General features: G+C 28.3%; 61 protein-coding genes, 4 tRNA genes and 2 riboswitches (1 of these 67 running past the window's edge). Of the genes, 31 read left to right on the top strand and 34 right to left on the bottom strand.

What is annotated here, in order from left to right; genetic code table 11:
- Positions 1-144 precede the first annotated feature (144 nt).
- Positions 145-786: a Crp/Fnr family transcriptional regulator gene (locus Q0O83_RS06465; RefSeq protein ID WP_294095353.1), complete on the bottom strand. Its 642-nt coding sequence runs from the start codon at positions 784-786 to the stop codon at positions 145-147.
- A 101-nt stretch (positions 787-887) separates the two neighbouring features.
- Between Q0O83_RS06465 and aroE the strand changes: the two genes are divergently transcribed.
- Positions 888-1,691, top strand: coding sequence for a shikimate dehydrogenase (aroE, locus tag Q0O83_RS06470; protein WP_294095355.1), 804 nt, complete (start codon positions 888-890; stop codon positions 1,689-1,691).
- A gap of 15 nt (positions 1,692-1,706) precedes the next feature.
- The gene (locus Q0O83_RS06475) at positions 1,707-2,060 is read left to right on the top strand and encodes a zf-TFIIB domain-containing protein (protein WP_294095358.1); all 354 of its coding nucleotides are present in this window, start codon (positions 1,707-1,709) and stop codon (positions 2,058-2,060) included.
- A 35-nt stretch (positions 2,061-2,095) separates the two neighbouring features.
- Here the strand turns inward: Q0O83_RS06475 and leuS are convergent, their stop codons facing one another.
- From leuS to Q0O83_RS06495, 4 genes are all read right to left on the bottom strand, one after another.
- Positions 2,096-4,708: a leucine--tRNA ligase gene (gene leuS / locus Q0O83_RS06480; RefSeq protein WP_294095361.1), complete on the bottom strand. Its 2,613-nt coding sequence runs from the start codon at positions 4,706-4,708 to the stop codon at positions 2,096-2,098.
- A gap of 76 nt (positions 4,709-4,784) precedes the next feature.
- Positions 4,785-5,495 carry a 23S rRNA (guanosine(2251)-2'-O)-methyltransferase RlmB gene (gene rlmB, locus Q0O83_RS06485; protein WP_047380878.1) on the bottom strand — a complete coding sequence of 237 codons (711 nt, stop codon included), beginning with the start codon at positions 5,493-5,495 and terminating at the stop codon, positions 4,785-4,787.
- 14 nt (positions 5,496-5,509) lie between these two features.
- Positions 5,510-6,781 (bottom strand): UDP-N-acetylglucosamine 1-carboxyvinyltransferase, encoded by a 1,272-nt coding sequence (gene murA, locus Q0O83_RS06490; protein WP_294095363.1) that lies wholly within the window; start codon positions 6,779-6,781, stop codon positions 5,510-5,512.
- Between the two features lies 1 nt (position 6,782).
- Positions 6,783-7,346: a DUF1694 domain-containing protein gene (locus tag Q0O83_RS06495; protein WP_294095364.1), complete on the bottom strand. Its 564-nt coding sequence runs from the start codon at positions 7,344-7,346 to the stop codon at positions 6,783-6,785.
- 100 nt (positions 7,347-7,446) lie between these two features.
- Here Q0O83_RS06495 and Q0O83_RS06500 point away from each other — a divergent pair, with 100 nt between their 5' ends.
- A complete protein-coding gene (locus Q0O83_RS06500; protein WP_294095366.1) occupies positions 7,447-8,262 on the top strand; it encodes a carboxypeptidase-like regulatory domain-containing protein in 816 nt (271 codons plus the stop codon).
- A 45-nt stretch (positions 8,263-8,307) separates the two neighbouring features.
- Here the strand turns inward: Q0O83_RS06500 and Q0O83_RS06505 are convergent, their stop codons facing one another.
- The 28 genes from Q0O83_RS06505 to rpmH form a co-directional block, all read right to left on the bottom strand.
- Positions 8,308-9,657, bottom strand: coding sequence for a glucose-6-phosphate isomerase (locus tag Q0O83_RS06505; protein ID WP_294095367.1), 1,350 nt, complete (start codon positions 9,655-9,657; stop codon positions 8,308-8,310).
- A gap of 23 nt (positions 9,658-9,680) precedes the next feature.
- Positions 9,681-10,133, bottom strand: coding sequence for an S-layer homology domain-containing protein (locus tag Q0O83_RS06510; RefSeq protein WP_294095369.1), 453 nt, complete (start codon positions 10,131-10,133; stop codon positions 9,681-9,683).
- Between the two features lie 86 nt (positions 10,134-10,219).
- Positions 10,220-10,294: transfer RNA gene (locus Q0O83_RS06515), tRNA-Cys, on the bottom strand.
- 14 nt (positions 10,295-10,308) lie between these two features.
- Positions 10,309-10,384: transfer RNA gene (locus Q0O83_RS06520), tRNA-Phe, on the bottom strand.
- A 5-nt stretch (positions 10,385-10,389) separates the two neighbouring features.
- Positions 10,390-10,466: transfer RNA gene (locus Q0O83_RS06525), tRNA-Asp, on the bottom strand.
- Between the two features lie 10 nt (positions 10,467-10,476).
- Positions 10,477-10,552: transfer RNA gene (locus Q0O83_RS06530), tRNA-Val, on the bottom strand.
- Between the two features lie 61 nt (positions 10,553-10,613).
- Positions 10,614-11,090, bottom strand: a complete 477-nt coding sequence (ispF, locus tag Q0O83_RS06535) for a 2-C-methyl-D-erythritol 2,4-cyclodiphosphate synthase (RefSeq protein ID WP_294095371.1) — start codon at positions 11,088-11,090, stop codon at positions 10,614-10,616.
- Between the two features lie 9 nt (positions 11,091-11,099).
- The gene (rfaE1, locus tag Q0O83_RS06540; protein WP_294095374.1) at positions 11,100-12,086 is read right to left on the bottom strand and encodes a D-glycero-beta-D-manno-heptose-7-phosphate kinase; all 987 of its coding nucleotides are present in this window, start codon (positions 12,084-12,086) and stop codon (positions 11,100-11,102) included.
- Between the two features lies 1 nt (position 12,087).
- Complete coding sequence (locus Q0O83_RS06545) at positions 12,088-13,644, bottom strand: secretin N-terminal domain-containing protein (protein WP_294095376.1); 1,557 nt, start codon at positions 13,642-13,644, stop codon at positions 12,088-12,090.
- A complete protein-coding gene (locus tag Q0O83_RS06550) occupies positions 13,644-14,144 on the bottom strand; it encodes a hypothetical protein (RefSeq protein WP_294095378.1) in 501 nt (166 codons plus the stop codon). The genes Q0O83_RS06545 and Q0O83_RS06550 overlap by 1 nt, the downstream gene beginning before the upstream one ends.
- A 116-nt stretch (positions 14,145-14,260) precedes the next feature.
- Positions 14,261-14,956 carry a hypothetical protein gene (locus Q0O83_RS06555; RefSeq protein ID WP_294095381.1) on the bottom strand — a complete coding sequence of 232 codons (696 nt, stop codon included), beginning with the start codon at positions 14,954-14,956 and terminating at the stop codon, positions 14,261-14,263.
- On the bottom strand, positions 14,937-15,455 hold the full coding sequence (locus Q0O83_RS06560; RefSeq protein WP_294095385.1) for a hypothetical protein: 519 nt from the start codon (positions 15,453-15,455) through the stop codon (positions 14,937-14,939). The genes Q0O83_RS06555 and Q0O83_RS06560 overlap by 20 nt, the downstream gene beginning before the upstream one ends.
- A 4-nt stretch (positions 15,456-15,459) precedes the next feature.
- Positions 15,460-15,981 carry a hypothetical protein gene (locus Q0O83_RS06565; protein WP_294095388.1) on the bottom strand — a complete coding sequence of 174 codons (522 nt, stop codon included), beginning with the start codon at positions 15,979-15,981 and terminating at the stop codon, positions 15,460-15,462.
- The gene (locus tag Q0O83_RS06570; RefSeq protein ID WP_294095391.1) at positions 15,962-16,297 is read right to left on the bottom strand and encodes a hypothetical protein; all 336 of its coding nucleotides are present in this window, start codon (positions 16,295-16,297) and stop codon (positions 15,962-15,964) included. The genes Q0O83_RS06565 and Q0O83_RS06570 overlap by 20 nt, the downstream gene beginning before the upstream one ends.
- Positions 16,284-16,745: a prepilin peptidase gene (locus Q0O83_RS06575; protein ID WP_294095393.1), complete on the bottom strand. Its 462-nt coding sequence runs from the start codon at positions 16,743-16,745 to the stop codon at positions 16,284-16,286. Before Q0O83_RS06575 ends, Q0O83_RS06570 begins: the two co-directional genes overlap by 14 nt.
- A complete protein-coding gene (locus Q0O83_RS06580) occupies positions 16,730-17,182 on the bottom strand; it encodes a type II secretion system protein (protein ID WP_294095396.1) in 453 nt (150 codons plus the stop codon). Before Q0O83_RS06580 ends, Q0O83_RS06575 begins: the two co-directional genes overlap by 16 nt.
- A gap of 10 nt (positions 17,183-17,192) precedes the next feature.
- Positions 17,193-18,215, bottom strand: coding sequence for a type II secretion system F family protein (locus Q0O83_RS06585; protein ID WP_294095399.1), 1,023 nt, complete (start codon positions 18,213-18,215; stop codon positions 17,193-17,195).
- Complete coding sequence (locus Q0O83_RS06590; RefSeq protein WP_294095401.1) at positions 18,212-19,357, bottom strand: GspE/PulE family protein; 1,146 nt, start codon at positions 19,355-19,357, stop codon at positions 18,212-18,214. The genes Q0O83_RS06585 and Q0O83_RS06590 overlap by 4 nt, the downstream gene beginning before the upstream one ends.
- Positions 19,358-19,507: a hypothetical protein gene (locus Q0O83_RS06595; RefSeq protein WP_294095405.1), complete on the bottom strand. Its 150-nt coding sequence runs from the start codon at positions 19,505-19,507 to the stop codon at positions 19,358-19,360.
- A complete protein-coding gene (locus Q0O83_RS06600; RefSeq protein WP_294095408.1) occupies positions 19,504-20,073 on the bottom strand; it encodes a type II secretion system protein in 570 nt (189 codons plus the stop codon). Before Q0O83_RS06600 ends, Q0O83_RS06595 begins: the two co-directional genes overlap by 4 nt.
- A gap of 22 nt (positions 20,074-20,095) precedes the next feature.
- Positions 20,096-20,911, bottom strand: coding sequence for a histidinol-phosphatase HisJ family protein (locus Q0O83_RS06605; protein ID WP_294095410.1), 816 nt, complete (start codon positions 20,909-20,911; stop codon positions 20,096-20,098).
- Positions 20,912-21,017: 106 nt separating this feature from the next.
- Entirely contained in the window at positions 21,018-22,868 is a 1,851-nt protein-coding gene (mnmG, locus tag Q0O83_RS06610) for a tRNA uridine-5-carboxymethylaminomethyl(34) synthesis enzyme MnmG (protein WP_294095412.1), read from the bottom strand.
- Between the two features lie 86 nt (positions 22,869-22,954).
- Positions 22,955-24,322: a tRNA uridine-5-carboxymethylaminomethyl(34) synthesis GTPase MnmE gene (mnmE, locus tag Q0O83_RS06615; RefSeq protein WP_294095413.1), complete on the bottom strand. Its 1,368-nt coding sequence runs from the start codon at positions 24,320-24,322 to the stop codon at positions 22,955-22,957.
- Positions 24,323-24,333: 11 nt separating this feature from the next.
- Complete coding sequence (locus Q0O83_RS06620; protein WP_294095415.1) at positions 24,334-25,068, bottom strand: R3H domain-containing nucleic acid-binding protein; 735 nt, start codon at positions 25,066-25,068, stop codon at positions 24,334-24,336.
- A gap of 10 nt (positions 25,069-25,078) precedes the next feature.
- On the bottom strand, positions 25,079-25,687 hold the full coding sequence (locus Q0O83_RS06625; protein WP_294095418.1) for a YidC/Oxa1 family membrane protein insertase: 609 nt from the start codon (positions 25,685-25,687) through the stop codon (positions 25,079-25,081).
- 1 nt (position 25,688) lies between these two features.
- Entirely contained in the window at positions 25,689-25,925 is a 237-nt protein-coding gene (yidD, locus tag Q0O83_RS06630) for a membrane protein insertion efficiency factor YidD (protein WP_366515953.1), read from the bottom strand.
- Between the two features lie 13 nt (positions 25,926-25,938).
- Positions 25,939-26,280: a ribonuclease P protein component gene (gene rnpA / locus Q0O83_RS06635; protein ID WP_294095420.1), complete on the bottom strand. Its 342-nt coding sequence runs from the start codon at positions 26,278-26,280 to the stop codon at positions 25,939-25,941.
- A gap of 63 nt (positions 26,281-26,343) precedes the next feature.
- On the bottom strand, positions 26,344-26,478 hold the full coding sequence (gene rpmH / locus Q0O83_RS06640; protein ID WP_047382826.1) for a 50S ribosomal protein L34: 135 nt from the start codon (positions 26,476-26,478) through the stop codon (positions 26,344-26,346).
- Between the two features lie 772 nt (positions 26,479-27,250).
- Here rpmH and Q0O83_RS06645 point away from each other — a divergent pair.
- The 11 genes from Q0O83_RS06645 to Q0O83_RS06695 all read left to right on the top strand — a co-directional run bounded on the left by Q0O83_RS06645 (position 27,251) and on the right by Q0O83_RS06695 (position 41,554).
- Positions 27,251-29,101 carry a replication initiator protein A gene (locus tag Q0O83_RS06645; RefSeq protein ID WP_294095424.1) on the top strand — a complete coding sequence of 617 codons (1,851 nt, stop codon included), beginning with the start codon at positions 27,251-27,253 and terminating at the stop codon, positions 29,099-29,101.
- Between the two features lie 226 nt (positions 29,102-29,327).
- The gene (locus Q0O83_RS06650; RefSeq protein ID WP_047382823.1) at positions 29,328-29,591 is read left to right on the top strand and encodes an HPr family phosphocarrier protein; all 264 of its coding nucleotides are present in this window, start codon (positions 29,328-29,330) and stop codon (positions 29,589-29,591) included.
- Positions 29,592-29,680: 89 nt separating this feature from the next.
- On the top strand, positions 29,681-31,423 hold the full coding sequence (gene ptsP / locus Q0O83_RS06655; RefSeq protein WP_294095427.1) for a phosphoenolpyruvate--protein phosphotransferase: 1,743 nt from the start codon (positions 29,681-29,683) through the stop codon (positions 31,421-31,423).
- Between the two features lie 77 nt (positions 31,424-31,500).
- The gene (locus tag Q0O83_RS06660; protein WP_294095430.1) at positions 31,501-32,550 is read left to right on the top strand and encodes an alanine racemase; all 1,050 of its coding nucleotides are present in this window, start codon (positions 31,501-31,503) and stop codon (positions 32,548-32,550) included.
- Between the two features lie 71 nt (positions 32,551-32,621).
- Positions 32,622-32,708, top strand: a riboswitch (SAM riboswitch).
- A gap of 83 nt (positions 32,709-32,791) precedes the next feature.
- Positions 32,792-33,799 (top strand): ATP-binding cassette domain-containing protein, encoded by a 1,008-nt coding sequence (locus Q0O83_RS06665; protein WP_294095432.1) that lies wholly within the window; start codon positions 32,792-32,794, stop codon positions 33,797-33,799.
- The gene (locus Q0O83_RS06670; RefSeq protein ID WP_294095435.1) at positions 33,789-34,439 is read left to right on the top strand and encodes a methionine ABC transporter permease; all 651 of its coding nucleotides are present in this window, start codon (positions 33,789-33,791) and stop codon (positions 34,437-34,439) included. Before Q0O83_RS06665 ends, Q0O83_RS06670 begins: the two co-directional genes overlap by 11 nt.
- 2 nt (positions 34,440-34,441) lie before the next feature.
- Positions 34,442-35,212, top strand: a complete 771-nt coding sequence (locus Q0O83_RS06675) for a MetQ/NlpA family ABC transporter substrate-binding protein (RefSeq protein ID WP_294095438.1) — start codon at positions 34,442-34,444, stop codon at positions 35,210-35,212.
- Positions 35,213-35,428: 216 nt separating this feature from the next.
- Positions 35,429-37,186, top strand: a complete 1,758-nt coding sequence (locus tag Q0O83_RS06680) for a sigma 54-interacting transcriptional regulator (RefSeq protein WP_294095441.1) — start codon at positions 35,429-35,431, stop codon at positions 37,184-37,186.
- A gap of 246 nt (positions 37,187-37,432) precedes the next feature.
- Positions 37,433-38,710, top strand: a complete 1,278-nt coding sequence (locus Q0O83_RS06685) for an L-serine ammonia-lyase, iron-sulfur-dependent, subunit alpha (RefSeq protein ID WP_294095443.1) — start codon at positions 37,433-37,435, stop codon at positions 38,708-38,710.
- 26 nt (positions 38,711-38,736) lie between these two features.
- Positions 38,737-40,080 carry a CoA-disulfide reductase gene (locus Q0O83_RS06690; RefSeq protein ID WP_294095446.1) on the top strand — a complete coding sequence of 448 codons (1,344 nt, stop codon included), beginning with the start codon at positions 38,737-38,739 and terminating at the stop codon, positions 40,078-40,080.
- 43 nt (positions 40,081-40,123) lie between these two features.
- Positions 40,124-41,554 carry a cation:dicarboxylase symporter family transporter gene (locus tag Q0O83_RS06695; RefSeq protein WP_294095449.1) on the top strand — a complete coding sequence of 477 codons (1,431 nt, stop codon included), beginning with the start codon at positions 40,124-40,126 and terminating at the stop codon, positions 41,552-41,554.
- A gap of 31 nt (positions 41,555-41,585) precedes the next feature.
- Here Q0O83_RS06695 and Q0O83_RS06700 read toward each other — a convergent pair whose 3' ends face one another.
- A complete protein-coding gene (locus Q0O83_RS06700; RefSeq protein WP_294095452.1) occupies positions 41,586-43,295 on the bottom strand; it encodes an ABC transporter ATP-binding protein in 1,710 nt (569 codons plus the stop codon).
- A 158-nt stretch (positions 43,296-43,453) separates the two neighbouring features.
- Positions 43,454-43,629, top strand: a riboswitch (cobalamin riboswitch).
- Between the two features lie 112 nt (positions 43,630-43,741).
- Here Q0O83_RS06700 and Q0O83_RS06705 point away from each other — a divergent pair.
- The 17 genes from Q0O83_RS06705 to Q0O83_RS06785 form a co-directional block, all read left to right on the top strand.
- Positions 43,742-44,584 carry a sirohydrochlorin cobaltochelatase gene (locus tag Q0O83_RS06705; protein WP_294095455.1) on the top strand — a complete coding sequence of 281 codons (843 nt, stop codon included), beginning with the start codon at positions 43,742-43,744 and terminating at the stop codon, positions 44,582-44,584.
- Positions 44,585-44,632: 48 nt separating this feature from the next.
- The gene (locus Q0O83_RS06710; RefSeq protein ID WP_294095457.1) at positions 44,633-45,496 is read left to right on the top strand and encodes an ABC transporter substrate-binding protein; all 864 of its coding nucleotides are present in this window, start codon (positions 44,633-44,635) and stop codon (positions 45,494-45,496) included.
- Positions 45,493-46,524: an iron ABC transporter permease gene (locus Q0O83_RS06715; protein WP_294095460.1), complete on the top strand. Its 1,032-nt coding sequence runs from the start codon at positions 45,493-45,495 to the stop codon at positions 46,522-46,524. The genes Q0O83_RS06710 and Q0O83_RS06715 overlap by 4 nt, the downstream gene beginning before the upstream one ends.
- 4 nt (positions 46,525-46,528) lie before the next feature.
- Positions 46,529-47,278 (top strand): ABC transporter ATP-binding protein, encoded by a 750-nt coding sequence (locus Q0O83_RS06720; RefSeq protein ID WP_294095462.1) that lies wholly within the window; start codon positions 46,529-46,531, stop codon positions 47,276-47,278.
- Positions 47,279-47,406: 128 nt separating this feature from the next.
- Positions 47,407-48,510 (top strand): M23 family metallopeptidase, encoded by a 1,104-nt coding sequence (locus tag Q0O83_RS06725; RefSeq protein ID WP_294095466.1) that lies wholly within the window; start codon positions 47,407-47,409, stop codon positions 48,508-48,510.
- A 62-nt stretch (positions 48,511-48,572) separates the two neighbouring features.
- Positions 48,573-49,565 carry an iron ABC transporter permease gene (locus Q0O83_RS06730; RefSeq protein WP_294095469.1) on the top strand — a complete coding sequence of 331 codons (993 nt, stop codon included), beginning with the start codon at positions 48,573-48,575 and terminating at the stop codon, positions 49,563-49,565.
- 1 nt (position 49,566) lies between these two features.
- Positions 49,567-50,349, top strand: coding sequence for an ABC transporter ATP-binding protein (locus Q0O83_RS06735; RefSeq protein WP_294095471.1), 783 nt, complete (start codon positions 49,567-49,569; stop codon positions 50,347-50,349).
- Positions 50,346-51,215, top strand: coding sequence for an ABC transporter substrate-binding protein (locus Q0O83_RS06740; protein ID WP_294095472.1), 870 nt, complete (start codon positions 50,346-50,348; stop codon positions 51,213-51,215). Before Q0O83_RS06735 ends, Q0O83_RS06740 begins: the two co-directional genes overlap by 4 nt.
- 81 nt (positions 51,216-51,296) lie before the next feature.
- Positions 51,297-51,674 (top strand): hypothetical protein, encoded by a 378-nt coding sequence (locus tag Q0O83_RS06745; RefSeq protein WP_294095474.1) that lies wholly within the window; start codon positions 51,297-51,299, stop codon positions 51,672-51,674.
- Positions 51,675-51,762: 88 nt separating this feature from the next.
- Complete coding sequence (locus tag Q0O83_RS06750) at positions 51,763-52,371, top strand: MotA/TolQ/ExbB proton channel family protein (protein ID WP_294095477.1); 609 nt, start codon at positions 51,763-51,765, stop codon at positions 52,369-52,371.
- Between the two features lie 5 nt (positions 52,372-52,376).
- Entirely contained in the window at positions 52,377-52,766 is a 390-nt protein-coding gene (locus Q0O83_RS06755; protein ID WP_294095480.1) for a biopolymer transporter ExbD, read from the top strand.
- The gene (locus Q0O83_RS06760; protein ID WP_294095483.1) at positions 52,759-53,427 is read left to right on the top strand and encodes an energy transducer TonB; all 669 of its coding nucleotides are present in this window, start codon (positions 52,759-52,761) and stop codon (positions 53,425-53,427) included. Before Q0O83_RS06755 ends, Q0O83_RS06760 begins: the two co-directional genes overlap by 8 nt.
- Before the next feature lie 77 nt (positions 53,428-53,504).
- The gene (rpoN, locus tag Q0O83_RS06765; RefSeq protein ID WP_294095486.1) at positions 53,505-54,710 is read left to right on the top strand and encodes an RNA polymerase factor sigma-54; all 1,206 of its coding nucleotides are present in this window, start codon (positions 53,505-53,507) and stop codon (positions 54,708-54,710) included.
- A gap of 123 nt (positions 54,711-54,833) precedes the next feature.
- Entirely contained in the window at positions 54,834-55,487 is a 654-nt protein-coding gene (locus Q0O83_RS06770; protein ID WP_294095488.1) for a GntR family transcriptional regulator, read from the top strand.
- Positions 55,488-55,665: 178 nt separating this feature from the next.
- Positions 55,666-57,051, top strand: coding sequence for an oxaloacetate decarboxylase subunit alpha (locus Q0O83_RS06775; protein ID WP_294095492.1), 1,386 nt, complete (start codon positions 55,666-55,668; stop codon positions 57,049-57,051).
- Between the two features lie 24 nt (positions 57,052-57,075).
- Positions 57,076-57,387 carry an OadG family protein gene (locus Q0O83_RS06780; protein ID WP_294095495.1) on the top strand — a complete coding sequence of 104 codons (312 nt, stop codon included), beginning with the start codon at positions 57,076-57,078 and terminating at the stop codon, positions 57,385-57,387.
- Between the two features lie 16 nt (positions 57,388-57,403).
- Positions 57,404-57,671: the 5' portion of a biotin/lipoyl-containing protein gene (locus Q0O83_RS06785; RefSeq protein WP_294095497.1), read on the top strand. 89 nt of this gene lie beyond the right edge of the window; the window shows 268 of its 357 coding nt (coding positions 1-268); it begins with the start codon at positions 57,404-57,406; its stop codon lies off the right edge, out of view.

Here is a 57,671-nt window from a genome sequence, read left to right on the forward strand (position 1 = left end):
TGTTATTTTCATAACTTCTGACTATTTTCTCTATTCGGTTGTTAATGTCCTTTTCAATGCTGTGCGGTTGTTCCCGCTACAAGAAGTATAATAACATAATTTTTAAACTGTGTCAACAAGTTTTTTTATTTTTTATTAAATTTTTTATAAATTTAATTTAAATCTATTTTTTCCATCTCTTTCCAATACACCCTCTTCCACAAATTCACTGATAACTCTAGATAAAGATGGCCTACTAACCCCAAACATCTCTGATAACTCCTTTATAGAGTGTTTAAATAATACTTTATCCTCTACTTTATTCTGTTCAATATAATCAAGCATTTTTTCTCTTATTGTTTTCGAATTAAAACTTTTCCAAACTTTATTTGATAAAAATTGAGTTTTATCTGAAATTTCATTTAAAAAGTTTATTAGTATAGTTTCTTTTAAATTAAATAACTTTAAAAGGTTTCTTTTATCAATATGTAAAACTTCAGTTTTTTCTAAAGCTATTAAATCAACAGGTATAATATTGTTTTCACCAAAAATAAAAGCTGAAGCTATTAAATCTCCTGTAGATAAATTCTCTATTTTTTGAACATCACCTGTATCTTTTAACATCTCAGCACTTAAATTTCCATTAATAACAATTGAAATTCCATCTAATGTATCTCCTCTAAAAAAAACTATGTCATCTTTTTCAAATTTTTTTATATCAAAACTTATAGCCTTAAATATTTCTTTTATTTCACTTTCCTCTATATCTTTAAATAATGTTATTTTTTTTAAAAAACTAAAGTTCAATCTATTACCTCCGCGAATTATTTTTATTTATAAATATAATATCATTGTTTATTCAAAAAAATAATAATATAATTATATATAAAAAAGGAGTGATTTAATTTATGAAAAAATTTGGATTGCTTGGAAAAAATATTTCTTACTCTTTTTCTCCAACACTTCATAATAAAATATTTGAATTATACAATTTTGAAGCTGAATACAAAATCTATGATGTAGAAGATGAGGGATCAATAGAAGGCTTCTTAAAAAGTATGAAAGAAGATAACATTTTAGGATTAAACATCACTATTCCATATAAAACAACTATTTTAAAATTTGTTGATGAACTTTCTTCAGAAGTTAAAGATATCGGTGCTGCAAATTGTATAAAATTTTCTAAAAATAAAATAACAGCCTACAACACTGATTACTTTGGACTAATAAAAACTTTTGAAAAAATGGGATTATATTTAAAAAATAAAAAAGTTATTATTTTAGGTAGTGGTGGTGCTGCAAAAGCCTGTATCAAAGCACTTATAGATCTTAATGCTATTGTTTATACAGTCTCTAGAAACCCTGAAAAAACTAAAATGAATTTACTAAATTGCTTTACTATTTCCTATGAAGAACTTTTAGAAACATCTGGTTATCTAATTATAAATGCTACTCCTGTCGGAACTTTCCCTAATACAGAGATTTCTCCTGTATCTAGTGATGTTCTTCAAAATTTTGACTTTGCCTTAGATTTAATATATAATCCTAAAGAAACTTTATTTTTAAAATTTGCACATTCTAAAAACAAAAAAATTGAAAATGGATTTTGTATGTTAGTTTCACAAGGTGTTAAATCAGAAGAGATTTGGAATGATGTAGAATTAAACTATGAAAAAATTTACGATGAACTTGTCGATGAAATTTATAAATAACGGAGGATTATAAATATGAAAAAAATAGTTATTACATGTCCTAAGTGTAAAGAGAAAATGAGAATAATGGATAAAGTTGCTAAATATAGATGCCCTAGTTGCAAAGAGATTTATAAATTTACAACTTTTAAAAGAATAATCCAAAAGTTTCTTGGTTTTTTCCAAGGAATTACACAAACTTTTGTTGATATAAAAACAAATTTTGTAACAAAATATAGAAATACTAAAGCTACATATAATTATATGAAACAGATGAAAACTAATATGAAAAATAATCCTAATTGGTCTAACTATCATAAAGAGCAAGCTGAAGAAAAAAAGATGAGAGATGCACAAAAACCAAATTTCTGGGATAGATTCAAAAAATAAAAAACGGAGAGCAGATTTTTTTGCTCTCCTAATTTTTATTTTACAACTATATTTACAATTTTTCCTGGTACAACAATAACTTTAACTACTGTTTGTCCCTCTATAAATTTCTTAACATTTTCTATTTCTAAAGCTCTAGCTTGAACTTCTTCTTTAGAAATTGTTCTTTCAACTTCTAAAGTTCCTCTTAGCTTACCATTAACTTGAACTGCTATTGCAATTTCATCAGCTATTGTTAACTCTTCTTTATGAGTTGGCCAAGCTTGTAAGAATAACATACCTTCATTCCCCATCTCTTGCCATAACTCGTCACAGAAGTGAGGAGTAAATGGAGATAACATTACAACCACATTTACCATAGCTTCTCTAAATATTTTTTTAGATTCAGATGTCTCTTTATCTGTTCCCAAAACTTGAGTTCTAAAGTCTTGCATCTCATTTAATAACTCCATAGTTGCAGCAATCGAAGTATTGAAGTGATAATCAGCTTCAATAGATTCAGTTACCTTTTTAATTGTTTGATGTAACTTTCTTACTAAAGCTTTATCCTCTTTAGTTAACTTAGAGTAGTCAATTTCTGAAGTATCAGCTAAATACTCTTTATTTTCTAAAACTAATCTCCAAATTTTATTTAAGAATCTAGCAGCTCCTGCTAATCCATTTTCATTCCACTCTAACTCTCTTTCAGGAGGTGCAGCAAACATTATGAATAATCTTGTTGTATCTGCTCCATACTTGTCTATCATTATTTCTGGGTCAACACCATTATTTTTTGATTTTGACATTTTTTCTACTTTTACTTGTAACTCTTCTCCAGTAGTTTTTAAGAATGCTGAGCTTCCTTTAACTTCTACTTCTTCAGGATATAAGAATCTATTCTCATTAGCTGAATAATATGATGGTCCTAATACCATTCCTTGAGTTAATAATCTTTTAAATGGCTCATTAGATGAAAGAAGTCCCATATCTCTTAAAACTTTTGAGAAGAATCTAGAGTATAGTAAGTGCATTACAGCATGCTCTATTCCTCCAATATATTGATCTACTGGTGCCCATCCATCAGCAATCTCTTTTGCAAATGGTAAGTTCTCATTTTTAGGATCACAGTATCTTAAGAAATACCAAGATGAGTCTACGAAAGTATCCATCGTATCTGTATCTCTTCTTGCTGGGCCACCACAACATGGACAGATTGAATGCTTAAAGCTTTCTGATGTCTCTAATGGATTTCCATTTCCTGAAAACTCAACGTCTGTTGGTAATAAAACTGGAAGATTTTCATCATTTTCCATTACTACTCCACACTTTTCACAGTATAAAGCTGGAATTGGTGTTCCCCAGTATCTTTGTCTAGAAACTCCCCAATCTTTTAATCTATATTTTGTAGTTCTTTCTCCAAAACCTTTCTCTTCTACAAATTCTGCTATTTTAGCTAAAGCCTCTTTAGAAGATACTCCATTAAAATCAGAAGAGTTAGTCATTATTCCTGAACCAATAAATGCATTCTTCATCTCAGATGCAACTATTACAATTTCCTCTTTTGATTCCTTATCTATAGGATTGATTACAACTTTAATTGGTAAATCATATTTTTTAGCAAAAGCAAAATCTCTCTCATCATGAGCAGGAACAGCCATTACAGCTCCTGTTCCATAGTTCATTAGTACATAATCTCCTATCCATAGTTGTACTTTTTCACCATTTACAGGATTAATTACATGCCACCCTGTATTTACTCCATTCTTCTCTTTTCCTTCAGCCGTTCTTTCTATCATATCTGTATTCTTCATCTCTGAAACAGCACTTTTTATTGATGGATTAACTTTTATTATTTCATCAACTAATGGATGCTCTGGAGCTATTACTGCATAAGTTACTCCAAATAAAGTATCTACTCTTGTTGTGAATACTGGTAAGTTTTCATCTTTTTCCACTAACCTAAAGTTAACTTCTGTTCCAATAGATTTTCCAATCCAGTTCTTTTGCATTGTCAGTACTTTTTCTGGCCATCCAGCTACTAACTCTTTATGCCCTTCTAATAACTCTTCAGCATAGTCTGTTATTTTAAAGAACCATTGCTCTAAATCCTTTTGAATAACTGGAGTTTTCGAATGTCTCCAACACATACCATCTTCAACTTGCTCATTAGCTAAAACAGTTTGGCAATCTGGGCACCAATTTACTGTTGATTTTTTCTTGTAAACTAATCCCATTTCAAACATTTTCTTGAATATCCATTGATTCCATTTGTAGTATTCAGGAGTATAACTCGCAATCTCTCTATCCCAATCATAAGATAATCCTATCATCTTTAACTGTCTGTTCATATTATCTATGTTAGATTTTGTCCAAATTGCAGGGTGTGCTCCATTTTGAATTGCAGCATTTTCAGCAGGTAATCCAAAAGAATCCCATCCCATAGGATGTAATACATTATACCCTTTCATTCTTTTATATCTAGCTATTACATCTCCAATAGTATAGTTTCTAGCATGTCCTACGTGCAATTTTCCTGATGGATATGGCAACATCTCTAAAACATAGTAGTTCTCTTTTCCTTCTACTTTATCTTCAGTTTTAAATATATTCTCATCTTTCCATTTCTGTTGCCATTTTTCTTCTATTTGGCCAAAGTTATATTCTCTCATTTTTTCACCCCATTAATTTTTCATTTTATCTCATAATATAGCATAAAAAAACCTGTACTTCCACAGGTTTATTTATTTAATATAGGTTTTTAGCTATTTCAGAAAGTATGATTCCTCCAGCAACTGATACGTTTAGAGAGTTTATCTTTCCGTGCATTGGTATTTTTACTAAAATATCACAATTTTCTTTTACTTTCTTTCTAATTCCTTCCCCTTCACTTCCTAAAACTAAGGCTGTTTTATTAGGGTACTTCTCTTCATGATAGAACTTAGTTCCAGAACCTTCAGCTCCATAAACCCAGAAGTCCAACTTCTTTAATTTTTCTATCGCATCTGATATATTTGTAACTTTTACTATATCAACATGCTCAATAGCTCCTGTTGATGTCTTTATTACTGTTTCATTAATTTTTACAGAATTTCTTTCTGGAATAATAATTCCTTTTACACCAAATATTTCAGCACTTCTTATTATTGCACCGAAGTTTCTTGGATCTTGAACTCCATCTAAAATTAAAACTATTGATTTTTCATCTCTAGCTATTTTCTCTATAAACTCACCTAGTTCAATGTAGTAATCATAATCACTAAGATATGCTACAACTCCTTGAGAGTTCTCCTCTTTTTTTCCAACTGAGAATATTTTTATATTTCTTGCAGAAGCTAAAGCTTTTAATTTTCCAAGCTTCTCCTCTCTCATTCCTTTAAAAATCTCAATTTTCTCAATATTGTTAGACTTATTTTGTAATAACTCTATTACAGGATTTATTCCTATTACTTTTTCCATTTTCTCACCCTTATTTATATTTCTACTTTTATTCTTTCTATATCTGCACCTAAAGCTCTAAGTTTAACCTCTAAGTTTTCATATCCTCTATCTACATGGTAAATTCTATTTACTATAGTTTCACCATCTGCTAGTAAACCAGCTAAAATAAGTGATGCTCCAGCTCTTAAATCACTGGCCATAACTTCAGCTGAAGAGAAGTTATCTATTCCATCTATCCTAGCCATATTAGCATCTGTTGTTATCTCTGCTCCCATTCTATTTAACTCTGGAACGTGCATAAATCTATTCTCAAATATCGTTTCTTTTATTTCACTTGTACCTTTAACTAAACACATTAAAGTCATCATTGGTGATTGTAAATCTGTTGGGAATCCTGGATGAGGCATTGTTGTTGCCTTCACTGGCTTTAAGTCTTTAAGTTTTGTTTTAGTTGTTAACGTATCTCCAACTATTTCAAACTCTGCTCCCATCTCTTCTAATTTAGATACAAAGCTCTCTATATGATCTCTTACAACACCTTTAACTGTTATAGCTCCATCAAACATAAGAGATGCAACTATAAATGTTCCCGCAACTATTCTATCAGGAATAATAGAGTATTCACAAGGATTTAATTTTTCAACACCTTCTATCTCTAATCTTCCACTTCCTATGCCGTTTATTTTAGCTCCCATTTTCACTAAGAAGTTACATAGATCATCTATTTCTGGCTCTCTAGCAGCATTTTCTATAGTAGTTTTTCCTTTTGCTTTTACTGCTGCCATTATAACATTTTCTGTGGCTCCAACACTTGGAAAATCAAAAACAACTTTCCCACCGATTAATTCTTCTGCTTCTCCCGCTACATATCCATGATCTATATCGATTTTAACTCCAAGAGCTTCAAATCCTTTTAAATGTAAATCTACAGGTCTCGAACCAATTGCACACCCACCAGGCAAAGAAACCTTCGCTTTTTTTTCATGAGCTAACATAGGTCCCATAACTAAGAAAGAAGCTCTCATTTTTTTTACTAAATCGTACGATGCAACTAATGATTTTAATCCGTTATTTACGATTTTATAAGAGTGATCTCCTAATTTTTCTATTTCAAGTCCTAAACTTTCTAAAAGTTGAACTAAAGTATTTATATCTCTTAAATTTGGTACATTATTTAAAATATATGTTCCTTTCTCTATTAAAGTAGCTACAAAAATTGGAAGTGCTGCATTTTTTGCTCCTTCAACTTTAAGCTCTCCACTTATTTTTTTTCCACCAATTATTTTGAATGCCTCTACGCTCATGCTATCTCTCCTTTTTGTCAAATCTATCTATTGGACACACTTTCCCAAATAATCTATCAAAAAAATTCATTTCTTGAAACTTATCTAAATGCGATGGTAATTTTTCTTTTAACTCTTTATAATGTTTTGGACAAATTTTATGCCCTTCTCCATAAATAAAGCCTTCACTTAAACCAGCATCTGTATATACCTTTGTTGCACTTTCTATTACAACCTCTTTATCTTCATTATCTAAAGCTTCACTTGAGACAACTACTAAACCAATATTTCCTCTAAAGGTTATATCATCAACTAGTGTATATCTAAGTCCTATTTTTTCAGCTTCATCTATGTAAGTTTTTATACATTCAAAGTGAACATCTCTTCTAATTTTTAATAAAATCGCTCTCTTATCTTTCATTACTTCTTTTATCTCGTTGTGAATAAGATTTCTCTCTATCTCTTGTCTATCTAAAGCTGCTAATACATTCTCTTTAAATTCACCTAAATAAATTAGTTTTTCAGTTTGAGTTTTTAAGAAGTGTAGTTTTGCTTTTTCTCTTTCGTTTATTATATCATCTACCACGAAATCACCTTCTATAAAATTTTATTTTTATTAATAATTATAGCATATAAAATCAAAAAAGTGATATAATTAAATATAACATCACTATACAGGAGGTACTATGAGATTCAAACTTTTCCTTTGTTTTATTCTAGTTTTTTCATTAAGAACTTTTACACAGAACGAAATAGTTAACATCTCTGGATTCGTAACTGATAAAGAATTTAGATTAGGAAATGCTACTGTATTTTTTTCTAATAGCTCAAATGTTGTAAAAACAGTAAAAAGTGATATCAATGGAAATTTTAGTATAAAACTTCCTAAAAATAAATATCGAATTATTGTAAAAAAAGAGGGGTATACCTCTTTAATTGGAGATGATTTTTTTGTAGATTATATTTTTAACGAACCTAAACAGCTTATTTTAAATATGACAGATAATAAAATTCATATCTATGGAAAAATTATCAATAAATTTGGAGAAACTATTAAGAATGCCGACGTTAAAATTAAAGTAGGAGAAAATTTAATAGATTTAAAGAGTAATTCAAACGGAGAGTTCTCTTTTGAAGGTCAAATAGGACTTGTCTCTATATTTGCTCAAAAAGATGGATTCTATGGTAATGGGACATCTATGTTAATTCAAAATGAGAAATTTATAAATGATATCTCGATTACTTTAGAAGCTAAAACATTCTATATCTCAGGTGCTCTTGTAAAAAATAACAACTATTTAAAAGATACATATCTTGAACTTATAAATGGTTCTAACAATAAAGTTATTTCTACTATAAAAACTACAAAAGATGGTCTTTTTGAATTTAGAGACATTCTCACTTATGAAAAAGCTTATTTTAGAATTCCTAACTTAGGTTATAAAAGTGAAATTTTTACAATCAATAAAGATTTAAGACAATTTAATATATTTACAGATTAAAAAATAGCAGCTCACAAAAATAACGTGAGCTGCTTTTATTTTTTATTATTTCTTTAATCTTTTATTTAACTCTTCAGCTTGCTTTTCAAATCCTTTTTTCCCTAAAAGAGCAAACATATTTGCTTTGTAAGCTTCTACTCCAGGTTGATCAAATGGATTTACTCCTAATAAGTATCCACTTACTCCACATGCCTTTTCAAAGAAGTAGAACATATATCCTAAGTGATAAGGTGTTGCTTCTGGTATGTTTACGATTAGGTTTGGTACTCCTCCATCAACGTGAGCTAGCACTGTTCCTTCAGCAGCTTTTTTATTAACAAAGTCCATTCCTTTTCCTGCTAAATAGTTTAATCCATCTAAATCTAAATTATCAGCTTCTATTAAAATATCATGCTCTGGAGTTTCAATGTTTACTAAAGTTTCAAATAAAACTCTTTTTCCATCTTGGATGTATTGCCCCATTGAGTGTAAGTCTGTTGAAAAATCTGCAGCTGTTGGTAATAATCCTTTTCCATCTTTACCTTCTGATTCTCCAAATAACTGTTTCCACCACTCACCAATATAATGTAATCTCGGTTCGTAGTTTATTAACATCTCTACATCCTTACCTTTTCTATTTAAAATATTTCTAATTGTTGCATATTTTAAACAGTCGTTCTCTGCATATGGAGCCTTATAGGCTTCTTGAGCATCTCTTGCTCCAGCCATTAACTCATCTATACTTATTCCTGCTGCGGCTATTGGTAATAATCCTACTGCTGTTAATACAGAGAATCTTCCTCCTACATTATCAGGTACCACAAATGTTTCATATCCTTCATCAGTAGCTAACTTTTTCAAAGCCCCTTTGCTTGCATCTGTTGTAGCATAGATTCTTCTTCTTGCTTCCTCTACACCATATTTTTCCTCTAAATGCTTTTTGAATATTCTGAAAGCTATAGCTGGTTCTGTTGTTGTTCCTGATTTTGATATAACATTTACAGAGTAGTCTCTATCTCCGATTACCTCTAATAAATCTTTTATATATTTACCTGATATGTTTTGCCCCGCAAAATATATTTCAGGTCCTTTTCTATTTTCTTTTGTTTGGTTGTTATAGAATGTATGTGATAAGAACTCAATTGCTGACCTAGCTCCTAAATATGATCCACCAATACCAATAACTATTAAAACTTCTGAATCATTTTTTATTTTTTCTGCAGCTAATTTTATTCTATCGAACTCTACTTTGTCATAGTTAGTTGGTAAATCTATCCAACCTAAAAAATCATTTCCTGCTCCTGATCCACTCATCAGAGTTTCTGTTGCAGTTTTACATTGAGCCTCCATTAATGCTAATTCATTTTCATTAAAAAAACCTAGTGCATTTGAATAATCAAACGATAACTTTCTCATAATAATATCTACCTCCATATTAATTAAATCCCTGCATTTTTTTCTAAAGCCTCGATTCTTTTCCTTAACTCATTTACTTCTTTTTGAGTTTCATCATTTTTCTGCCTTATAACCTCAACATCAACTCTTATATTTTCTATTTTTCCATTGAATAAATCTGCATCAAATCCAATCTTAGTTAACTCTCTTGAAAATTCATAAACTAAACTTTCCAAAATTATCAAATCTCCTCTATTAGCTTTTTTTTCATCCAAGCTATTAAACGATCGACTCAACCCTTCTGCAAAACTATATCTCGAAACTGGAAACTCTCCTTTGAATAAAAAACTATCCTCAGAAATAATACCTTCATTTACAAGATTCTCTATTGCTTTATATGCCCAATGATTTTTAGGAACATCGTCAAATATCAGCTCTTTTCCCTGTCCATAAGCTAATGCTATCAGTGTAAAGTATATCACAATTATTTTCTTCATACACTACCTCTTTATGGTTAATTTTTTTTCAATTATAGCACAAAGAATAAAAAAAAACAGCCCTAAAGCTGTTTATATCTTAATTTTGGAGGCGACGACCAGATTTGAACTGGTGAATAGAGATTTTGCAGACCTCTGCCTTACCACTTGGCGACGTCGCCTTCTATTAAATTAATGGTGCCCAGAGGCGGAATCGAACCACCGACACGGGGATTTTCAGTCCCCTGCTCTACCGACTGAGCTATCTGGGCAATAATGGCGGGAGTGACGAGGGTCGAACTCGCGACCTCATGCGTGACAGGCATGCGCTCTAACCAACTGAGCTACACCCCCATTAATTATATGGTGGAAACAACTGGACTTGAACCAGTGACCCCCTGCTTGTAAGGCAGGTGCTCTCCCAACTGAGCTATGCTTCCTTGAAGACAAAACTAGTATAGCACAATCTATTCATTAATGCAACTATATTTTTTATTATTTTTATTTTTTTTGTAAAAGAACAACACAATAAGATTTTATTCCATCTTCATTTCCTGTAAAACCTAGTTGCTCTTCTGTTGTTGCTTTTACACTAATATTTGAGAGCTCTGTTTCTAAAACTCTAGCTATTCTTTCTCTCATCAAATCTAAATATGGTTTTAATTTAGGTTTTTGTGCAACAATTATGCAATCTAAATTTCCAATTCTATAATCTCTATTTTTTATTAACTGAAAAACTCTTTCTAACAAAATCATACTATCAATATCTTTAAACTCATTTGAAGTATCTGGAAAATGTTGGCCAATATCTCCTAAAGCTAATGCACCCAATAATGCATCCATTACTGCATGAATTAATACATCTCCATCAGAATGCCCCAACACACCTTTTAAGTGAGGTATCTCTACCCCACCTAAAACTAATCTTCTACCCTCTACAAGTTTATGAACATCATATCCATTTCCAATTCTTAGCATAATACTCACCTATTTCCATTCATTATAGATTCTGTTATAAAAATCTAAAATCTCTTCTTTTGTAACTGTTGATGTTCCCATTTTCCCCACAACAACTCCTGCTGCTGTATTTGCAATCTTTGCTGCTTCATGAAGACTTACTCCTGCTGCACATGCTAAAGTAAATACAGATATTACTGTATCTCCTGCTCCTGTTACATCAAAAACTTCTTTTGCATATGTCGGTATATTTATTACATCCTCTTCGTGGAAAAGACTCATTCCCTCTTCACTTCTTGTCAATAATAGATTGTCTAATTGTAATTTTTCTTTTAATTCTTTTCCTATAGTTAACATATCATCAAAACTCTTTTTTCCTAAACACTCTACAGCTTCTTTTCTATTTGGAGTCATTGATGTAGCTCCAATGTAATTAAGTGCATTTTTAGGTTTTGGATCTACTGTTACAATTATCCCTTTTTCTCTACATAAAGTTATTATTCTTTTTACAACTCTTGGAGTTAAAACCCCTTTATCATAATCTGATAAAATTATTGCATTTAATCCATCTATTCTTTTTTCTACTTGTTCTAATAAATTATTTTCTAAATTTTCAGGAATTGCTCTAGCATCCTCCCAATCTAATCTTAATAATTGCTGTGTTCCACTTATTATTCTTCTTTTTACTATTGTTGGTCTATCATCTGTTTTTACAATTCCAGATGTCTCTATTGATTTTGCTTCTAGTTCTCTAACTAGTCTCTCACCATCAAAATCTTCCCCTATAACGCCAAAACAAACAGCCTTTGCTCCTAATGTAGATAGATTGTTAACTACATTTGCTGCTCCTCCAAGTACAAATCTCTCTTTTTTTATTGATACAACCGGAACTGGTGCCTCTGGAGATATTCTATCAACTGATCCAATCAGATAATCATCTAACATCATATCTCCAACTACTGCAACCTTTAAATTTTGAAAACTATTAAGTATCTCTTCTAATCTACTTTTTTCCATTTTAAATCTCCTCTATTACTTCAGCTTTTAATTTTATATATAAATCTGTATGTTCTAATCTACTCGATCTACTTTTAAATAAAACTCCAATAGCAGGAATATCTGCTAAAATTGGAACTTTACTATTTATCTTTTGATCTATTTTTCTTTTTAATCCACCAATTAAAATAATATCGTTATTTTTTATTCTAACTTTTGTTTTTAGTTGCCTAGAAATTTTAGAGCCACCCTCTGAATTAAATGTCCCTGAATTTTCATCATTTGGTTTAAATGATTTTTTCAATTTAAAATCACTAGCTTCTAAATCCAAGTCTAGATACACACTATTGTCCTCTTTTATAGATGGTAGTACTTTTAATATTATACCTGCTTCCTTAAATATCGGCCTATAATTTATCGTATCACTACTTGTATTTTCCTCTTTATCTTCACCCACAATTACCTCTTCAGTCATCTTTAAAGTTCCTGTTTCTCCATTTAATAATATAATTGATGGCAAAGCATTCACTGTTAAATCCTGGGTTGTTTCTAATAAATTTAAAGTTAAATCTAATACATCTTTTCCACTATTAAATTTACTTACAAAATTAATAGAACTCCCCATAATTTCACCTAACCCATCAATTCCTGTCGAAACTAATGTTTCAAGATATACACCACTATTTTTATTAGACAGTCGCCCTTGACTATCATAAGCCCAATTAAAACCTAAATCCTCGAATAGATTCTCTTTTACATCAATAATCTCTGCAGTTACTCTCACCTGTTTTTTTCTTTTATCCAATTGATTTATCAATCTCTTAGCTGAATAAATTGCTTCACCATTACCAAAAATTATGATTGAATTATTTCCAGGACTCGTCGAAACTTTCAATTTATCCTCAAAAGTTTCTTTTAAAATCTTTTCTATCTCTTTATAATTTAAATTTTCTAATAAAATATTTTCTATTATATCATCTTTTTTACTTTTTTGTTCCCTTTCTTGAGCTATATTTTTTATAGGTTTATAATTTTTTTTCTCAATATAAAAATCAAATCTATTCACACCCTCTTTTATATCTAAAAAATCCCCCTCATATCTATAATCATCTGAAAGTACTGATATAAAATAAGTGCCTCTAGTTAAACTATCAACTAAATATTCACCATACTCTCCTGATATTGCCTCTAAAGCTTCTCTTCTTTTTAAAATAATTCTAACTCCTTCAACCTCTCTATTTGTATTTATATCATAAACTCTTCCCACCAACATATCTTTATCCTCAGATTTTCTTCCTCTAAAAATAAAAGTATTTCCACTTTGTATTCTTGTTAATCCATAGGTTCTTTCCACTGTTCTTAAAATCTCATCAATTGAAGTACCTTTTTTAAAAAAAACATCTACATTTATATCTTTTATGTATGAATCACCTATTAAAGTATATTTGGAATATTTTGATAGATGTGCTAATAAATCTGTGATTGGAACCTCTTTTAAATCTAACTCCTTTGGATAATTTTCTATTGAAAAAGTTGTTAAGCATATAAAAAGAAATAATATAATTTTCTTAGCCCCCATTATAACATTCTCCTTTTCCCTTCAATATTTCTACTTTTTATTTTTTTAAAAATTCCATTATTATAGTAATCATAATCCATTTTATTTTTTTTATTATTGATTATATACATAACATTCGCTTTTAAATATAAATCAACCCCATCTGTTTCTAACATTATTGAATTCATTTTTAAAGCTATAAATTTTTGTTGTTCTTCCAATTCAGAAATAAAATTATAAACTCCTAACTCACTTCCATATAATTCATAATAAAAATTTCCATAAATTTTTCCATCTACCTCTTCTAATACTTCTCTTCCTACAATTTCTAAATTTAAATTATTTTTTTTATTTAAACTGTTCAAATAATCAAGAACATCTTCAGTTCCCTCAAAAATAAAGTCATCATATTCTTTACTCTCTTTTTTAAATTCAATTTTTTCTAACTTTTCATTATACTCTTTCAAAGCTATCTCTTTTTCTAAAAGAGTTTTTTTTAAACTCTTTTGGATTTGATTCAAACTCTTTTTTTCATGACTTAATTCTTTTAAAGAAATTACTCGATCTATACATATAAACAGTATTATTAAATTTATTATCCAATAAATAATTAGTTGTTTATTTAAATTTATTTGTTTTATTTTCTCTCCAATTCTATTAAGAAATATAATATCTCCCCCTCTTTTCTTACAAAATCAAACTTTGAATTATCAATATCTTTAAATCCTGAAATAAATTTTTTTAATTTGGATATATTTTTCATATCTTTTCCAAATCCCTCTATTTTTATTTTTTTATCTATATATTGAATTTTTTGATATTTTACATCTGATTTTCTAGAAACTTCAGATAGAAAAATTAAATATTCACTCAGATTACTTTTTTCAAAAAAAATTATATTCATATCGTTGTCATCTATTTCTAGATTCATTTTCTGATCGAACTCTGTAATTACTTTTCTATAATTCATATTCTCTTTTTTTAATTCAAAAATTTCATCTCTAAAAACTGAGCTTTTAAAAAAAATAACTCCACATAAAACTAACTCTAAACTTGTTAATAATATCAATATATATTTAACTTTTTTAGAAATTTTATTAACTTTTTTTAATTTCCATCCAATCTCTTCCACTACATTTTTTATCTCTGACTGAATATCTTCATCTAAAGAGATTAAAATTTTTAATACAATTATATCAACATTATCGTAAATGGATAGTAAGTCTTTTACTTCAAAAGGAATATCTTCTTTTTCATTAAAAAGACCTTGATTAATTACTTCTCCATCTTCAATCAATTTTATTCCTCTATCATTAATCTCTAATATTTTCATATTTGATTTTTGCCTCAACTCCTCTAATCTCTCTTTTATTACTTTTAGAAAAATCTCCATCTGGTTTCAAATATTCATAATAAATATCCACTACTATTTCTATTTTCTTTGCTTCTATTTCAATCTCTTTTACAAGCTTTATCTCTAATATATTCATCATCATAGGAGTCAAAATTACCTCACCTGAAATAAGCTTTTTGTTTTGTATTAAACTTTCTCTCTTATAACCGCTTTTGGATATCAGATTAGGTTTTATCCAAATTAAACTCTCATCTTCAAAATATTCAATAATATCTTTATATTCATTTAACTTTATCGCTTTATCACCTTTAAATAGTTCATATTCTGCAATCGTAGATATATTCTCCAACTCCCAATAGATATCATTTGAGGATTTTAAAGCTTGAATCTCATTTACTTCAGCTTTATAAAATAATAAAGTAATCGAAAACATCCATAAAAGGAGTGAAATTATTAATAAAACTAATGGTAATACCATACCTTTATTCCTTAAGTTCTTTTCTATATTCTTTTTTAAAATAGAACCCCTCCAAAGTTACGCCAAACTCTTCTAAATAAAATCTAATTGTCATTCTTCTTAAGACAACTTCGCCACCTTTTAATTCTCTAATAATGTTGTCTGACTTTTTACTAGCATAATGAGAAACTATATAATTACTTGATGTTTGATAATAAATCTCCACCTCTGTTTCATCTTGAAAAGGTATATACCTCTCTATTACTAACATATTTCCCTCTTTTAAACTTTCTTTTGAGTAATCAATAAATCTTGGAATATTTAAATATTCATAAATTTTATAAGATGAAGCTTCATGAAAAGAGGATTGAATTTTTTTTAAAATAATATCACTATCTAACTTTGTTTGTATATCAATAAAAACTCTTCTATTTTCTATATTTAAATACTTAAAATAGATATTTAAAACCTGAAATATCACTGTACTTAGAAAAAAAATAACTATCAATTCAAGCAGTGTCGCTCCTTTATTTTTGTTTATATACATATAAAACTCTCTCTCTTTTTAGCTTTTCTTTTGAAATAGATATTTTTAAAATATAAAAATCTTCATACACATTTCTATTTTGTATCTCTATCTCGAAAGAATCATCTATAGAGATATATTTTGATTCAATACTATTTTTTTTATAAAACACCCTAATTTTTTCAATCTCATTTTCTAATACTTCATAAATATTTACTCTGTTTAAATTTTTTTTTAAAGATATCAGACCAGAGAATAACGGATTTAATAGCAACAATATTATAATCAATGCTACTAAAACCTCTATATATGTTGAACCTCTTTCAGAATTTAACATATACTCCTCCATATTTAAGTAAGACATATGAAAAAATTAAAAATGGACCAAATGCAATCTCTTTATCTATGTTCTTAAAAATAAAATATCTAATAACTATAAAAATTAATGCAGAGATAAAACTTATGTTTATAAACAATAATACATTAAAAAAATTATCAAATTTTAATAGTGTCCCTATAGATATCATTAGTTTTACATCTCCTAATCCGAGGCACTCCTTTTGAAAAAAATCGCTTCCGTAAGTATAAATTAATATAAAAGGTAGTGTATAAAGGGCACTTCCAATAATTCGTGCCCATAAATCATCATTTAAAATCCCGAAATATAGACCTATGAATAAAAGAGTTAAGTTGCTTCTATTCAATATTATTTTCTCTTTAAAATCTCGAATAATTATTTCTACTAAAATAAACATCTCTAATATAACTATTAAATCTCTTTCCATTTTTCCCCACGAATATTAAATTCTAAAGCAGGAGCTACTGGCTCTAAATATAAATCATTTTTATTATTCTCTATTTCTACTTTAACTTTTCCACCATATGTAATTGAATCCTCTGGATTTGCTTTACTTCCTCCTATTTCAAGTAATAAATCTTCTTGTCCATCTCCTATCTTCACTTTATTTCCAATATAATTCTCCAATTTTTCTAAAATAGTAGACATCTTAGTTCCATCTTCACCTGACCACGGATATAAACCTTTTTCTAAATAATAAGTTTCAGAAGCAACTCTCAAATTTTGTAGTGTGTTTATCGCTTTAGAATCTTTTGCCATAGCTAAATAATCTCTTACTTTTGGTACTATAAAACTACTTAAAATTCCAATAACTCCTAAAACTAAAATAATTTCAATAACACTAAAACCTTTTTTCCTTCTCATTACCCCTCCTCTAGATTTCTAATAAATCACCCATATTTAAAATTGGTAAATACAATCCTACAACAAAAATACTTATAATTACTCCTATTATCAATAATAAAATTGGTTCAATTAATTTCAGGATAATTTTTATTCTTTTATTCAACTCCTCCTCTCTTACTAAAGCTATCTCTTTTAAAATAAGTGGAACTGTACCACTCTCTTCACCAATCTTAACCATATCAATCTCTTCTAAAGAAAAAACCTCTAACTTTTTTAAGCAACTTGAAAGTACCTCCCCTTTTTTTATATTTTTTAATATATAAATTCTATTTCTAAAAAAACCTTTATCTAAGTTTTCTAAAATAATATCAACCGCTTTATCTATTGATATTCCTGATTCTAAAAGTAACGCTAGATTATCCAAAATACTTATTATATACTTTTCAATTAAAAATTTTCGAATTAAGGAGTTTTTATATAATAATTTTTTTATTTTTTCTGATTTTAAGCCAAAAAAAACTACACAAATATAAATAGGTATCGTGTAGGGATATTTTGACAATATATATTTAATTTTTAAAATAAATTTTGTTATCAATGGTAATTCATTTTGATTTAGAGAATAAACCGACTCAAAGTTTGGAACTATAAAATAAAAAATAAAAAGAATTATTATTGTTGATATAACTAAAATAAAAATTGGATAAGACAGTGCAATTTTTATTTCGTTATTTAACTTTTCTTTTTTCTCTTTCATTTTTGAAATCTTTAAAAATCCGTCGCCCATTCTTCCTATATTTTCAGAAACATAGATTATTAAAAGCTCTCTCTCTTTTAATAAATTTTCATCTTTCAATATAGAGTATATATTCTCTCCTTTCTCTAATCTTTCACAGAAATTTAAAATTTTAGATTTTAATATTGGATTTTTCGAACTATTCTTTTGAAATTCAATTGCTTTTTTTAAAGAGATTCCAGCATTTAATAATCTTCCAATTCTCAAATACAAATTTTGTAAATCTTTATCCTTTATTTTTTTCTTTATAATCATATAAAGCACTCTCTTACAACTTCTTCTTTAGTTGTTATACCATGCTCAACTTTTGAAAGACCATTCTCTAAAAGATTTTTAAATCCACTTTCTTTTAAATACTCTTTTAGCTCTTTCGTTGATCTATACAGTATTAAATCTCTAACTTCTTTATCAAAAAAAATTATTTCTTCAACAGCCTCTCTACCTATAAAACCATCATTACAGCATTCTTCTCCTTTTCTTCCTTTACAAATAGAACATATTTTTCTAACTAAACGTTGACTTTCTATAGCTGTTATTGCTGTAGCTATTATAAATTTATCTATTCCAAAATTTATAAGTCTATCTATCGCTGTTAAAGAATCAATCGTATGAAGAGTACTAATAACCAAATGACCAGTTAAAGAAGCCATTAGGGCTATTTCTGCAGTCTCTTTGTCTCTTATCTCTCCAACTAAAATTATATCTGGATCTTGTCTTAAAACACTTCTCAATATTACTGAGAAGTCCAGCCCTATTTCATTTTTACATTGAATTTGATTTATATCTGAAAATTGATACTCTATTGGGTCCTCTATTGTTATTATATTAAGATTTTCATTTTCTAAATAGTTAACTATAGAGTAAAGAGTTGTTGTTTTTCCACTTCCAGTTGGACCACAAAATAAAAGTAATCCACTTTTTTTCTTTAATAATTCTTGGATTTTTACTAAATTCTCTGTTGAAAAACCCAAGTTCTCTATCAATAAATCAGAAACATTATTTTTTAATAGACGTATTACTACTCTTTCTCCAAATATTGTTGGCGTTATTGAAACTCTAAAATCTATTTTTTGTTCATTGAACTGGCCTTTAAATCTTCCATCTTGAGGTAATCGTTTCTCTCCTATATCAAGTTCACTCAACAGTTTTATTTTAGTTATAAGCCTAACACCCAAATTTTTTTCTATATCTTCATAGTTTTTAAGATACCCATCTATTCTAATCCTTATTTTTACACTATTTTCTTTTGATTCTATGTGAATATCAGAGGCTCTTTCTCTTATACTCTTTAGGATAAGAATATTCAATATTTCAGCTATATCCTCTCTATTGTATTTTAAATCTTTTGATTCTTTTATTTCTAAAACATCTCTTTTAAAATAAATTTCTTCACTCATTTAAAATCCTCTTTCAATTAATAGTACTTTAAAATCTGTTTTTGTTTCAAAGTTCGAAACTCTAACGTATTTTTTCAAAAAACCTTTCTCAGATTCTACTTTTATCGATATGACTGTTAAAACTAACACTATAAAAAATTTATTTTTCAATAAAACTCCTCCTCTTTCCATCCAATTTTTCCTTCTCCTTCTGAAGAGTAATGATAATCTAAAATATTATTGTAATTAATACCTTCAAGGCTTTTATTTAAATATGTATTTATTTTTAAAATCTTTTCTCTTTGAAAAGTATAAAATGCCAATCTATTTTCTACTTGATTATTATAACCAAAAATATAGAGAGTAAAAGCTTTGCTTAAATTTCCTGTTTTGGTTGTTTCAAAGCTAAATTGTGGATTTCTAATTTTATTGTAAGGAATTTCATAATTTAATTTTTTTGATAAACTCAAGGTCTCTATCACTGTATTGTTCTTTTTTACTCTTATTTCTTTTTCTATAAAATTTAATTCTATCAGATATCTTTCTTTACTGTAAAAAGATTGAATTGAGTATTTGGATACTATAACTTGAAATATTTTTCTATTTTTTTCTAGATCAAGCTTTTCATTAATTTTTATAATTTTTATAAATAAAAAAGAGCTAAAAATAAAAATAATAGTAACAACTACTATTGTCTCTAAAAAAGTTAGCCCTTTGCTTTTTATATTTTTGTTCATAATCACCTTCTTTTAAAGAAAATTATTTTATTTTTTTAAAAGATACATCTAGTTGATCAAAAGATGATATATATTTTACTCCTATACTTTCTAAAAAATCATAAGCTCTTCTAAAGTCTTTTCCTAAATCTGATGCTTTATGTGAATCTGAACCTATTGTTATTATCTCTCCTCCTAATTCAAAATAACGTTTTATTATATTATCACATGGATAAAATCTATTTTCATTGTATCTTATACCTGATGTATTTATTTCAATCCCTTTTCCTTTAGAAATAAGTTTTTTCAAAATCGAATCAATTAGGTCTTGGTATCTTATATAATCTATAAATCCTTTTTTGTCAAGCCCTCCATATCTTGTAATAAAGTCAAGATGTCCCTGAACACTGAATTGATTAAAGTTTTCAACACTTTTTAATATTTCAAAAAAATATTTATCATGTGCTTCATCTCTAGTTTTATCATTCCAAAATTCTTTTTGATCAACTAACAATTTATCAACAGTATGAACAGATGAAATTATAAAATCAAATGGATATTTTTTGATAAGCTCATCTCCTATCTCTCCTAAGTGTTTTTGTACTCCAAACTCCATACCTAATTTTATATCTAAATCTTTTTTATAAAACTCTTTTAACTTTAAAATTGTAGGAACATATTCATCTAAATTCAAATAAAAGTTTAAATCATCTTCTGCTACTTTAACATCTAAATCCATATGATCTGTTATTGCAATCTCTTTAATACCTAATTCAATGGCTTTTTTACAAATTCGATTTAAATCTTCAACGCTATCTCCTGAAAAGCTGCTATGTATATGATAATCACTTATAATCAATTCTATCCTCCTCAATATTTTATTACAAATATAAGTATAACAAAAAAAACTGTAATTACAAGTTTATTTAACTTTGTATTTACAGTTTTTATTTTTGTTCGTAGTACTATTTTTTTAATGTTGCTAATAGAAGTGCTATATCATTTCCAGTAACACCACTTATTCTAGAAGCCTCTCCTATTGATAGTGGTTTTATCTCTTTCATTCCAGCTCTTGCTATATTAGAGATTCCAACAACAGTATCAAAATCAAAATCTTCAGCTATAGTTAAAGCTTCTAATCTTTTAAATCTTTCTATCTGTTCTCTCTCTCTTTCAATAAATACTTCATATTTTATCATTGTTTCTATTTGATTTTTAACAAACTCAGGATATTCTGAAATATCTAAAAGATGTGCTAAGTCATCATAAGAAACCTCTTTAAACTTTAGAAGTTCACTTGCTTGAACTCCTTTTGTTAATCTTTGTGCAGTTCCTTTTCTTTCTAATATCTCGTTAGCATCTTTCATTGGAACTTTTGTTTCTTTTATTCTTTCTATTTCAGAATAAACATCTGCTCTACATTTTTTTAAAAACTCTATCTTTTCTTTTGATACTATTCCTATCTCTTCAGCTTTATCTAAAAGTCTCATAAAGCCATTATCAAATCTCAGAGTTAATCTATACTCAGATCTTGACGGAAGCACTCTATAAGGCTCTGGAGTCTTTTTATGAATGATATCATCAACTAATACTCCTATATATCCTTCGCTTCTATCAAATATCACTGGAGCTTTATTTAAAGTTTTTCTAGCTGCATTAACTCCAGCTATAAATCCTTGAGTAGCTGCCTCCTCATATCCAGAAGTACCATTTATCTGTCCTCCAAAATATAAACCTTTTATTTTTTTACTTTCTAAACTTGGATAAAGTTGTGATGCTGGTGCATAATCATATTCCACAGCATAACCATATCTCATTATTTTTGCATTTTCCAATCCTTTTATAGATTTTAACATTGCATCTTGAGCAAATGGAGGCATTGCTGTTGTAAGTCCATTCACATAAAGTTCATTTGACTCACTCGATTCTAATTCTAAGAAAATTTGGTGATCAAATTTATCTGGGAAATTTAAAACCTTTCTATCTAACGAAGGGCAATGTCTTGGTCCATGTGTTTCAATTATTCCTGAAACTATAGGAGAGTACTTTAACATCTCTTTTGTCACATTCAATGTCTCTTCTGATGTATGTGTTAACCATGTTGGAACAACATTATTTCTCTCTTTCTCTGTATAGATTGAGAAATATCTTGGGTGTTCCTCTCCATATAAAGGTTTCATTACAGAAAAATCAACGGTTCTTTTATCTATTCTTGGCGGAGTTGCTGTTTGATACCTCTCAAGTAAAATTCCATTTTTTTCTAAACTCTCTGATAATTTTTCAGCAGAATTCTCTCCCATTCTTCCTGCAGGATATTTAACATCTCCTATAACTATTCTACCTTTTAAGAATGTTCCTGTTGCTAAAACTACAGTTTCAGAATAATATTCTATTCCTAAAGCTGTTTTTACTCCTTTAATAACTCCGTTTTCAACTAATAACTCATCTACACTATCCTGCATAATTTCTAAATTCTCAGTTGCTTCTAAAAGAGTTTTCATTTTTGTTCTATATAAAAATTTATCTGCTTGCCCTCTTGTTATTCTTGCAGCAGGTCCTTTACTTGTATTAAGGTGTTTCAATTGAAGATTATACTGATCTGTATGTCTTCCCATTTCTCCACCCAAAACATCTATTTCAGCTACTAAATTACTTTTTCCTGGTCCTCCTATAGAAGGATTACAAGACATCATTCCTATATTGTCCAATGATAAAGTAAATAACAGAGTATTTCTATTTAATCTAGCACTTGCTAAAGCCGCTTCAACTCCAGCATGCCCTCCACCTACAACAATTACATCATATTTAAAACTCATATATTTCTCCTTTTATTTTTGTTCATATACATAAATAAATGTCAAAAAAATTATAGCCACAGACAATAAATCCGTGGCTAATATCTTTATTTTCCTACACAGAAATTACTAAAGATGTGATCTAAAAGATCCTCATTACTAATCTCTCCTGTTACTTCTGACAATGAATCTAAAGCTTCTTTTAAATCTACTGCTATTAAGTCCATTGGCAATCCCATATCTATTGTTTCAAATATATTTTCTACAGCTGCTTTAGTTTTTTCTAAAGCTGATTTATGTCTAACATTAGTAATAACTAATTTTTCAGAACTATCTTCAACTTGTCCAGAAACTATATAGTTATAAATCTCTTTTTCCATTGAGTCTATTCCAATTTTTTCCAGTGCAGAAATTTTTATCCATTTTTTTATTTTTGTTAATGGTGTCGTATCTAACTTAGACTCAATATCTGTTTTATTTATAAGTCCAATAACTTTATCAGCTTGAATTCTTTCATGGATTTTTAAATCCTCTTCATCTAACTCTCTAGAGTTATCAACTACAAATAAAATTAAATCCGCTTTATCTATAAGTTCTTTTGATTTTTCTACACCTATATTTTCTACTAAATCATCTGTTTTTCTGATTCCCGCTGTATCAACTAAAACCAGTGGAACACCGTTTAAGTTTACAACTTCTTCAATTATATCTCTAGTAGTTCCAGCTACATGAGTTACTATAGCTCTCTCTTCTCTTAAAACAGAGTTTAATAAACTTGACTTTCCAACATTTGGTTTTCCAACAATTGCTGTTTTTACACCCTCTTTAATCATTTTTCCTTTATTATAAGATTTAATTAAAGCATCTGTTGTATTAACGACATTATGTAAATTGTCTACTAAATCATCTGGTAAAGGATCATCTATCCCCTCTTCTGGATAATCTAATACAACATTAACATGAGCTGAAACATCTAAAAGTTGCTTTTTTAAGATATCTATTTGCTCTCTTAAATCTCCTCTTAATTGATTTAAAGAAAGAGAGATACTTTTATCTGTTTTTCCATGAATTAAATCAATTACAGCTTCTGCTTGAGTTAAATCAAGTCTTCCATTTAGGAAAGCTCTTCTTGTAAACTCACCAATTTCAGCAATTCTAGCACCACTTTTCAATACTAGTTCTAAAACTCTCTCTGTAATTAAGAATCCTCCATGACAGTTAATTTCTACAATATCTTCTTTTGTGTATGTGTTAGGTCCTTTCATTATAGAAACCAAAACTTCATCTATTAACTCTTCACCATCATAAAGATGTCCGTAGTTTATACTAAAATTTCTAAGATCACTAACTTTTTTATTTGATATGGGTTTAAATATTTTTGTTAGTATACATAAAGAATCGCTTCCTGACATTCTAACAATTCCTATTCCACCTTCTCCTCTTGGAGTTGAAATGGCAGCAATAGTATCAAACATATAACTCACCCCTATTTCTTTTTTCTAATAACAATATATCTTTTAGGGTCTTTTCCTTCACTGTAAGTATCTAATTCTGAATATTTATTCACAACTTCATGTATTATTTTTCTTTCTCTTGGTGGCATTGGATTTAATTTTATAGGTTTAGTAGTTTTCATAGCCTTTTCAGCCATTTTTCTAGCTAAATCTCTTAAAGTTACATTTCTTTTTTCTTTAAATCCTTCAACATCAACATCTATTCTAACATCCTTAATTAACGTATTAAGCAAGTATTCATAACTGTTTAATGTTTTACCTTTTTTCCCAATAATAATACCGTTGTCTTCACCATAAAGGTTTATGACACAGTTTTTACCCTCTAATCTTAAAACTTCAACTTCTAATTCAAGTCCCATTTTGTTTAATAGCTCTTGAGAAAGTTTAACAATATCTTTCTCTCTATTTTCTTTTAGCTCTTTTCTAGCTTCTTTTTTTATTTGTTCAGCTTCAATATTAGTTTCTGCTTGTAATACTGTTTCTGCTACTTCTTTATTTAAACCTGAAATCTTAATTTCTTCAGTTTCTACTTTTCTGCTAATTTCAACTTTATATAATCCATCTTTAGCAAAAAATCCAAAGAATGATCTAGGTTTCTCTAGTTCTGTAACTTTAACAACTTGATCAGCAGTAACTTCCAATATTTTTGTAGCTCTAGCAATGGCAACTTCTTTATTGCTTGCTTTGATTTCAATCATATTTTCCATAACTTTAGTATTAGTCTCCTTTTTTCATTATGAAATATTGTTGTACAATTCCTACAAAACTTGATGTTAACCAGTAAATTTGTAATCCAGCTGGCATTTTATAAGAAATAAATATCATCATAATTGGGAATACATACATCATTTGTTTCATTTGTGGGTTACTATCAGTTCCTGTTAATTTTTGTTGAATAAATGCAACAATACCATTTAAAACAGGTAATATATAATAAGGATCCGGTTGTAATAAATTCATCCATAAGAATGATTCAGCAGGAACAATTCCTCTTTCAGCTCTTAGAACACCAAATAGTGCCCATAAAATAGGTAACTGAACTATCAGAGGTAAACATCCTCCAGCCGGATTAACATTTTTTTCTTTGTAAAGTTCCATTGTTTTTTGGTTCAATAAATTTTTATCGTGACCATATTGTTCTTTGTATTTTTCTAACAATGGTTGTAGTTCTTTCATTTTTTTCATTGACTTGTCTTGTTTTAAAGTTAATGGTAATAATAATATTTTTATTAATATCGTTAAACCAATTATAGCTAAACCGAAATTTCCTGTAAGTCCATTTATAAACATTAATATTTGTTCAAATATCTTGTATAAAAATTCCATTTTATTTTTTTCCTCCGCATTTTTTTAATGGTGGCACTGGGTCATATCCTCCTTTAGAATATGGATGGCACCTTAAAATTCGTATTATTCCTAAATAAATCCCTTTCAAAATTCCATGTATTTCAATTGCGTCATACATATATTTTGAACAAGATGGATAGAATATACATTTTTTCCCCAAAAATATTGATATATATTTTTGATAAAATCTTATTAAATTTAAGATAATTTTTTTCAAAATACAAATTAAACTATTTTTTACATAGTTTAGAATTTTTAAGAACACGGTCAAGATCTTTTTTCATCTCCTCAAAACTTAATGTTTTAAATTTTTCGCCAGCTGTTCTTTTAGCAACAAAAATTATGTCATAACCAAGATTTAGGTTTTCTTCATTTAAACGACAATACTCTCTAAATAATCTTTTTAATCTGTTTCTACAAACTGCATTTCCTGTTTTTTTACTAACAACAAATCCAAATTTGTTTTCATTTGTATCATTTGCTTTAAAAAAAATAAGAGAGTAATATCCAAATGATTTTTTTCCATGATTATAAACATTTTGAAACTCCCTATTTTTTTTTAAATTAATCATATTTTTAACTCCCTAAAATAGTCCTTAAATCTTTAAAAACCCGGTGTTTTAGATCACCGGGTTTTATGCTGATAATACTTGTCTTCCTCTTGCTCTTCTTCTCTTTAATACTTTTCTTCCGTTTTTAGTTGCCATTCTAGCTCTAAATCCGTGATCTTTTTTGTATTTTCTGTTATTTGGCTGGTAAGTTCTTTTCATTTTTTCACCTCCTAAAAATATCTATATTTCAGATAAATATTTTAGAAGAATTTTTGAGTTTTGTCAAGTAAATTCTAATAAATAAAAATTTAAGTTAAAATCCTTTTAAATTCATTGAATAAATTATTCTAAACAAGATTCACGCACATAGTTGTTTTTTGTTTTTTGTATAATGTTATATGTACAGACTAAGTTAAAAAAAAAACATGTGTTCAACCATTGATTTATAAGAGTTTATATGAAAAAAAATATTATTGATAGTATACACTAATAATATTCCTTGATTTTATTATACTTATAGGTATTGTATATTTTATAAACCTAGAAAAATCAAGGGTTTATAAATAAAACAATATATTATTGATAGTATACATAATAAGAAAGCTTGATTTTAAAGAGATTATAATCAATTAAATATTAAAGACTTCAATAAAATCAAAGGGTTATATAATATAAAAAATATTAATGTTCATATACACAATAAGAAGACTTGATTTTAAAGAGAGTTATTTATTCAGACTATAAAAAATGTCAATAAAATCAAGGCATTTTGAAATATAAAAAATATTATTGTTAATATACATTTTTTAAGCCTTGATTTTATTGAATAAAAATAATTAAAAATTAAGAAAACCTTTGTAAATAAAGGGTTTGAAAAACTAAAAAATATTATTGTTAATATACAGAAAAAATGCTATATTATATTACGCTAAATATATTTATTACTGTATATATACATATTTAGTGTTATAAAATTTATAGAGAGGTTTTTATGGAGAAGAAGGTGAAAAAAGAAAAAGGTGATTTAGTTGAAAATTTTAATATAAGTTCAACAGGATCCCTTTTAACAGATATAACAAAAATAGATATCAGATTAAACCAGCTACCGGATATAGAGGTTAGAGAGGTTATAATAAAAGAAACAGGAAACTTTTTAAATTTAAAAGACAATGTGATAAATATACCTGTTGAAATGATAGTTTTTCCGTTTTTTACTCCACAAAAACAAAATAAGAGAGTAAATTTTCAATATTCATTTGAGGATTTAGGTGTAACAATGTATTGTACATTAGTAGCTAAAGATTCAAAAGATAAAGTCTTTCAACCTTCAATATTTGAAGAAAAAATATACACATATTTAATTTCAACATATGAAGCTAAAAAAGATTTAGATAATGAAGATGAGTATATAGAATTTGAAATTTCAGATTTTATAGTTCATTTTTTAGGAAATAAAATGAATAGAACTTATTATACAAAAGTAGAGCAAGCTTTAAAAAATTTAAAAAATACAGAGTACCAATTTATTGTATCCAATCATACAAAGTTAGGGAAATACAAATTTGAAGATGAAGAATTCAAACTATTAACATATCAGAAATTGAAAAAAGGAAAAAAGATTTATTATAGAGTTACTTTAAATAAAAATATAAGAAAAAAAATTAGTGATAAAAGATATATTAAGTATAACTCAAAAGCTTTAATGGAAATATTAGCTAAAGATCCAATAGCAGGAAGAATTTATAAATATATTAGTAAAATAAGATATGAAAAGCAAGAGGATCGTATGAATCTTAGAACAATAGCTGCTATTGTTCCATTAAAAACAGAACAAACAACAGAAAGAGTTAATAAAAATGGAGAGACTAAAACATATGTTTTATGTAGAATGAAACAAGTCTTAAAAAGAGTGGAAAAAGCTTATGATGTTTTAGTTGAATTAGGATATGTTGAGTACTATGAATCATATCAAGAAAAAGAGGAAGATACATATTATATTATATATAAATTTAATAGTGAGAAAGATGGAGAGTGTCATGTTTCTTCGTTTATAGAAAACAATAAAGTAAGTAAGCCAAAAGAGATTACATACTCAAAGGATAAAGAAAAATATAGTACTAAAAAAGAGTTGAATGTAGAGGAGATTGAAGAAGCCGAAGTTATAGAGGTTTTAGAAAAATCTGTAATTGAAGAAAAGCGAAAAGAAGACATTATTGAAAATGTTAAGAGAAAAATAATAAAGAAGCAGCCTGAAAGAGATGAGGCATTTAGTTATCCGGAAGAGGTAATAAAATATATTCAGAAAGCTAAAAAAAATATTTATGTTTCAAGATCTTGGGATAAAAGAACAGATACTAAAATTAAAAAGATCTTTTTAGAAGAAGGAGAAGTAATTTTATTAGAGGTTTTAAAAATTATATATAAAAACTTAAATTCTAATATAAAAACAACATTAGTTCAATATATAAATGGTGTTCTGAAAAATCTACTAAGTCAAGAGAATGATGTTTCAAAACAAAACTTAACACTTTTTAATAACATAGTTAAAGAAAAAGGGTTAATTAGCAAAAAAAAGATAAATCAAGCGAGAAAAACAGTAAAAAAACCAGTTATAAATAGTATAAAAGAACTTATAGATGAAAATGAAATATCAATAGATATATTAAAGGTTTTTGATGAATATGATGAGTATGAAAAATTGAAAATAGAAGAACAAGCGATAAACTTATGTTCTTTAGAAGAAAATATTGATGTTAACTTTTTATTGACTATGAAAAGAAAATCAAAAAAAATCTATTTTAATACAATAAAGAAGTATATTGAGAGAGTTATTAATGAATAGATTTAACAAAATGTTAAATATGTTAAATCAGAGTGTATAAAAGAGTTAAAATATCATAAAATACACAATTAAAGACTTAAAAATGAACATTTTTTGACAAAAAAACAATTCAAAATAAAAATTGACAAAATTTTGAAAATTAAGTATTCTATATTAGAATAATAGATTTAAATTTTTATATTTTTATTTAATAATAAACAATAAATGTAGAAAGGTGAGTAGGATTATGGCAAATAAAACAGTTGAAATTAAAAATGAAACAGGACTACATACAAGACCTGGGAACGAATTTGTAAGTTTAGCAAAAACATTTACATCTCAAATTGAATTAGAGAACGAAGAGGGGAAAAAAGTAAAGGGGACTTCTTTATTAAAATTACTTTCTTTAGGAATTAAAAAAGGTGCAAAAATAACAGTTCATGCTGCTGGAGAAGATGAGAACGAAGCAGTTGAGAAGTTAGCTCACCTACTAGAAAATCTAAAGGACTAATAACATAGTACGATAGTTTGAAGTGTGAGAAGGATGGGGGTAACTCTATCCTTTTTTTTGTCAAAAAAAAATTTTGGGAGAGATAAAATATGAGAAAATTTGTAAAAGGTATAGATGCATCTCCAGGAGTAGCTGTTGGAAAAGTATTTTTATACAAGGAAGAAGAACTTTTCATAGACAAAACTGAGTGTTCAAATATTGAGATTCAAAAAGAAAAGTTAATCGAGGGAAGAGATAAAACTAAAGAGCAATTATTAAAAATTAGAGAGAAAACTGCTAGACAATTAGGTGAAGATAAAGCAGCAATATTTGATGGACATATAACACTATTAGAAGATGAAGATTTATTTGATGAAGTTATCGAGTTAATCGAAGATGAAAGAATAACAGCAGAAAATGCATTAGAGCAAGGTATCAGCGGATATTGTGATATGTTAGCAAATTTAGAAGATGAGTACTTAAGAGAAAGGGCAGCAGACTTAAGAGATATTGCAAAAAGATGGTTATACAACATTGTTGGAATTGATATAGTAGATCTATCTTCATTACCAGCTAATTCAGTAGTTGTAGCAAGAGATTTAACTCCATCGGATACAGCTCAATTAGATTTAAAAAATGTTGTGGCATTTATAACTGATATTGGAGGAAAAACAGCTCATTCATCGATTATGGCTAGATCATTAGAAATTCCAGCTGTAGTAGGAACAGGAAACATAACATCATTAGTTTCAAATGAAGCAGCTATAATAGTTGACGCATTAACAGGAGATGTTATTTTAAATCCAACAGAAGAGGATGTTGTAAAATATACAAAGAAAAGAGAAAATTATTTAGGAGAAAAAGAACTTCTAAAGCAATTAAAAGATAAAACAGCTACATCTAAAGATGGAGTAACAGTGGGAGCTTGGGCAAATATAGGGTCACCAAAAGATGTTGCAGGAGTTTTAAGAAATGGAGCTAATGGAATAGGTCTTTATAGAACAGAGTTCTTATTCATGGCTAATGATAGATTCCCAACAGAGGATGAGCAGTTTGAAGCTTATAAAATAGTTGCAGAGTCAATGAAAGATGAAAATGGAAATCAATTCCCAGTAACTATAAGAACAATGGATATTGGTGGAGATAAATCTTTACCATACATGGAGTTACCTCATGAGGAAAATCCTTTCTTAGGATGGAGAGCTTTAAGAATATGTTTAGATAGACCTGAAATCTTAAAAACTCAATTTAGAGCACTTTTAAGAGCATCAGCTTTCGGATATATAAAAATAATGTTACCTATGGTAATCTCAATAGAAGAGTGTAGAAAATCAAAAGAATTACTAGAAGAGTGTAAAGCTGAATTAAGATCAGAGGGAATAAAGTTTGATGAAGATATTCAATTAGGAATAATGATTGAAACTCCTGCAACAGCTTTCAGAGCTAAATGGTTTGCACAAGAAGTAGATTTCTTCTCAATTGGAACAAACGATTTAACTCAATACACACTTGCTGTAGATAGAGGAAATGAGAGAATATCTCATCTATATGATACATACAACCCAGGAGTTTTAGCAGCGATAAAAGCAGCTATAGATGGAGCTCATGAAGGTGGAATCTCTATATCTATGTGTGGAGAGTTTGCTGGAGAAGCTAGAGCAACAGCTTTATTATTTGGAATGGGATTAGATGCATTCTCAATGTCAGCTATATCGGTTGCAAAAGTAAAGAAAAATATAATGGCTATGGATAAAGCAGCAGCAGAAGCACTTGTAGAAAGAGTAATGGCTATGAGTACAACAGAAGATGTTTTAGCAGAAGTAGATAAATTTAACGAAGAATTATTAGGATAATATAAAAAGGTGAAACAGTGTTTCACCTTTTTTTCATTTTAGAGTATACTATGATAAAAAAATAAGGAGATGAAGTTATGGGATTTAAAGATTTTAAAGTGGAAGTAAACAAAACAAATATTCTTCATAACTATCAGTATCTAAAAGAGCTTAGAAAAAAAGAGATTATTGCTGTGGTAAAGGCTAATGCTTATGGGCATGGAATAGAAAATATAGTCTCATTATTGTCAGAAAATGGATGTAGATACTTTGCTGTTGCAAGAGAGTGTGAAGCAGAAAAAATATTAAGTTTAAATTTAAAAAATATAGATATATTGATTTTAGAAACGATAGAGGATTTAAATTTTTTAAAACAACATAAAAATGTCGAAATGGTTGTAAGCAGTTTTAAAGATCTTATATTTTTATTGAATAATAATGTTTTCACTGAACAACTTCATTTAAAATTAGATTTTGGATTTGGAAGAAACGGAGTTGTAGAAGATGATTTTTTAAAATTAAAGAAATTAATTTTAGAGAAAAATTTAAAATTTAAAGGAATTTGTACTCATGTTTTTGCAGCTGATTATGAAGATATGCTAGTTGTTGAGAGTAAATTTAATAAGATGTTATCAGAATTAGGTAAAGAGCGATTTGAGATTATACATATGCAAAATAGTGCAGGAGTTATTTCTATTGAAGGAGATGGATGTACTCACATAAGATGTGGGACAATTTTATTTGGACTTCAAGAGATAGGTTACTATGATCCTAATATAAAAAGAGCTTTTAAGCTAATTGGAAAAATATTAGGTGTAAAAGATTTGAATGATTTAAAGTATATTGGATATGAGAAAAAAGAAAAAATAGTTTTGAATGAGCATAAAAAAATAGCAAAAATAAGATTAGGTTATGGAGATGGATTTTCTAAAAGAGGAGAAGGTATTATGTCTATAATCAATAATAAAAAGTTTGAAATAGTTCACATCAGTATGGATAGTTCATTTATTTTAGTTGATGAGTCAGTAAAAGAAGGGGATTTTATAGAGATTTTTTATGATTTAGAAGACAGTATAAAATATTTAAAAGTTCCACATTACGAATTTTTATCTTGTATCAATGATAGAATAAAAAGAGAATTAACATGACTACGAACAAAAATAAAATTTTATTTTAAAAAAATATTGACATTTTTTTTCAAATAAGATATTATTACTCAAAACCATCAAGAGAGACCGAGGGACTGGCCCGTCGACGTTTCAGCAACCTACCAAAGAGTGTGGTGCTAATTCCAGAAAGATGGGAGAGGTCTAAATTTGATTAATTTACTCTCATCTTAATTAAAAATTAAGATGAGAGTTTTTTTTTTACTCGGGAGGATTAAAAATTATGATTAGATTAGAAAATGTTAATAAGATTTATAACAACGGTTTTCATGCAGTAAAAGATGTGTCACTAAATATTAAAAAAGGTGAGATTTTTGGAATTATAGGGTTGAGTGGAGCAGGAAAATCATCTTTAATAAGATTGTTTAATGGATTGGAAAATTTAAATACAGGATCAATAAAAGTCGAAGATACTGATATAGCAAAACTTTCTAAAAAAGATCTTTTAGAAAAAAGAAAAAAAATTGGAATGATATTTCAACATTTTAATCTTTTGAAATCTAAAAATGTAAAAGAAAATATTGCTTTTGCTTTGGAAGTTGCGGGATGGAAAAAATTTGATATAAGAAATAGAGTTGACGAATTACTAAAATTAGTTGAACTTCAGGATAAAGGAGATTTTTATCCAGCACAACTTTCTGGAGGACAAAAACAAAGAGTTGCAATAGCTAGAGCTTTGGCAAACAATCCGAAGATTCTTTTATCGGATGAGGCAACTTCTGCACTTGATCCAAAAACTACAAAATCAATTTTAGCTTTAATAAAAGATATACAGAAAAAAATGGATTTAACAGTTGTACTTATTACTCATCAAATGGAAGTTATAAGAGAGATTTGTGATAAGGTTGCAGTTATGTCAAATGGAGAGATTATAGAGAGTGGTAGAACTCACGAAATATTTTTAAATCCTCAAACTGAAGTTACAAAAGAGTTAATTTCGTACGTGCCAGCTCAAGAGAAAGAGGAGATAGAGTTTATAAAGAAACCTGGAAATAAAGTTATTAAACTTATGTTTTTAGGGTCAATAGCTGGTGATCCGATTCTTTCTAAAGCAGTTAGAAAATTTGATTTAGATATAAATGTACTTGGTGGATCAATCGATTTATTGGCAACAATGCAGGTAGGACACCTGATTGTGGAGTTAATTGGAGACTTAGAAAAACAAAATGAAGCGATAGAATGGTTTCCTAGTTTAGATGTAGGAGTGGAGGTAGTTTATAATGGTGTTTAATATGTTAATACAAGCAACAATAGAGACAATTTACATGGTTATATTTTCAGCGATAGTTTCTCTTTTGATAGGATTCCCATGTGGAATTTTAGCTGCAATAACATCTGAAGGACATATTTATGAAAATAAAGTAATTAATAGTTTTTTAAATGGAGTTATAAATATAACAAGATCTTTTCCTTACATTATTCTTATGATTCTGTTACTTCCATTATCAAGATTTATAATAGGAACAACGATAGGGAGTACAGCGGCTATTGTACCGCTTTCAATATCAGCAGCACCTTTTGTAGCAAGAATAGTAGAGAACTGCGTTTTAGAGGTAGATAGAGGTGTTATAGAAGCCAGTGAGAGCTTAGGAGCTAACAACTATACGATAATAAGAAAAGTTATAATACCTGAATCATTACCATCATTAACTCAAGGAATAACTTTATTAATAATTAACCTAATCGGTTTATCTGCAATGGCAGGTGCAATAGGTGGAGGTGGTTTAGGAGATTTAGCTATAAGATTTGGTTATAATCGTTTTAAACTAGATATAATGATTTATTCAGTTTTAGTAATTATTATACTGGTTCAAGGAATTCAGTTAATAGGAAATTTAATATCAAATAGATTGAAAAAAACTGGGAGGTAGTTATGAAAAAATTAGTTTTATTATTGGGATTAGTAGGTTCAATTGTGAGTTATGGAGCAAAACTGAAAGTCGGAGCATCACCTGTTCCACATGCACAGTTATTACAACTTGTAAAAGATGATTTAAAAAACCAGGATATTGATTTAGAAATAATAGAGTTAACAGATTATGTAACACCAAATTTACTTTTAGATTCGAAAGAGTTAGATGCTAATTTCTTCCAACACAAACCATATTTAGATACTTTTTCAAAAGAGAAAAATTTAAAATTAGCAATAGCAGGAAATATACATGTAGAACCGTTAGGTGTTTATTCAAAAAAAGTAAATAAATTAGAAGACTTAAAAAAAGGTGGAGTTGTAGCTATTCCAAATGATCCAACAAATGGTGGAAGAGCTTTAATTTTACTTCATAATAAAGGGATTATAAAGTTAAAAAACCCTACAGACCTTTTAGCAACAGAGTTTGATATAGTAGAAAATAAAAATAATCTTAAATTTAAATCTTTAGATGCAGCACAAATTCCAAGAGCATTAACAGATGTAGATTTAGCGGTTGTAAATGGAAACTATGCCTTAGAAGCTGGACTTAATCCTTTAACAGAAGCTCTTATAATAGAGGGAAAAGAATCTCCATATGCTAATTTAGTAGCAGTAAGAGAAGGGGATGAAAAAAGAGAAGATATTCAAAAGTTAATAAAAGCGTTACAGAGTGAAAAGGTAAAAGAGTTTATAGAAGTGACATATAAAGGAGCAGTAGTAACAGCATTTTAATTTTTATAAGACGAGAATATATTTTCTCGTCTTTTTTTTGAATTTTGTGTCAAATTTATTTATAAAAAGAACTCTTTTCAAAGCATGGAGTATATGATATAATTTATACTATGATTTTTTATTAAAAAAGTCAAGATTTGTATTTTTGAAATTGACTATTAAAAATATTTTTGATAATATACATATATTAAATTGGTGTAGTTTAAAAGGAGTAAGATGAAAACTGATTTGTTGGTTATAAAGGACGAGTTAAAAAAATATGCTAAAACAATATCTAAACTATTTTCTATGGATGTAGGAATTTGTGATAAAAACTTAATTAGAATTACAGGAAGTGGGCCACAGAAAATAGGTGAGCAAATAAAAGGGCGAGCAAATAAAAAAACATTAGAGACAAAAGAATCTACAGTTATTTTGAATCCTAGAGAGGATGAAATTTGTAATGGATGTTCAGAAAAAAATTGTTGTTTAGAAGTTCTTGAAATATCAACTCCAATAATGTATGAAGGAGAAATAATCGGTTTAATTAGTTTGGTTTCATTTGATGAAAAACAAAAAAAAAGGGTTTTAGATAATCTAAAAAATTATTTAGATTTTGTAGAGCAAATGGCAGAGTTAATAAGTATTAGATTTATAGAATATAATGAAAATTTAGAAAAAACAGAAAGAGAAAATATACTTTCAACAATATTAAATACAATACAAAAAGGTGTATTAAGATTTAATAAAAATGGAGATATCACAGCAATAAATAATTTTGCTTTAAAAAAAATAGATTTAGGCAGAGCTATTATAGGTGAAAAAGTTTTTATAGAATCTCAAAATGATTTTATAATGGAGCAAGAAGTTTATAAATTAAAAGTTAGAAATAAAGATTTGCTTGTTCTAGGAAAAATTCTTCCTTTTGAAGCTTTTGGAAAAAATGAAAAAATTTTTATTTTTGATGATATGAATAAAGTAAATGAAGGAATTAGAGAGCTAGTTGAAACATCAAATAGTGTTTCTTTAAAAAACATTATTGGAGAATCACAGTTTACAAAGCTATTGAAGGAAAGAATAAAACACGTAGCACCTTCTAAGTCAACGGTATTAATAACAGGTGAAAGTGGTACTGGAAAAGAGTTGGTAGCAAGAGCTTTACATTATCATAGTGATAGAAGAAATGCCCCTTTTGTAGTTATAAATTGTGCAGCTATTCCAGAATCTCTTTTAGAGAGCGAACTGTTTGGTTATGTTAGAGGAGCTTTTACAGGAGCTGATAAAAATGGTCGTATGGGAAAATTTGAATTAGCTAATGGTGGAGTTATATTTTTAGATGAAATAGGTGATATGCCCCTTTATCTTCAGGCAAAAATTTTAAGAGTTCTTCAAGAGAGAAAAGTTACAAGAATAGGTTCAAATAGAGATATAGAATTGGACATCAGAATAATTGCAGCAACAAATGTTGATTTGGAAAAAAAGATACTAGAAAAAGAATTTAGAGAGGATCTTTATTATAGATTGAAAGTGATACCTTTTGAAGTAGCTCCTCTAAGAAAAAGAGTTGAAGATATCCTTCCAATTACAAAAAATTTAATAAAAAAATATAATAAAATAACAGAAAAATATATAAACTTTATAGATATTGAAGTTGAAAGGTTATTTTTAAATTATTCTTGGCCTGGAAATATAAGAGAGTTAGAGAATGTTGTAGAATTTATGTTTAATCTCTCTGATAATAGTGATATTTTAAGTTTATCAACTATTCCAGAAAAAATATTAGAGGTAAAATATTTAGATAAAGATTCAAATAAAGATTGTTATTTATCTGAAGAAAGTTGTTTTTTAGAAGATTTTGAAAGTATAGAAAGAAAATATATTCAAAAAGCTTTAGAAATATTTGGTAAAGATACTGAAGGAAAAAAAATAATTGCAGGTAAAATGAATATAGGATTAACAACACTATATAGAAAAATTCAAAAGTATAGTATATAGTTTTTTTCAAAATGAAAATAATAATTTTCGTTTTGAAAATAATTTTCATTTTGAAAAAATAAAAAAGATTAAGCTATTTCAAATTGTGTTAAGTAGAATTAAAAAATAAAAATAATAATACAAAAAAAATTAAAAAATAACATAAATATTTAAAAATATATCTATTGGAACAGAAATTGCTTATTATAATACTTGTATATTGCTTATATTAGTATAAAATTTAAATTTAGGAGGATTTTTGTAAAAATGATAGATAAAATTTTAAATATTTTAAATGAAGAGATAGTACCAGCAGAAGGGTGTACAGAGCCAATAGCTTTAGCTTATATAGGAAGTAAGTTGACAACAATATTAGGTGGAGTTCCAGAAAAAGTTGAAATAGCTCTTTCAGGAAATTTGATAAAAAATGTTAAAAGCGTAAAAATTCCTAACTCAGAAGGAATGGTAGGAATTGAAGCTGCTGTTGCATTAGGAACAATATTAGGTGACTCTAAAAAAGATTTAATGGTTATATCAACTATTGATAAATCAAGATTAAATGAAGTGAGAGAGTATTTAGATAATAAAAAAGTGGTGGCTACTAAGATTGAGGGAGATGTGAAACTTCATATGAGAGCTACAGGATTTTTAGGTGAAGATACTGTAATAATAGAGATAAAAGATTATCATACAAATATTGTAAAAATAGAAAAAAATGGAGAGATAATAAAAGGTGGAGCTTGTGATGAAGTTGTTACAGGAGACAAGATGACAGATAAAGAGTTTTTAACTGTAGAGTTAATTTATGATTTAGCTAAAACAATAGATTTAGATTTAATCACTCCAATTTTTGAAAAAGTTATAGCTTACAATTCAGCAATCGCAAACGAAGGGTTAAAAAATGACTATGGAATTGGAATGGGTAAAGGAATCTACGAAGGAATGGAAGAGGGAGTTTACGGTAAAGATTTAAAAAATAAAATCGTAAGTTTTGCAAGTGCTGGTAGTGATGCTAGAATGAACGGATGTTCTATGCCAGTAATGACAACAAGTGGAAGTGGAAATCAAGGGATGTCAGCTTCTTTACCAGTTATAAAATATTGTGAAGAAAAAGGATTATCACATGAAGAGTTAATAAGAGGATTATTCTTCTCTCATATGACAACAATTCATATAAAATCGAATGTAGGAAGATTATCTGCTTACTGTGGTGTTGTATGTGCAGGTGGAGGAGTAGCTGGAGCATTAGCATTTTTAGATGGATTGTCATTAGATAGAATTGATGCTGCAATAGAGACAACATTAGCAACATTGTCAGGAATGCTTTGTGATGGGGCAAAAAGTTCTTGTGCTACAAAGATTGCAAGTTCAATAGGAATGGCTTTTGATTCATACTATTTATCAAAAAAGAAAAGAAACTTTGAGTATGGAGAAGGAATTGTTGGTAAGAATGTTGAATCAACATTAGCTAATGTAAAAGTTTTAGCTCAAGAGGGATTAAGAAAAACAGATGAAGTTGTTTTAGAAATAATGTTAAATAACTAATTATAAGTAAAGTTTTAGGAGGAAAAATGAAAATAATAATTATCGGTGGAGTTGCTGCTGGAATGTCAGCTGCGGCAAAAGCAAGCAGATTAAACAAAAATGCAGAATTAGTAATCTATGAAAAGACAGAGATTGTTTCTTGGGGAGCATGTGGATTACCATACTATGTTGGAGATTTCTTTGAAGACCCAAATAATATGATAGCTAGACCTGTAGAAAAGTTCATAGAAGCAGGAATGAATATTAAAATAAAGCACGAAGTAATTGGAATAGATGTTGAAAAGAAAGAGGTAACTATTAAGAATTTAGTGACTGGCGAGATATTCACAGACAACTATGACAAGTTAATGGTAGCAACAGGAGCTCACGCTATTATGCCTCCTATTAAAAACTTATCAGCAAAAGGTGTATATACTTTAAAAGATTATACAGATGGAATTGAGCTAAAAGAGGAGATTTTAAAAGAGGAAAATCAAGAGATTGTAATTGTAGGAGCTGGATATATCGGTCTTGAGGTTGCTGAAGCTGCAAAGCATTTAGGAAAAAGAAATGTAAGAATCATTCAACTTGGAGATAGAGTTTTATTAGAAAGTTTTGATAAAGAGATTACTGATGTTATGGAAGAGGAAATCAGAGCTCATGAAGGAGTGGAACTTCATTTAGAGGAGATTGTAGAAGAGATTCTTGAAGAGAACGGAAAAGTTGTTGGAGTAAAAACAAACAAAGGTCAATACCCAGCAAATATAGTAGTTATTTCAACAGGAGTTAGACCTAATACTTCATTCTTAAAAGAAACAGGAATTAAAATGTTAGGAAATGGAGCTTTAGTAATTGATAACTATGGAAGAACAAGTATTGATTCAATTTACTCAGCAGGAGATTGTGCAACAGTTCCACATCTAGTAAGAAATGAAGATGTATATATTCCATTGGCAACAACAGCTAATAAAATTGGAAGAGTTGTTGGAGAAAATTTAGCTGGATTAGAAACAGAGTTCAAAGGAACTTTAGGATCAGCGGCTGTTAAAGTAATGGAAGTAGAAGCAGGAAGAACAGGAATTACAGAGGCTGAAGCTATAAAAATGGGGATTAATTATAAAACAGTATTCATAAAAGATAAAAATCAAACAAACTATTATCCAGGAAGAGAGGATATATTTGTAAAATTAATATATGATGCAGATACAAGAGTTCTTTTAGGAGGACAAATAGCAGGAAAGAAAGGTGCTGTATTAAGAGTTGATTCTTTAGCAACAGCAATCTATTCAAAACTAACTGTAGATGAAATTGGAATGATGGATTTCTGTTATGCACCGCCATTCGCAAGAACATGGGATGTAATGAACGTAGCTGGAAACGTGGCAAAATAAAAAGGCTTCAATAAAAATTTAAATATAGAAACGGGAGAAAAAAATGAACAACGTATTTTTTGAACAATTTTTAATGATTAGTGATTTAAAAACTGTTGGTTTCTTAGTAGCGTTATTAGTTATTTTATACCTAATAAATATGTTACCAAAGAAAAAATTTAACTTTTCTGCAAAAGTTATGGTTGCAACAGTTGTCGGTTTAATTTTAGGATTAGCAATTCAAGTTGTAGCAGGATTCCCAGAGGATCCAATGAAGTTAGTATTCGTTAGAGAAACTACATTATGGTATAGTTTACTTGGTGGAGGGTTTATATCTTTAATAAGAATGCTAGTTATTCCTCTAGTAATGGTTTCAATTATTCATGTTATTATCAATATGAAAGAGGATGCTAACCTAGGAGATTTAGTAAAGAGAAGTTTAGTTATTACTTTAGTAATGGTAGCTATCTCTGTTGGTGTAGGATTACTTTTAGGAAATATATTCCAAGTTGGAAAAATTTCATCAGATGTAGCAGCAACAGTTGCAACTACAGGTGGAAGACAAATTAGAGAAGTAAGTAATATAGTTGACACATTAAAAGCTTTAATTCCTTCGAATCCTGTTGAAGCAATGGTTAAATTAAACATTGTAGGATTAGTAATATTCTCAGCAGTAGTTGGAGTAGCAGCAAAAAGAATGTCAAAGAAATATATGGATATCGTAAAGCCATTCTTCGACTTAATCAACGCTTCTCAAAAGATCATAGTATCTATGGCAATGAGCATTATTAGATGGATGCCTTTAGCTGTAGTTCCACTTTTAGCAAATACAATTGCACAAAAAGGTCTTGGGGCTATAGCAGAAGTAGGAAAGTTTATAGCAGTTTTATACTTAGCGACAGCAATTATGTTTGTTATTCAAATGGTAGCAGTAGCATTCTTTGGATTAAATCCATTTACATATGTTAAAAAGAGTATCTCATTAATGATCTTAGCATTTACTTCAAGATCAAGTGTTGGATGTTTACCAGTAACAATTTCAACATTAACTAATAAATTAGGTGTTAGTGAGTCAACTGCAAGTTTCGTAGCAAGTTTTGGTACAACAGCAGGAATGCAAGGATGTGCAGGAATATTCCCAGCATTAACAATAGTATTCGTAACTAATATGAGTGGGCACTCTGTAGATATGACTTTAATAGTTATGTCTATAATAGTTGTGGCAATCAGTTCTTTAGGAATTGCAGGAATTCCAGGAACGGCAACAATGGCAGCATCAGTAGCTTTATCAGGTACTGGTTTAGCAGCTATGTTCCCTTTAATCAATCCAATCTTAGCAATCGATCCAATTATCGATATGCCTAGAACAATGTTAAACGTAATCGGATCGGTTACAAATGCATTAATGGTAGATAAGAGTTTAGGAAACTTAAATACTGAAGTTTATCAAGATATGGAAGCAGGAAATGAAGCAAACTCTTCTGATGATGAATAATTAAAAAAAGTCACCCTTGGGTGACTTTTTTTTATCTAATACCATTATAAAGTTTATAAAATTTACCTTTCAACTCTAGCAATTCTGTAAAACTTCCCTCTTCAACAATATTATTTTCACCTAATACATAGATTTTATCGAAGTCTTCTAACAAACTCAATCTATGAGTTATAGCTATAAGAATTCGGTCACTGTACTTCTCTTTTATATTTTTCAAAATAGATTTCTCGTTTATAATATCTAATGCATTTGTAGCTTCATCTAAAAGAATTAAATCAGGATTTTTTAAAAATAATCTAGCCATTGCAATTTTTTGTCTTTGTCCTGAACTTACATGAACGCCACCTTCTCCAATAATAGTATCTTTACCTTCTAAGAATTTATCAAAAATTTCATATACATATGATTTATTAATTGCGAAATGAAGTTCTTCTTCTGAAAAATCTTCTTTAACAAGAGTAATATTTTCAATCATACTTCCATTGATTATATAATCGCTTTGATCAACAATAGCTAATTTATCTAAATAACTTTTAAAAGCTATTTCATTTAAAGGAATACCATTGATAAGAATTTCTCCACTACTTGGGATAAGAGATCTTTTTAAAAGAGATGCAGTGGTGCTTTTTCCAATTCCACTTTCTCCAACTAAAGCTATTTTATCTCCTTTATTGATTTTAAGATTGAAGTTATTTAAAATACTATTTTCTTCAAAAGAGAAATTTATATTTTTAAACTCAATAGTTTTTATATCTTCTGTAAGATTGAGATTTCCATCCTCTCTATCATTCAAGTTTATAATTTCGTTGAATCGATTAACTCCAGAGATACCTTTTTGATATATATCTACTAAACCAACCATTCTCATGATACGCAGTCTAAATCTATCAACAAGTAAAAGAAAAGAAAGGATAATTCCCATAGTTATTCCATCTTTAATATATAAATATCCACCAGCTAAGATTATGATAAGTTGAGTTATATTTGAATAAAAGGTAACTCCTGAAACGATTAAGCTCGAAGGAATCATATTCTTTTTTTCACTATTAAGTAAAATTTCGTTTCTCTCAATAAATTTATTTTTTGCAAACTCTTCTAAATAATTATCTTTTAAAAAAGTTATAGTCCTTAAAGTATCATGAAAATTTGAAGATAATAATCCAGAGTTTTTCCGAACCAATCTGTGCCCAGTTTTCATCTTTTTATTTTCCTTATAAACAAAATAAAGAGTTAAAGGTAAAGGAAATAGTGTAATTAAAGATAGTTTTAAATCAAAATCAATCATAATGAAAATTGAAGCAACGATTGTAATAACTGAAAATATAAAATCTTCTAAGCCTCTATGACAAAGAGTAGAAACACTATCTAAATCACTGATCACTCTAGAAATAAGATCACCATTTTGATTTTTTTTAAAAAATTCAGAAGGTTGTGATAATATTTTCTTTACTAAATCATTTCTCATAGATTGTTTTATCTTACTTCCCATAAGTTTTCCATTAGCTTGAGAATTTACTGCAAAAAATAAACGAACAATATATAAAATAATTAAGATTATTGAAAACTTTAAAAGTAAATTAATATTCTTAGTTGGTAAAGCTTCGTCAATTAGATTTTTTATTAAAAGAGGAGAGTAGATATCGATAGCTGTCATCAATAATCTTATTGAAAGAAAAAAAGTTAAAAGTTTTTTCTCTTTTTTTAAATAGTATATTAGAGATTTTGAAGAGGTTATTTTCATAAATTTTTTCTCCTTTGTGTATTATTATTAATTAAATAGTAACTTTTTTTATATATAAAAGTCAATAGTTTGGGATATAAATAATATAAATAATAGATGATAATGTTATAAATTTTAGATAATTTGATTGAAATTTGTACGATAAAGTGTTAATATTACTTATAAAGAAGAGTAATGGTTCTATAGATTAAAAGGGAATTGAGTGTAACTCTCAAACGGTCCCGCCACTGTATAGAGGATGAAAATAGTGATACCACTGAAACCAAAGTTTTGGGAAGGGCTATTAGTAGGATGAATCTAAGTCAGGAGACCTGCCATTATTAATAATTCTGCGAGGACGGAGAAGATAATATTATATTTATACTTCTCTTTAAATTTCATTGGTAAAAGAGAGGTTTTTTTATTGGTGAAATTTTTATAACAAGAAAAAATTATGAGGAGTGAATATGGATTTTTATAAAACTTTAGAAAAAGGTGCAGTTATAATTGCTCATTTTGGAACAACACATGAAGATACAAGAGAGAGAACAATAGATGTAATAAATGAAAAGATAAGAGGAGAGTTTCCAAAGTTGGACTTTTATCAAGTCTATACTTCAAGAATTATAAATAGAATTCTTGCAAAAAGAGGAATAGAAAATTTAAATACAACTCAAATTTTAGAGAAATTATTAGAGGATGGATATAAGCATGTAATTGTTCAACCTACATATATAATAAATGGAACAGAGATGGAAGCTTTAAAAAGAGAGATAGATATATTTGCAGATAGATTTGAAGATATAAGAGTTGGAAGTCCACTTTTAACATCAGTAGAAGATTACTTTGAACTTTTAGAAGTTTTAGAAGATGAAGCAGGTGTTTTAGAGAAAAATGAAGCTCTTGTGATGATAGGTCATGGAACAGATCATCCAGCACATTCAACATATCCGATGCTAGATTATGTTGCTAGAGATTTAGAAAAACCAATTTATATAGGAACTGTAGAGGGATACCCAGGACTGGATAAGGTTGTTAAAGAGTTAAAAAAAGATGGTAAAGAAAAAGTTACATTGATGCCACTTATGTTTGTTGCAGGAGATCATGCTAAAAATGATATAGCCGAGGATTGGAAAGAAGCTTTAGAGAAAAATGGATTTGAAGTATCTTTAAATTTAAAAGGTTTAGGAGAGATAGAAAAAGTTCAAGATATTTTTATTGAGAAAGCTAGAGAGTTAGAAAATATTAGACCAGAAGATATACTTGTAAAAAAAGCTGAATATGCAAAAGGAAGAAAAGCAAGTCATTAAACTTGGAAGAGGTTGTCTCTTCCGTTTTTTATTCAAAGGAGAAAAAATATGAAAAAATTATTTTTGTTATTATTTTTATTATTAACTATCTTTAGTTTTTCGAATGATTCTATAAGAATTGTATCAACATCACAGTTTACAACAGAGATGTTATTGGCTATTGGAGCTGAAGATTATATGATAGGAACCTCTTTTTTAGATGATGAAATTCTTCCAGAATTACAAGAGAAATATAAAAAAATTCCTGTTTTATCCGCAGGAGCTCCAACAAAAGAGCTATTTTACTCTTTGAATCCAACATTTTTAACAGGATGGCAATCGATTGCAACATCTAAAAATTTAGGCACTATAGAGGAATTAAATGAAAATGGCGTAGAAGTTTTTTTTACAAAATCTCAAAAAACATCAAACTTAGATGATATTTATGAAGATATTTTGTATTTTGGAAAAAGATTAAATCTTGAAGAAAATGCAAAAAAAGTTGTAGAGAATATGAAAAGTGAGATTGAAAAAGTAAAAGTATTTAATAGTGGAAAGAAAAAAGTAAAAGTATTTGCTTATGACAGTCAAGAGTCAGCGCCGTTTATTATTGGAGGAAATGGAATTGGAAATACCATGATAGAGTTGGCCGGAGGAGAGAATATATTCAAAGATAGCAACTTTGGGTTTGGAACAGGAAATTGGGAAAAAGTATTGGATGAAAATCCTGAACTTATACTTATTGTTGATTATGGTGATAAGAGTTATGAGTCTAAGATAAAGTTTTTAAAGCAGGAATCTCCTATTTTAGAGTTACAAGCTGTAAAAGAAAATAGATTTGTTAGAATTCCATTGAGCTATATTTCTTCTGGAATTAAAGTAAGTAAAGGGATTGAAAAAATTTCAGAGGGATTAAGAGAGGTTCAGGAGTGAAGCTAAAAAATAAAAATCTTATTTTGACTTCAATAGTTTTAATATTTGTTTTAGGAACTATAGGAGTTACGGTTGGAAGTGTTTCACTATCACCAATACATGTTTGGAAAATTCTAGTAAATAAAAGCTTGAATAAGGAGATTTTTTCGATAGACTGGAAAAAATCGACAGAGATGATTGTTTGGAATTTGAGAGTTCCAAGAGTTCTATTAGCTCTTTTAGCTGGAGCTGGCTTATCTTTAGTTGGAATATTGATGCAAGCATTGACAAAGAACTCTTTAGCAAGTCCTTATATTTTAGGGATTTCATCTGGAGCTAGTACAGGAGCTGTAATATCAATTGTTTTAGGAGGGCTTTGGGGGATAAATTTTTCTCCAGGAATTGGAGCCTTTATATTTGGAACGTTAACAGCATTTTTAGTATTTTATATAGCTGGAAATGGAGGATACTCAAGCACGAAACTTGTTTTAATAGGAGTTGCAGTGTCATCACTTTTTTCTGGAATAACGACATTTTTAGTTACAACAGCTAAAAATGAAGCTCAATTGAGAGGAGCAATGTTTTGGATATCAGGGAGCTTAGCAGGAGCTAGATGGGATAGCCTAGCAACTCTTTTTATTGTGCTTTTGATATCGATAGTACTTGTTTCTTTTAAATATAGAGAGTTGAATATTTTAATTGCAGGAGATGAGTTAGCAGAAACTCTAGGAGTTGATGTTGAAAAGTTAAGGTTTTTCATAGTGATAATCTCTACTTTTTTAACAGGATTTATAGTTTCAGCGACTGGAGTTATCGGTTTTGTAGGTTTAGTTATTCCTCATATTTGTAGAGGAATGGTTGGAAGTAATCATAAAAGGTTAATTCCTTCAGCAGTTTTATTAGGAGCAATATTTTTATTGGGAACAGATACTTTAACACGAGCACTTTTCAAAACTCAAGAAATACCAATCGGCGTAATAACATCTATGCTAGGAGCACCATTTTTTATGAGTATGCTAAGAAAAAATAGTTACAATTTTGGAGGATAGATTTGTGATAAAAGTAGAAAACCTAGACTTTAAAATAGATAAAAAAGAAATTTTAAAAAATATAAAAATAGGTATAGAAAAGAAAAAGTTTATAGGGATTATAGGTGAAAATGGATGTGGAAAAAGTACGTTGTTAAAAAATATCTATAGAAATTATATTCCTAAAAAAAATAGTATTTTTTTAGATGGAATAGAACTTAATAACTATTCTGTAAAAGATCTTTCTAAAAAATTATCTGTACTTAGTCAAAATCAAAAGATAACCTTTGATTTTTCAGTTAAAGAGATAGTTGAGATGGGAAAATATAATAGAAGTTCATTATTTAGTAAAAATTTTTTCAAAAAAGATATAGACGACGCTTTAGAACAAGTGGGAATGTTACATTTAAAAGAATCTAGTTTTTTAACTCTTTCTGGTGGGGAGATGCAAAGAGTTTTAATAGCTAGAGCAATAGTTCAAGAGAGTGATGTACTGTTACTTGATGAACCTACAAATCATTTGGATGTCAGATATCAATATCAAATAATGGATTTAGTAAAAAAATTAGATAAAACAGTTATAGCTGTAATACATGATATAAATATCGCAAGCCAGTACTGTGATTATATTTTTGCAATGAAAGATGGACAGATAAAATATGAGGGAACTCCAGAAGAGGTTATAACATCAGAAAAAATTAATGAGATATTTGAAATAGAGGTAGAGGTAATTAAGCATCCTAAAAATCAAAAGCCCGTAGTTATTTTTTTGTGAAAAAATATAAAAAATTGTATTAGTATTCGAAAAAAATACAAAAAAAATAAAAGCTAGACTTAATTTGTTAAAACATGGTAAAATCTATAAAAATTATATTAAATATAAAAAGAAAAGAATGGTGGATTATGAAAAAAGGAAAAAAGATAGGTATAGGAATTTTAGTCTTTTTAGTAACATCAATTTTTTATAGAGAAATTACATTAAAGAATATAAAGACTAAAGAGAACCATGTAGTAATAGAAAATAATATTATATCTACAGATGAGAATATTATTCAAAGTGAAGAGTTGACTCTAGCTGTTGAAACAAAAAATATAATAGAGGAAAAAGAAGTGACAATTGAAACTACTTTAAACTCTGAAAACTTAGCTTCTATTAAAACTGAAGATAAAGAACTTGAAAATCAAATTTCAAAGGAATGGGAAGAACAAGAAGATAAAGAGTTGCTAGCTATTGATGAGAATATTGATTTAGAGGAAAAAATAGTTCTAGAAGATATTGAGTATATTATCAAAAAAGGAGATACAATCTCTGATCTTTCAAAAGAGTATAAAATAAAGAGTGATTATATCTATGCAAATAATGTTGATAAAAATTTAAGAATATTACAAATAGGAAAGAAAATTAATATTCCTACAGAACAGGGGATATTCTATTCTGTAAAAAAAGGAGATACTTTTGAAGCTTTATCAAAAAGATTTGAAGTAGATACAGAAATAATAAAAGAGGATAACAACATTGATAGACTTTTGATAGGTACAAAAATATTTTTAAGAGAACCTAAAGTTTCAAGATATCTTAATAGTTTTAAACAACAATATGTTAAACAAAACTCAATGGGAAGTTTTACTAACCCTTTAGTTGCAATGAGTTTAACAAGTAGCTTTGGTTCAAGAAAACATCCAGTTCTTAAACAAGTTTTAAATCATGCAGGAATAGATTTAAGGGCTAAAACAGGAACAAAAGTTGTTTCTGCAAGAGATGGAGTAGTAAGTTTTGCAGGAAGAGCTAGTGGTTATGGAAAGCTTATAATTATAAAACATTCAGATGGTTATGAAACTAGATATGCACATTTAAGTAAAATTGATGTTCAAAAGGGACAAAAGATATCTCAAAATCAATATATAGCTTTAAGTGGAGCTACTGGAAGAGTTAGTGGTCCTCATCTACACTTTGAGATAAGAAAAAATGGAAAAGTAGAAAATCCACTAACATATTTAAAATTTTAATAAAAATCCCCCAAATCTTTTGGGGGATTTATTTTTTTGATAAAATACTTTGGAGGAAAAAAATGCAATCTAAAAATAAAGTCATAATTACTATTTCAGTTTTTCTTTTACTATTTTTAGTGGGAAGTTCTCTTTTTATAGGAAATTATAAAATTGAATTTTTAAAAGGGATAGCTCTACTTTTTAGAAGGGGAGATGTTACTTCATTAGATTATAAAGTTTTATGGACATTAAGATTTCCAAGAGTCATTATGGCAATTATAATAGGGATGCTTTTAGGAAGTAGTGGAGCAATAACACAAACTCTTTTTAGAAATCCGATGGCAGATCCATATATAATAGGAATTTCAGCAAGTGGAACGTTTGGAGCAGTAGTAGCTTTTTTATTAGGACTACCTGAAAGTTATTTTGGGATTTTCGGATCTATTTTTTCTTTTATAACCTCATTATTGATATTTAAACTTTCGAATGGAAGAAGAGGAGGTTTAGAGTTATCAACTCTTTTAATAATAGGAATTGCAATATCAGCACTATTGAGAGCTCTTATATCTTTAGCTATGTACTTAGTGGGAGAGGATAGCTTTAGGGTTGTTCTTTGGACTATGGGATATTTAGGTGGAGGGGATTGGAAAAAAATATTGATACTTCTGCTTCCATTAGTTTTTTCATTAATCTATTTTTATATAAATAGATACAACTTAGATATTATTTTACTTTCAGATGAAGAAGCTCATAGTTTAGGAGTAGATATAAGAAAATTTAAATATAAAGTTTTAATGATATCAACTTTTATGGTTGGATTTTCAGTAGCTTTTTCAGGTATGATAGGTTTTGTAGGATTGATAATTCCTCATTTAGTTAGAATGATCTTTGGAAGTAGTAATATAAAGTTGATTCCATTATCAATGTTTTATGGAGGAGTATTTTTACTATTATGTGATACTGTTTCAAGAGGGATTTCGACAACAATGGAGATTCCAATTGGAATAGTAACTGCAATATTTGGAGCACCATTTTTTATATATCTAGCATTTAAAAATAGAAAAGGAGTATAAAGTGAATAGTTTAGAGTTAAAAAAAATAAAATATTCTTATACAGATAAAGATATTTTAAAAGATATAAATTATAAGTTTTTCGAAGGAGAGCTAGTTGGAATTTTGGGAGCAAATGGATGTGGAAAGAGTACTCTTTTAAAAGTTATTATGGGATTTTTGGATAAGGAAAATGGAGAGATACTATTAAATGAAAAAAATGTAAATGATTATTCAAGAAAAGAGTTTGCTAAAAAAGTAGCTTTTATAACTCAACATTCAAGTCAGAATCTTAACTTTACAGTTTTAGAAACTTTGAGATTGGGAAGAGTTCCTCATATAAAAAACTCATTTAAGGGATTGGACTTAGAAGATGAAGAGATTGTTCAAAGTGTAATTAAACTTTTAAATTTAGAGGGGTTTCTAAATCGAGATATAAATACTTTAAGTGGCGGAGAGTTTCAAAGAGTTTTATTGGGAAGAGCTTTTATTCAAGAGGGAGATGTATTGCTGTTAGATGAACCTACATCAGCTTTAGATATAAACTATTCATTAGAGTTTCTAGAACTTTTAAAAGAGAGAATATTAAAGAGAAAATTAATTGGGTTAATTGTAATACACGATATCAATTTAGCATCTATATTTTGTGACAAAATAATTTTTATAAAAGATGGAAAGATAGCTTTTTCAGGAAAACCAAAAGATGTTATAAAAAAGAAAACTTTAGAAGAGGTTTATAGATTTAAACCTGTTGTTCTAGAAGTGGATAATGAAATATATGTTTTACCTAAGAGGAGATTAAAATGAAAAGAGTCTTAATTTTATTTGTTGTATTTTATTTAAAGATATTTTCTTTAGAAATAGTAGGTGATTATGTTGTTGGAGAGAAAGGGGAAAAAGTAAAGTTAAAAGAGTATAATCGTATTTTGATATACAATTTTGGTGCTGTCGAAATTTTTTATAAAATAGATGCAGAGAAAAAGATTGTGGCTATTGGAAATCATAGCAAAGCAATTTGGCCAGAAGAGAAAACAAAATTACTACCTTTAGCTGGGCCTATTTCAAAACCATCTTTAGAAACTATTTTATCTTACAATCCTGATTTAGTAATTTTTAATGTGATGGGCGAGGTTAAAAATGGATTAGATAAGTTTAATATACCATCAATAACTTTTGTAAATAGAAGTTTAGATGATATTTTAAAAAATATTGATATTTTAGGAAAATTAACAGGAAGAGAAAAAGAAAGTTTAAATCTTATTCATGAATTAGAAATAAAAAGAGAGTATATAAAAGAGAATTTTAGTTTAACAGGAAAAGCTTTAGTGCTGTATTCAGATTCTCCTCCAACCTCGTTTGATAAAAATTCTTTACCAGTAGAAGTTTTAGAAACATTGGGATTAAAAGTTATTCAACCAAAACTAGGAAAAAAATCTATAATATCATCTGAGTATATTTTAAATGAAAATCCAGATTATATAATAGGAACAAGAGGTGTAAAAAGTATTGATGGAGTTGTAAAATCAATACCGCTTATAGAGGAAACAAAAGCTTTCAAAAATAAAGATATCTATGTAATAGATTCAAGTGAAATTCTAAGAGCTTCCCATAGAGTCTTTGATGAGATAGAAAAAATTTATTTCGAATTAAAAAAAGAAAAAAATCAAAAATAATTAGTTTGCCATATTTCAGCCATAAAAGTTTGTTAATATATCTTTATAAATGAAAACGAAGGAAATTTAGGAGGTATAAAGATGAAGAAATTTTTATTAGTAGCAATGATGGCATTAGGATTAGGAACTGTGGCAATGGCAAAAGGAAATAACGGACACAGAATGTCTGGAGATATGATGAGAAATAATGGTGGAAAAATGATGGCTAATCAATGTGGAACAAGTGAAGAGAAATTAGCTATGAGAGAGAAAATGAGAACAAATCCAAAACTTCAAGAGGGAAGAATAAAGTTACAAGAGAATAAATTATCTATGATGAAAGAGATGGCAAAAGATACACCTAATTTCACAAATATAGAGAAAATAAATAAAGATAAAGCTAATATTCAAGCTGAGATGAAAACAGAGCAAATGAAGATGAGATATGAAATGTTAAAAGCGAATAAAACAACGAATTAATTGATGAGAGCAAGGCTAATCCCTTGCTCTTTTTCATTATATAATATATACTTTAGCTATAGATTTATTAAAAAATGGAGGAGATAAAATGTTATTTTATTTAAAAGCTGGGGGGCCTATTTTATATATTTTGTTAATTTTATCAATAGTTTCAGTTGGGATTATTATAGAAAGAACAATGTGTTTTATAAAAAATAAAACTTCGGTTGATTCTATGTTTAAAAAAGAGATAAGAGATCTTTTGTTAGGTGAAAAGTATGAAGAAGCTATTGAATTTTCTAGAAGAGAGAAAGGTGTTGTTGGAAAAACACTTACTAAATTTTTAATTCGTTACTGCTTAAATGAAGACTTTAAAGATAGTGATGAACTTTTAAGAGAGATTGAACTTGAAGAGATGGATATTTTAGAAAAAAATACATATATTTTAGGAATTATAGCATACACTGCACCGATGATAGGATTGTTAGGAACAGTTACTGGAATGATATCAGCTTTTGGAAAAATAGCAACAGCAGGAACAGGAGACCCAAATGCAATTGCAGGAGGAATATCTCAAGCTTTATTAACAACTGCTGGAGGATTAATTATAGCGATTCCCTCAATAATAGCTTATAATATATTTAATAAAAAGATAGAGAAAATGAGTTTAGAAGTTGAAAAGATAGCGACATTTATAGTAAATATTGTGAAGAGGTAATATTTATGAAAAGAAGAACTAGAAAAAGAAGTTTAGCAACTCCAGATTTAACGCCTTTAATAGATGTTGTATTTTTATTGTTGATATTTTTTATGCTTGTAACTACATTTGATAAATATAGTGGATTTAAAATAGAGCTTCCAAAAACAGAAGCTATATCAGAGAATTCAAATTTAGAATATGAGTTAATTATAGATAAAGATGAGAAATATTTTCTTATGAAAGATAAAATTTCTATGGAAACAACTTTGGAAACTCTTTCTGAAAAATTGAATAATGTAAAAGAGATTACGATTAGTGCAGATAAGGATTTAAGATATGAAGTAGTTTTAAAAGCGATAGGGAAATTAAAAAGTATTGGTATAGATAAAGTAGAGTTGAATTTTAATGAGTAAATTTTATATATATTCAGCAGTTCTACATATATTGGTAATAGTTTCGGTAACATCTTTTTATTCAGAAAAAGAGCAAAAGTTTAAAGAGAAAAATACAATGGTTGTATCTGTAAAAAACCGTAAGGCTATTAGTAGCCAAACACAGGTTAATTTCACTTCTGAAAAAGAGATTCCTGAAATGAAGACTATCCCTAAAGAGAAGCCTATAGAGAAAGAAAAAAAGAAAGAGATTAAAAAAATAAAAAGAGATTTGAAAAAAGTAGAAAAATCAGAAGCTCTGAAAGAGACTTCAAAAGAGATTCAAAAAGAAAAATATAACGAGTTTCAAAATATGAATAAATTTTTACAAGGAGAGGATGGAGTTTTTACAGCGATTTCTTCAGAAGGTATAGAGTATGAGATATTGAAAGAGATTGATCCACAATACCCAGTTAGAGCTAAGAAATCTGGATATAAAGGAATGGGAAGTGTAAAAGTAAAATTTCTTGTAGATATTGATGGAAGTGTAAAAAACATTCAATTTTTGTCTGGAGAACAGAGGTTTGGATTTAAAGAGGAGGTTGAAAAAGCTCTTAAAGAGTGGAAATTTAAACCAATTCAATATAAGAATAAAAATATAAAGGTATATTTTGAAAAAGAGTTTAAATTTAAAAAAAATTAAGAGAATAAAAAGATAAATTGTATTATAGGTAGAGTTAATAAAAGAAACTCTACCTATTTTTATAAAAAGGAGTAGAAATGGATTTTAAATTAGGATTAGACCAAAATTTAAAAATAGCATTATCATTAGAGATGAAACTCTCAATTGACATATTGAAGATGAGTTTAAAAGAATTAAAAGATTTTTTAAAAGAAAAAGAGGAGAAAAATCCAGGAATTGAAATAGTATATCCAAAGCAAATAAAATCAAAATCATTAGAAGCAGAAAGCTATTTAGAAAATATATCTGATTCAGAGGAAAGTTTAATAGATTTTTTAGAAGAACAAATAAGTTATTTGAATATTTCGAAAGATATTAAAAATATTTTAGAATATTTAATAAATAATTTAGATGAACGAGGATACTTAGATGGAACTTTAGAAGGATTAAGAAAAGATGGAGGATATAAAAGTAAAATTTTTAAAGAAGCTCTTGATATACTTAGAACCTTTGATCCATCAGGAGTTGGAGCGATTGATCTTATAGATTGTTTAAAAATTCAACTTTTGAATAGAGGTATAAAAGATAAAAAAATCGAGCAGATTATCGAAAGAAATTTAGAAGACATTGCAAGTAAAAATTTAAACAAAATATGTTTAGAAAGAGAGATTGATTTATTAACGTTAAGTAGTTATATAGAATTAATAAAAACCTTGAATCCAAAACCAGCAAGAGGATACTATGTAAATAGAAAAACAAAGTATATTATACCTGATATTTCTGTACATTTAATAGGAGGAGAACTTATAATAACCTTAAACGAAGAGGATATTCCAAAAGTTAGAGTAACAGGCAATGATAAATATAGCTATAACTTAGCTTTAACTTTAGAAAGAAGCATTCAAAAAAGACAAAATACTCTTTTAAGAGTTAGTAATTATATCTTAAATTATCAAAAAGCTTACATTCTAAAAAGTGAGTCTTTAAAAACTTTAAAAATAAAAGATATTGCCTACGATTTAAATTTACATGAATCAACTATATCAAGAGCTGTAAAAGATAAGTATTTAAAAATAGGAAATAAAATAGAGAGCTTAAAAAAATACATAGTTTTAGATGAAAAACATCAAAATGTTAAGAATGAAATTTTAAAATTAGTGGATTCAGAAGATAAAAAATCACCCTTATCAGATGAGAAAATTTTAAAAAAGTTGTCAGAAAATGGTGTTATAATAAAAAGAAGAACGATAGCAAAGTATAGAGATGAACTAGGAATACCCTCTAGTCGTAATAGAAAAAAATAGGTAATAGAAAAATATTTATGATATAATAAAGCCTAAAGATTATTTTTGTATTAAATATATGAATAGTATAATTGAATAGATAAATTAGTGTGATTTACGACGAGTTAAAAGAAGGGGAATATAATGGTTATAAAGAAAAAAAAATCAATCCGTGAACAAGTATATGATTATTTAAAAGATGAGATTGTAAATGGAAACATAAAAGAAGGGAGTAGGATAGTAGAAGAAGAATATGCTGAAAAGTTAAATATAAGTAGAACTCCCCTTAGAGAAGCTCTTAGAATGTTAGAGCTAGAAGGGCTTGTAGAAGCTAGAGAAAAAGGTGGACTAACAGTTCCAAAGACTACTAAAAAAGATGTTGAAGAAGTTGTTAAAATAAGGATAGCTTTAGAAACAGTTATATTTGAAGAGTTATTTGAAAAGGTTACATCAGAAGATATCAGAAAGTTAGAAGAGAATATATGTAAAGCAGATGCGATAGTAAATGATGAAGTTCAATGTTTAGAAGTATTTAAATACTTCTCAGAATTTAATAAGATTTTATATGCGATTTCTGATTTACCAAGAGTTATTCATTTAATAAATAATCTGAACTTATATCTAAAAAAGTTTAGAAAGATATCAGCTGAGAATAATGAAAGAAGATTAAGTGCACATGCTGATCATATGAAAATAGTAGAATTAATAAAAAGTGGAAAAAAGCATGAAGCAATTGAAATTAATAGAAAACACTTGCTAGAAGCTAAAGAGTTTTTAATAAAGCAGGTTGAAAGTTAAAAATCAGAAGAAATTCTGATTTTTTTTTGGAAAAGTAGGTCACACTGTACTAAAATTATATTTTTTATAGGATTAAAGGTAGAAAAATAATTTGACAAATATAAAAAATGTTGTATACTGTATTGTGAATATAAAATTGTATACAGAATACTGAACACTGAATGCCAAGGAGGATATTTTGAAAAATAAGGTTAAAATAACGGAAACTTGTCTAAGAGATGGTCACCAATCTTTAATAGCAACAAGATTGACAACTGCTGAAATTCTACCAATTGTTGAGAAGATGGATGAAGTTGGATATCATGCTTTAGAAGTTTGGGGAGGAGCCACTTTCGATGCTTGTATTAGATTCTTAAATGAAGACCCTTGGGAAAGACTTAGAGAAATCAAAAAAAGAGCTAAAAAGACAAAATTACAAATGCTTTTAAGAGGTCAAAATCTTTTAGGATATAGACACTATGCAGATGATATAGTTGAAGAGTTTGTAAAAAAATCAATTGAAAATGGTATCGATATAATTAGAATATTCGATGCACTTAATGATACAAGAAACTTAAAAGTTGCTGCTGAAGCAACTAAAAAATACGGAGGACACTGCCAACTTTCAATAGCTTACACAATAAGTCCTGTTCATACAACAGAGTATTATAAAGAGTTAGCTAAAGAGATGGAAGGTATGGGAGCGGATTCAATAGTAATAAAGGATATGGCTGGAATACTTCTTCCAGAAACAGGGTATAACTTAGTTAAAGAGTTAAAATCTGTTTTAAGCGTTCCTTTAGAGCTACATACACATGCTACAAGTGGAATAGCAAGTATGTTATATTTAAGAGCTGTAGATGCTGGAGTTGATATTATTGATACAGGAATATCTACTTTTGCAGGAGGAACAGCTCAACCAGCAACAGAATCTATGGTTAGAACTTTTGAAGGTGGAGAAAGAGACCCAGAGTTAAACTTAACACTTTTAAAAGAGATTGCAGAATATTTCAAACCAATAAGAAAAAAATATGTTGATGAGAAAGTTTTAAATATGCAAGCTTATTTTGTTGAGCCAAGCATTTTAGAATATCAACTGCCTGGTGGAATGTTATCAAACTTAGTATCTCAATTAACAGCTCAAAAAGCAGCTGATAAATATGAAGATGTGCTAAAAGAGATTCCGAGAGTAAGAGAGGATTTAGGATTCCCTCCATTAGTTACGCCACTTAGCCAAATGGTTGGAACTCAAGCGGTATTTAATGTATTAACTGGAGAAAGATATAAGATGGTTCCAAAAGAGATAAAAGATTATGTAAAAGGTCTCTATGGAAAATCACCAGCTCCAATGTCAGAAGAGGTAAAGAAAAAAATAATTGGGGATGAAGTCGTTTTCACAGGAAGACCAGCGGACCTTTTAAAGCCAGAGTATGATGAGATAAAAAGAGAGATTGGTGATTTAGCAAAATCTCCTGAAGATGTTTTAATGTATGCTATGTTCCCACAAATAGCTAAACCTTACTTAGAGAATAGAGATAAACCAAAAGTAGAAAAAGAGTATAGAAATATAAATATAGTTTTTTAGTTGAAAGGAGAATGATTTATAAGAATGTTTAAAGACGCAATAACGCTTATGATAGCTCTTGAAATAACGTTAATAAGTATGCTTGTTGTATTTACAATATTAGCGATATTAGCTTTCGTTCTTTCACTGTTCAAATATATTCCAGCAGAGAAAGTAGTAGAGATAAAAAAAGCTACACCAGCACCAACACCAAAAAAAGTTGAAAGAGAAAAGTTTGATCCATCTAAGATAACGAGTGAAGAGATGAGAGTCGCAATGATGGTAGCATGTATAGAGGCAGCTGGAGAAGATAAAGATGCCAATATAAGAGTTGTAGGAATTAAAGAATTAAACTAATAGGAGTGTAATAAAAATGATAAAAGTATATAAAGTTAAAATCGGAGAAAAAGTATACGAGGTAGAAGTAGAATCAGTAAAAGAGATAAACGGAACAATATCAACACCAGCACCAACATCTTCAACACCAGCACCAGTAGCATCAGCACTAGCAGGAGATAGTACAAAGGTTGAGGCACCTATGCAAGGTTTAGTTGTATCTGTAGATGTAACTGTAGGAGCAAATGTAAAAGTTGGGGATACTTTATTAGTTTTAGAGGCTATGAAAATGGAAAATCCAATCG

The sequence above is a fragment of the uncultured Cetobacterium sp. genome (assembly GCF_945952365.1).
Lineage (GTDB): Bacteria > Fusobacteriota > Fusobacteriia > Fusobacteriales > Fusobacteriaceae > Cetobacterium_A.

Excerpts from the sequence above, each read along its gene's own strand:
- aroE (WP_294095355.1), top strand. The coding sequence starts at position 888 with ATGAAAAAATTTGGATTGCTTGGAAAAAATATTTCTTACTCTTTTTCT.
- Q0O83_RS06475 (WP_294095358.1), top strand. The coding sequence starts at position 1,707 with ATGAAAAAAATAGTTATTACATGTCCTAAGTGTAAAGAGAAAATGAGA.
- leuS (WP_294095361.1), bottom strand. The coding sequence starts at position 4,708 with ATGAGAGAATATAACTTTGGCCAAATAGAAGAAAAATGGCAACAGAAA.
- rlmB (WP_047380878.1), bottom strand. The coding sequence starts at position 5,495 with ATGGAAAAAGTAATAGGAATAAATCCTGTAATAGAGTTATTACAAAAT.
- murA (WP_294095363.1), bottom strand. The coding sequence starts at position 6,781 with ATGAGCGTAGAGGCATTCAAAATAATTGGTGGAAAAAAAATAAGTGGA.
- Q0O83_RS06500 (WP_294095366.1), top strand. The coding sequence starts at position 7,447 with ATGAGATTCAAACTTTTCCTTTGTTTTATTCTAGTTTTTTCATTAAGA.
- Q0O83_RS06505 (WP_294095367.1), bottom strand. The coding sequence starts at position 9,657 with ATGAGAAAGTTATCGTTTGATTATTCAAATGCACTAGGTTTTTTTAAT.
- Q0O83_RS06510 (WP_294095369.1), bottom strand. The coding sequence starts at position 10,133 with ATGAAGAAAATAATTGTGATATACTTTACACTGATAGCATTAGCTTAT.
- ispF (WP_294095371.1), bottom strand. The coding sequence starts at position 11,090 with ATGCTAAGAATTGGAAATGGATATGATGTTCATAAACTTGTAGAGGGT.
- rfaE1 (WP_294095374.1), bottom strand. The coding sequence starts at position 12,086 with ATGGAAAAAAGTAGATTAGAAGAGATACTTAATAGTTTTCAAAATTTA.
- Q0O83_RS06545 (WP_294095376.1), bottom strand. The coding sequence starts at position 13,644 with ATGGGGGCTAAGAAAATTATATTATTTCTTTTTATATGCTTAACAACT.
- Q0O83_RS06555 (WP_294095381.1), bottom strand. The coding sequence starts at position 14,956 with ATGAAAATATTAGAGATTAATGATAGAGGAATAAAATTGATTGAAGAT.
- Q0O83_RS06560 (WP_294095385.1), bottom strand. The coding sequence starts at position 15,455 with ATGGTATTACCATTAGTTTTATTAATAATTTCACTCCTTTTATGGATG.
- Q0O83_RS06565 (WP_294095388.1), bottom strand. The coding sequence starts at position 15,981 with ATGTATATAAACAAAAATAAAGGAGCGACACTGCTTGAATTGATAGTT.
- Q0O83_RS06570 (WP_294095391.1), bottom strand. The coding sequence starts at position 16,297 with ATGTTAAATTCTGAAAGAGGTTCAACATATATAGAGGTTTTAGTAGCA.
- Q0O83_RS06575 (WP_294095393.1), bottom strand. The coding sequence starts at position 16,745 with ATGGAAAGAGATTTAATAGTTATATTAGAGATGTTTATTTTAGTAGAA.
- Q0O83_RS06580 (WP_294095396.1), bottom strand. The coding sequence starts at position 17,182 with ATGAGAAGGAAAAAAGGTTTTAGTGTTATTGAAATTATTTTAGTTTTA.
- Q0O83_RS06585 (WP_294095399.1), bottom strand. The coding sequence starts at position 18,215 with ATGATTATAAAGAAAAAAATAAAGGATAAAGATTTACAAAATTTGTAT.
- Q0O83_RS06590 (WP_294095401.1), bottom strand. The coding sequence starts at position 19,357 with ATGAGTGAAGAAATTTATTTTAAAAGAGATGTTTTAGAAATAAAAGAA.
- Q0O83_RS06600 (WP_294095408.1), bottom strand. The coding sequence starts at position 20,073 with ATGAACAAAAATATAAAAAGCAAAGGGCTAACTTTTTTAGAGACAATA.
- mnmG (WP_294095412.1), bottom strand. The coding sequence starts at position 22,868 with ATGAGTTTTAAATATGATGTAATTGTTGTAGGTGGAGGGCATGCTGGA.
- mnmE (WP_294095413.1), bottom strand. The coding sequence starts at position 24,322 with ATGTTTGATACTATTGCTGCCATTTCAACTCCAAGAGGAGAAGGTGGA.
- Q0O83_RS06620 (WP_294095415.1), bottom strand. The coding sequence starts at position 25,068 with ATGGAAAATATGATTGAAATCAAAGCAAGCAATAAAGAAGTTGCCATT.
- Q0O83_RS06625 (WP_294095418.1), bottom strand. The coding sequence starts at position 25,687 with ATGGAATTTTTATACAAGATATTTGAACAAATATTAATGTTTATAAAT.
- rnpA (WP_294095420.1), bottom strand. The coding sequence starts at position 26,280 with ATGATTAATTTAAAAAAAAATAGGGAGTTTCAAAATGTTTATAATCAT.
- rpmH (WP_047382826.1), bottom strand. The coding sequence starts at position 26,478 with ATGAAAAGAACTTACCAGCCAAATAACAGAAAATACAAAAAAGATCAC.
- Q0O83_RS06645 (WP_294095424.1), top strand. The coding sequence starts at position 27,251 with ATGGAGAAGAAGGTGAAAAAAGAAAAAGGTGATTTAGTTGAAAATTTT.
- Q0O83_RS06650 (WP_047382823.1), top strand. The coding sequence starts at position 29,328 with ATGGCAAATAAAACAGTTGAAATTAAAAATGAAACAGGACTACATACA.
- ptsP (WP_294095427.1), top strand. The coding sequence starts at position 29,681 with ATGAGAAAATTTGTAAAAGGTATAGATGCATCTCCAGGAGTAGCTGTT.
- Q0O83_RS06660 (WP_294095430.1), top strand. The coding sequence starts at position 31,501 with ATGGGATTTAAAGATTTTAAAGTGGAAGTAAACAAAACAAATATTCTT.
- Q0O83_RS06665 (WP_294095432.1), top strand. The coding sequence starts at position 32,792 with ATGATTAGATTAGAAAATGTTAATAAGATTTATAACAACGGTTTTCAT.
- Q0O83_RS06670 (WP_294095435.1), top strand. The coding sequence starts at position 33,789 with ATGGTGTTTAATATGTTAATACAAGCAACAATAGAGACAATTTACATG.
- Q0O83_RS06675 (WP_294095438.1), top strand. The coding sequence starts at position 34,442 with ATGAAAAAATTAGTTTTATTATTGGGATTAGTAGGTTCAATTGTGAGT.
- Q0O83_RS06680 (WP_294095441.1), top strand. The coding sequence starts at position 35,429 with ATGAAAACTGATTTGTTGGTTATAAAGGACGAGTTAAAAAAATATGCT.
- Q0O83_RS06685 (WP_294095443.1), top strand. The coding sequence starts at position 37,433 with ATGATAGATAAAATTTTAAATATTTTAAATGAAGAGATAGTACCAGCA.
- Q0O83_RS06690 (WP_294095446.1), top strand. The coding sequence starts at position 38,737 with ATGAAAATAATAATTATCGGTGGAGTTGCTGCTGGAATGTCAGCTGCG.
- Q0O83_RS06695 (WP_294095449.1), top strand. The coding sequence starts at position 40,124 with ATGAACAACGTATTTTTTGAACAATTTTTAATGATTAGTGATTTAAAA.
- Q0O83_RS06700 (WP_294095452.1), bottom strand. The coding sequence starts at position 43,295 with ATGAAAATAACCTCTTCAAAATCTCTAATATACTATTTAAAAAAAGAG.
- Q0O83_RS06705 (WP_294095455.1), top strand. The coding sequence starts at position 43,742 with ATGGATTTTTATAAAACTTTAGAAAAAGGTGCAGTTATAATTGCTCAT.
- Q0O83_RS06710 (WP_294095457.1), top strand. The coding sequence starts at position 44,633 with ATGAAAAAATTATTTTTGTTATTATTTTTATTATTAACTATCTTTAGT.
- Q0O83_RS06725 (WP_294095466.1), top strand. The coding sequence starts at position 47,407 with ATGAAAAAAGGAAAAAAGATAGGTATAGGAATTTTAGTCTTTTTAGTA.
- Q0O83_RS06730 (WP_294095469.1), top strand. The coding sequence starts at position 48,573 with ATGCAATCTAAAAATAAAGTCATAATTACTATTTCAGTTTTTCTTTTA.
- Q0O83_RS06740 (WP_294095472.1), top strand. The coding sequence starts at position 50,346 with ATGAAAAGAGTCTTAATTTTATTTGTTGTATTTTATTTAAAGATATTT.
- Q0O83_RS06745 (WP_294095474.1), top strand. The coding sequence starts at position 51,297 with ATGAAGAAATTTTTATTAGTAGCAATGATGGCATTAGGATTAGGAACT.
- Q0O83_RS06750 (WP_294095477.1), top strand. The coding sequence starts at position 51,763 with ATGTTATTTTATTTAAAAGCTGGGGGGCCTATTTTATATATTTTGTTA.
- Q0O83_RS06755 (WP_294095480.1), top strand. The coding sequence starts at position 52,377 with ATGAAAAGAAGAACTAGAAAAAGAAGTTTAGCAACTCCAGATTTAACG.
- Q0O83_RS06760 (WP_294095483.1), top strand. The coding sequence starts at position 52,759 with ATGAGTAAATTTTATATATATTCAGCAGTTCTACATATATTGGTAATA.
- rpoN (WP_294095486.1), top strand. The coding sequence starts at position 53,505 with ATGGATTTTAAATTAGGATTAGACCAAAATTTAAAAATAGCATTATCA.
- Q0O83_RS06770 (WP_294095488.1), top strand. The coding sequence starts at position 54,834 with ATGGTTATAAAGAAAAAAAAATCAATCCGTGAACAAGTATATGATTAT.
- Q0O83_RS06780 (WP_294095495.1), top strand. The coding sequence starts at position 57,076 with ATGTTTAAAGACGCAATAACGCTTATGATAGCTCTTGAAATAACGTTA.